The following is a 54,114-nucleotide window of genomic DNA, read 5'->3' as shown; positions in this document are numbered from 1 at the left end:
CAAGCGCCCATGACCAATCCGTTCATTCGCGACCGGACGCACCCGCTCGCGACGGCGCTTGGTGAGGCGTTCCCGCTGAACGACAAGCTTGCTGCGGCCGACGCGATCGGCTTCGTCGACTGGGATATGAAGGGCGATCGCCTGGTCTGGGATCGCGGCGCCGAGGAGCGCTTTGGCGCGCCGGCCGGATCGATGGCGACGTTCGAAGGCTGGGCGGCGTTCGTCGATCCGCAGGATGCCGCGCGCATTCGCGACGACATTGCCGAGGTGGTCAAGCACGGCCGCGACCGCATGGTCTATCGCTATCGCTTCCACCGGCCCGATGGCGAGGTGCGGCTGATCGAAGGCATCGCCTTGTGCTGGTTCGACGAGGAGTTGGTGCTTGATCGGATGCTCGGCGTGGTGCTCGACATCACCCGCGTCGAGGCCGAGCGTGCCGCGCTGGCGCGCAGCGAGGCGCAATTGCGATCGGTAATCGACACCGCGCCCGATGCGGTGCTGATGGTCGATGATCAGGGCTGTGTTCGAGCCGCCAATGGCGCGGCGGAAGCGATCTTCAAGCGCTCGACCGAGGACCTGATCGACCTGAGCGTCGAGCAGCTCGTGCCGATGTTCGCTGCTGCCAAGGGCGGTGATCCGACCCGGCCCTTTGGCGGCGCCAGCCTGGAGTGCATGCTCGGGCAGACGCTGTCCGCAACCGGACGCCGCGCCGATGGCGGCGCGTTCCCGGTCGAGATGACGGTCGGCCACGTGCTGTGCGATGGCGAGACGCTGTACACCGGGTTCGTCCGCGACATCAGCGAGCGGATCGAGGCCGAGCAGCGCGCCGAGGAATTGCGCGCGCATTATCTGCGCACCGCGCGGCTCAACGCGATGGGTGCGGTGGCGGCGGGGCTGGCGCACGAGCTCAACCAGCCGCTGGCGGCGAGCGCGAATTTTCTGGCGGCAGCGCGCCTTTCGGCAGCATCGGGCGCGACCCGCGAAACGCTCGATCCGCTGTTGGAGCAAGCTGGCCAACAGATCGCGCTGGCGGGTGAGATTATTCGCCGCTTGCGGGGGTTCGTGTCGCCCGAGGCGAAGCTGGCCGAGAAGCTCAGCCTGTCCAACGTGATCGAGGAAGCGCGCGTGCTGACCTTTATCGGCGAGGATCGGTTCCGGGTCGCGGTGCAGGCCGATGTCGAGCCGCCGGCCGCGCAAATCTCGGCCGATCGTGTCCAGCTGCTCCAGGTTTTCGTGAACGTGATGCGCAACGCTTATGAAGCGATGGGGAGCCTTGCGCGGCCCGCGATCGAGATCAGCGCGCGGCGCGACGGCGACAAGGTGCGCGTCCAGGTCGAGGATCGAGGGCCAGGCTTCGATGCCGCGATCCTGGGCCGGGCAGACACGATGTTCGTTTCGACCAAACAGGGCCAAAGCATGGGCGTCGGCTTGGCGATCTGCCACCACATCATCGAACAATGGGGCGGCGCGATGTGCATCGGCAACGCCGATCATGGCGGCGGGCAAGTGAGCTTTACGATTCCCGTCGCCTAGCGCGCTACCCGCGTCAGGCGCCGTCGCGATGGACGAGGAAGCCGCCGAACGACTGGTTGACCGGCATCAGTTCCAGCGTGTTGATGTTGAGGTGGGGCGGTAGCTCGGCGACCCAAAGCATTGTTTTGGCGATGTCATCGCCGATCATCGGGTTGGCGCCGGCGTAGAGCTTGTCCGATGCTTCCTGATTGCCGCCGGTGCGCACCACGGTGAATTCGGTTTCGACCATGCCCGGCTCGATCGACGTGACGCGCACGCCGGTGCCTGACAAATCGGACCTCAGGCCCAATGAGAATTGACGGACGAAAGCCTTTGTTCCCCCATACACATTGCCGCCGGGATAAGGGTAGGTCGCGGCGACCGACGAGAGGTTGATGATCGCGCCCTTGCGCTCGATGATCCCGGGCAGCAGCGCGCGGGTGAGGCGAACGAGCGCCGAGACATTGGTGTCGATCATCACTTGCCACTGATCGGGATCGGCGGCCTGCGCGGGGCCAGTGCCGAGCGCGAGGCCGGCATTGTTGATCAGCAGATCGATGGCGCGGAAATCGTCGGGAAGCGCAGCGAGGCCGGCGATCATCGCTGCGGTGTCGCGCACGTCCGCATTGATCGTCGCGCAATTCGCGGCGCCCAGTTCGCCGACCAGCGCGTCCAGCCGTTCGGCGCGCCGCCCGGTCGCGACGACGCGCCAGCCTGCGCCGACAAATGCCCGCGCTGCTGCAGCGCCGATGCCGGCAGTGGCGCCGGTGATGAATGCCGTTCGCATGGTCAACCCTTCTTTTTGGCCTTTTCCGGCGCGGCCTTAAGCGGCGCGATCCTCGCTTGTCGAGGGGCGTTCCCCGGGCCCGGGCGCAATCCCGTAGCGCGCGACGAGGCGCCAGACATGATCGGGCACCATGGACTTGAGCTTTCTGGGCTCGGCGCGGCGCAAGTGAAGCACGGTTTCGATCGCCTTCATCTCAAGCCGCGCGCGCGCGAATTCCAGGCCCTTGGGGCCGATGATCGGCATCAGCCGCGCCATGATCGCGCGGATCGGGCGGGGCATGCGGCGCAGCGGCAAGCCGCCGGCGGCAAGCTCGGTATTGATCAGAAAGCCTTTCACCGCGCCGTCGCGCTTGCCAGTGCTGCGCAGCGGCTTTTCGACGATTTCGCCTTGCAGCAGGCCGACCAATTCTTCGCCGCGCTCGTTGCGGACGATCAGCCACTGCTCGCCCTCGCCGGCCATATAGCCGACGGTGACATCGGCAAGCGCGTTGGTGTAATCGACGCAGGTGCGGCAAGTGAGCGGGAAGAAATCCCCCGGCAGATCGGCGAGCGGCAAGTGGAGGAAAGGGATCAGCTTGTGGCTGCCATCGGCAAAGCGCAGCTCGACATGATAATCGGCGCGGAATTCGAGATACGTGATCGTATCAGGATCGTCGCTCAATAGACTTAGAAATTTATGGAAATTCTCGGTTGTCGTGTTGTCGGAGCAGGGCGTGCCGATGACGTAGAGCCGCTCCAGGCCCAGCTCCGCCTCGATCGCGCGCAATGCATGAACCTGGCAGGGAATGCCGATCACCGCGATCCGCCGGTGCCCCGCTGCGCGGGCGGGTTCGAGGAGGACGAGCAGGGGCGCGTGGCCCATCCGCATGCCGCGCGCCTCGGCCATATCGGCCGGGTCGGTGATGATGACCGGCATCGGCTTCCAGCGATCACTGGGGTCGGGCGCCATCGTCAGCACCGCATCGACCGCGCCGGTTTCGAGCAGCCGCTCGGCGAGACGCGTGGTGATCCCGGTCCATTGCGCGCCGGGGCGCGGTTCGCGCAGCGCGACGCGCGCCATTCGGCGATAGGGGCCGAAGAACAGCTCGTCGGCCTTGTCGGCGTCGCGGGCGCGGCCGTGGATGCGCGCCTCAAGGCTGGCATAATCGGGCCGGATGAATTGGCAGGCCGTGCCGCAGCTTTTGGCGAGCGCGGTGCGCGACAAGCCGCAATCGGTGCACAGGCGGCGCGGCGCGGCGGGGGCGAAGCTCGGCACTGTCCAGCCTTGCCCGTTGCCCTCCACCATCATCTACTCCTTTCAGCCTTGCAACGGCTTAGGCAGCGGCGCGAGCGCAGGCAATGCGCTAGCGGTAGAGCTTAACGACGGCGTTCATATTCTCCTCGGCCAGCCCCGCCGCCCCTGCGCGCTGATAGACCGCGCGCGCCGCCATGGTCAGGGGCAGCGGCGCGCCGGCGGCCATCGCCTCGGCATAGCCCAGATCCTTGTCGATCATCGCGACGGGGAACATTGGGGCGAATAGTCCCGCCGCCATGCCGGCCAGATAGCTTCTGAGCGCGAGGCTCGCGACCGGCACCGCGCCGATCACTTCGGCGGCCTTGTCCATCGCGATGCCTTGCGCGGCGAGCGTGCCCATCAGCTCGGCGGCGGCGGCGACCTGGACGCCGAGCAGCGCGTTGATGGCGAGCTTGATGCGGCTGCCGGCGCTTGCCGCGCCGACATGGTGGATCGCCCCGCCCATTGCATCGAGCGCGGGCCGGGCGCGGTCGAGCGTTGCCGCGTCGCCGCCGACGAGGAAGATCAGCTGGCCGGCAGCGGCCTGGGGCAGCGAGCCCGCCACCGGGGCATCGAGCGCCTCGATCCCGCGGGCGGCGGCCGCCGCGTGGAAATCAGCGGCCCGGGCAGGCGTGACGGTCGAGCTTTCGATCGCGATGACGCCGGCCGCCATAGCCGCGAAAGCGCCGTCATCGCCCAGCCACACGGCGCGCGCGGCATCGTCGTCGCGCACCATGGCGAGCACGATCTCGGCGCCGTTGGCGGCGTCGCGGGGGGTGCCGGCGATGGTAGCGCGGCCTTGGAAAGCTTCCGTCGCGCCGGCACTGCGGTTCCAGACGGTGACGTCATGCCCGCCGGCGATCAGCCGTTCGGCCATGCGCGACCCCATCGCGCCCAATCCAAGCACCGTGATCTTCGTCATCTCATTCTCCTTCGGGGAGAAGATAGGGTGTGGTGAGGCTTAGAAAAACCGGGTGATCGGCAATGGTCTCCAGCGGTGCCGCCAAGGGGAGGAGGGGGGTCCTTAGGACCGGCACCGCTGAAGTAGGCGTTGGTTCGCTAGGCCGGGCGTCGATCAGGCGCGGCCGGCGGCGATGATCGGGCCGCCCTTGCCCTGCTGCACGAGCACGGCGGTCTTGAGACCGGCGGGCGCGGCGGGCAGGGTGAAGCTTGCCTGGCTGCCATGCCACTGGCCGAGCGGCGTCAGTTGCTTGACGATGTTGCGGTGCGGGATGGTGGCGCCCTCATTCTCGCCGCCGGCAACCGCGACGTTGATCGTGCGCGGATCATAGCGGACCAGCCAGACCGTCGCATCGCCCTTGCCGGCGCTGACGGTCACCTTGCCGGCATCCGCCGTCACGGTCGGGCCATCATGATTGGCGTTGCGGGCAATGGCGTCGTTCAGTTCGCCTTCGCGGCTGCCGAGCACCGGCTGCTTGCCGTTGACGATCACCTGCGGCGTCGCGACGACCGAGCGGCCGGCGGCATGGGCATAATCCCATTGGCGTGCAGTGAAAGCCGGGCTGGCGAAGGTGTCTTTCCAGCCGAGATCGTCCCAATAGGTAACCGCGAACGACAGCGCGATCACATCGGGCCGGTCGGCGACGCGGTTCACCACCTTGTCGGCGGGCGGACACGACGAGCAGCCCTGGCTCTGGTACAGCTCGATCACGGTCGGGCGCGCGGTATCGCCCAGCGCGACCTTGGAGGCGGTGTCACCGCCATTGGTCGCGGCGTCCGCGCTCGGCGTGATCGACGCGCCCGAGCAGGCGGCGAGCAGGAAAGCAGGCGCCAGCGCCGGCGCAAAGGCGGTCAGAAAACGCGACATCGATCAGGCTCCTTCAAATCAGGTTGGCCGCGGGGAAAAGGGGGAAACCCCGCGACCGATGCCTTACTTTCGCACTAGCCGGGCCGGCGGTTACAAGCCCGATTACCAGCGCAGCAATTTCGGCCCGATCAGCGCGCCAAGTGCCGCACTGGCGGCGATGCCGAGCGTGTACCAGCTGAGCACGAACAGCGCGGTCGCCTCGACGCAATGCAAGCCATAAATGGTCGCGCCGACGCTGCCGGCGACCAGGCCCGCCGCCGCGCCCGCCAGCCGGAGCCGGGTCGGCGCCAGCGCGCGGAACGCCCAGATCAGCCCGGCGAACACCGGCATTGCCGACAGCACGACGAGCACCGAGCAGATCGAGGCGCTCTGGCCCATCACCATCGGCCGCCAGTCGACCGGCGGCATGATGATGAGCTCGCGCACCGCAAGCGCGGTCAGCAATGCGACCGGCAGCGCGATCAGCCAGGCCGACCAGCCGGACGCGCGATCGGGCCGGGCGAGGCGCGCGACCATGCCGGTCGCGATCAGCGCCAGCGCGGCGGTATAGCCCGCCTTCATCCAGAACGGCCCGGTCAGCATCGCCGCGTCGAGATTGGCGCGGGGCCCGAGCAGCCCCAGCACCAGCGCCAGGCACACCAGCCCGCCGCCGCCGATGCCGATCAACAGCCGGCGCATCACGGCGGAGCGCGGGACCGGCCGGGTATCGGCCGCCAGCGCGCTGATCAAAGCATCGCTGTCCATCACATCCGCCACCATCATTGTCCCTTCAGCCTTTCGGCCAGTGCTTTCAGCCCGCGATGCACCGATACTTTCACATCGGCTTCGCTCAATTTGGCGTCGCTCGCCGCCTCGGCCACGCTCAGCCCGGAAATCTTGGTGTCGCGAATGGCGCGCGCTTGCTTGGGCGACAAGCCTTCGAGCAGCCGGTCGACATCGAGCCGCGCGCTCAACGCATCCTCGAAACCCTCGGCGAGCAGGATTTCCGCGACATCCTCCACCGGCACATGCGCGCGGCGACGACGGAAATGATCGACCAGCTTGTAACGCGCGACGGCATAAGCCCAGGCGGTGAACGGCCGATCGCGATCGAACGTCGCGCGCCGGGTATGCAAGGCGATCAATGTTTCCTGCACCAGATCTTCCACCTCGTCCGCCTCGCGCCCCAACCGGCGGCCGAAAAAGCCACGCAACAGGGGCAGCATTGCCCGCAGCAACCGCTCCTGCGCGCCCGCATCGCCGTCGAGCCCGGCGACCATCAGGTGCTTGAGCTCGGCTTCGCTCCGGGCAAGGGGAGTGCCGCTGGTGGTCATACGCGGGGCGAGGCGCGTCGGTTACAGTCGGGCAAGGTCATGGATGCTCCCATAACCCAAGTGCGGCGCGGTGCGCGTGCACAATCGTCCCATATCGGTGCCGGGTTTGCTCACGATCGCGCTAGCTGGCGTCCAATCGCGCGATGCGATAGCGATCCCGGCAGCAACGATATCAAGAGGACCATATTCGATGCGCGAAGCCGCCATCGTCGCCACTGCCCGCACCGGCATCGGCAAGGCTTATCGCGGCGCGTTCAACGCGACCGAAGCGCCGGTGCTCGCCGCGCATGTGATGAACGCGGTGGTCGAGCGCGCCGGCATCGATCCGGCGCGGATCGAGGATGTGATGTGGGGCGTCGGCAACCAATGGGGCACGACGGGGGGCAATGCCGGGCGGATGGCGCTGTTCGCTGCTGATCTGCCGATCACCGTGCCGGCCTTCACGCTCGACCGCAAATGCGGATCGGGGTTGACGGCGGTGGCGCTGGCGGCGCGGTCGATCATCGCGGGCGACATCGATCTCGCGCTGGCGGGCGGCATGGAGTCGGTGAGCATGACCGTCACCAAGGACGCGCCGCGCTACATCAACAAGTCGGTGACCGCACATCAGCCCGCCGCGTACATCCCGATGATCGAGACCGCCGAGATCGTCGCCGAGCGCTACCAGGTCAGCCGCGAGGCGCAGGACCGCTATGGCGCGATGAGCCAGCAGCGTGCGGCAGAAGGGCTGGCGACTGGCGCGTTCGCCGAGGAAATCGTCCCGATCACGGTCGAAAAGGCGCTGTTCGACAAGGAAGGCAACCGCACCGGCAGCGAGACCGTGACGCTCGCGCAGGACGAGGGCATCCGCGCCGGCACGACGTATGAAGGCATCAAGGACCTCAAGACCGTCTGGCCGGGCGGCGAGTTCACCGGCCCGGGCAAGAATGTGACGGCGGGCAATGCCAGCCAGCTCTCCGATGGCGCCTCGGCGCAGATCGTCATGGACCGCGCGACGGCCGAGGCCGAGGGCAAGGACATCCTCGGCATTTATCGCGGCTTCCAGGCGGCAGGGTGCGCGCCCGACGAGATGGGCATCGGCCCGGTCTTCGCCATCCCCAAGCTGCTCGCCAAAGCGGGGCTGAGCGTCGAGGATATCGGTCTCTGGGAGCTCAACGAAGCATTCGCCAGCCAGTGCGTCTATTGCCGCGATCACCTCGGCATCGATCCCGAGAAGTACAACGTCAATGGCGGGGCCATTGCGGTCGGCCATCCGTTTGGCATGACCGGCAGCCGGCTCGTTGGCCACGCGCTGATCGAGGGGCGCAAACGCGGGGTGCGCTGGGTCGTCGTCTCGATGTGCACCGCCGGCGGCATGGGCGCGGCGGGGTTGTTCGAGATCGTCTGAGCGCTGCCGGCTCAGCCGGTATGACGGTGCCGTTACAATTTTGCGCCTTCATCCTGCCATAGCGCTGCGGTAAGGGCCCGCGCCGAGACGCCGTGGCGCGTCCGACATAATGGATCGTGCGTGCGCCGGGCGTTGCTAGACAGAATGGGTGAGGACGGAACCGCGTTGCTGCGGCGGCGCGGATCGGGGCTGATCGGCGCGCTCCTTGTCGAGCTGCTGATCCTGCTCGCGCTGCTGACGCTGTGGCCGCCGCATTTGCCGCAATTCGCCGGGCGGGGCGACAAGACCTTTGACGTGTTCAACGCCGATGCCGATCACCAGTCGGCCAACTCGCCGACCGCGACCCAGCGCCAGCAAAAAGCCGCCAAGACCCAGCCGACCAAGCTGCATCCTGCGGAGCAGCCGCCCGCGCCGCCGCCAGTGCCGATCACCAACGTTCCGGGCATGATCAGCCTCAACCGCTCGGACTATCAGGCGGCCGACATCGGCAAGATCGCTCGCCACCCAGTCGAAACGGCGGATGCGGGCGGCGGCGCCGGCGCGGGCGACAGCGAGGCGATCGGCACCGCGCCCAATGGCGAACCGCTCTACGCCGCCGCCTGGTATCGCGAGCCGACCGACGCGCAGACCGGGCCCTACATTCCCAAGGGGCTGCACGGCGGCGCCGAAGCGCTGATCGCCTGCAAGACGGCGCCGCGCTACCATGTCGAGGACTGCATCATCCTCGGCGACCGACCGCCCGGCACGGGTCTGGCGCGCGGCATCCGCGACGCGGCGTTCCAGTTCCTCGTCATCCCGCCGCGCAAGGGGGGCAAGCCGATGATCGGCGCCTGGGTGCGCATCCTGTTCTCGATCGTCGACCGGGAGAAGCCGTGATCGGGCTTGCTCGGCGATGTGAGTTGGGGGAGAATTACCGGCAGCGAAACGAAAGGACGCCCATGACGCTTAGCACTGCCGAAAAGTCTCTCATTGAGCAGCGGGTCGCCAACGACGGGCCGAATACGACGGTTGCTTATGTCTTGTGGATTTTCCTTGGATGGGTGAGCGGCCATCGCTTCTATCTCGGTCGCCCCGGCACCGCCATTCTACAGATATTGTCTTATCTGATCGTCATTGGTTTCTTCTGGTGGTTGATCGATGCCTTTTTGATACCCGATATGATCCGTCAAAAACAGGATGAGATACGCAATAATCTCGCCCAATCTCTTCAGTCAGGCGGTTGACGGGCCCGGCTAAACCAGCATCGTCCTGATCACCGGATGGCTCTCCAGCGTCCGGTGCACCGGGCATTTGTCGGCAATCACCAGCAGCCGGGCGCGGTGCGCTTCGGTCAAGTCGCCGGTCAGGTGGATGCGGCGTTCGAGCACTTCGATCTTCGGCCGCCCTTCGCCGGTCTGAGCGCAATCCTCCGAATGGCAGCGCTGGTGGTCGAGCGTCACTTCGACATTGGTGAGCGGAATGCCTTCGCGATCCGCGACCAGCTTGATCGTCATCGCCGTGCAGGTGCCGAGCGCGGAGAGCAGCAGGTCGTACGGCGTCGGCCCCAGATCATCGCCACCGACCTTGAGCGGCTCGTCCGCCAGGAAGCTGTGGCCCGATGAATCGACAATGCTGGTGAATTTGGCATCGGTCGTCGTCACTCTCACATGGCCTTCGGGCGGCAGATCGGGCTCGGCGACCGGCGGCAGATAATGCTCGGCCCAGGCGCTGATCAGTTGCGCGGCGTAGGACGCATCCTCGGCCCGGGTGAGCAGATGATCGGCATGGTCGAGCGAGGCGAAGCTCTTCGGGTGCTTGGCCGCGCTGAAAATCTGCCCGGCATTCTCGATGCCGACGATCGTGTCGCCCGGCGCGTGCATCACCAGCAGCGCGCGCTTCAGCGCCGCCAGCCGCGCCGCCTGATCATGCCCCTCGACCGCATCGAGAAACGCCGCCGACACCTCGAACGGGCGCCCGCCGATCGTCACTTCGGCCTGCCCCGCCGCGCGCACCTTCTCCACCTGATCGCCAAGCTGGTGGAGCACATGGGCGGGATCGAACGGCGCGCCGATCGTCACCACGGCCTTCACCTCGGGGATCTCGCCCGCCGCCGCGATCACTGCCGCGCCACCCAAGGAGTGGCCGACGAGCAACGCCGGCGCCCCCACCGTCGCGCGCAGATGCCCGGCGGCGGCGACCAGATCGCTCACATTCATCGCAAAATGGCTGTCGGCAAAGCTGCCCTCGCTCTTGCCGAGCCCGGTGAAATCGAACGCCAGCGTCGCGATGCCGTGGGTGGCAAGCGCGGTGCTGATCCGCCGCGCGCCATGACTCTGGGCTGTACAGGTAAAGCAATGCGCGAACAGCGCGACCGCGCGGATGCGGCCGGGCGGCAGCTCCAGCCGGCCCGATAAGGTGTTGCCCGCCGCATTGCTGAACTCGACATCGCGCCGCATCGATTGCTCTCCTGTTGTGGCGCAGGAGCTTAGGCGCGGGCGCGGCAATCGGGAAGCGGCGTGGACGCCAGCGGACGGGAAGCGGCGGGCGGGGCCGCGAATGGTCCGAATGGTCGCACTGACCATGGGGGCCGCGCCGATGCCGGCCGATCCCCGGCCCGACGATGCCGCCTGAGTCGCCGGCGCGCTGTCCGCCCGAAGTTGACGAAGTTGACACTACGTCCCCCCTTTGTTGCCCACTCCGGCGGGTGCGCGCGGTGTGTGGGGTGAGGGAAGGGCGATGGGCCGGGGCCATGCGATGAGGGTAGCGCGGGGTGGGGGTGTAGGACAGGGGTAGGCTAATGATCGGTTACGAAGACTCTTGGGATCACGCGGCTTTGTAAGTCTGTAGGACAACATGATTTTCGAGCGCATCGCCAAAGGCTCGCATTAATGAAATCGTTCCATTCACGACCTCATCGAGAGAATCCAGTGCAATCAGTGTTTCTTCTCCGTGCGCAATGGCATTTCGGCGTTTGAGCAGAATAATATCCATGAAAGTAGAGTTGCTGGAGAATGGTTCAACCGCTAACCCGCAAACAATACAAATATCTGAGAATACATCGAAGTTCAAATTTGCCTTTGTATTAATAAGCTCTTCATTAACACGGCTGAATCGTCGGTCAGATGAATTGAGTATCTCTTCGACCAAAGCACAACGCTCGGAGATGCTTAGATTTCTGCCGCTGCTATACGCTAGTCTGGGTAGAAAGTAGTTTTTAAAAAATTGAGGATTAAGTTGACTGTATTGGAACTTCCGCATCGCTATATGCTCGAGATATTTTTTCGCTGTAAAGCGAACATATCCTTCCCAGTGAGCATAGCATATAGTTACAAGTGCCCTCAAAAGAACCCGTTTAGCTCCTTCATCGCCTTGCTGTATTGTCGACTTGAGGTCGGAAATCTCTTTCATGCGCCAATTACGATCTTCGGTGATCTGGGCTGAAAAATCCGCCTCTGAGTAAGGCTTGCTCACGGCGCGAACCACGCTTCCCCAAACGGTACCGTCCTTTGGATGCGGACAGTGCCTCTCAAACCAGGTGATGTGAAAGTAGCTACCTCAGGTTGCGCCCAAAAAGTCTCAATCTTATTCCTGACAAAAGCTCTTGCAGCCTGATCTCCAAGCTGCTCAATAGCCGGAAGATTTTTAGCGATGCCCACAGCTATCGTTTCGAGGCCAACTAGGCCAACCCTGCCAGTGTGTTGGCCACCATCGAAACGTCGAAGCGCATTAGCTCCTGCTACATCATACAGGAGCCCAAAAGTTCGACTAATTAGACTCGCTGCTCCTGCTGCATCGCCTGCTTTGGCAAGGGCAACTGCGCTTTCGTCAATGTATTCTTCTACATCTAACCGTCCATCATAGGGCACTTGGGCATGAGCAAGGAAACGCATAGCTAGTTCCATATGTCGCTGCTTTTCCTGTTGGTCCTCTGTTACCGATACGACTGTCTGAAAAACCGCTTGCTCTGCGGCTGCTTTAATTTCTCGATAATAATCACTGTTGATCATCAACACTACGCAGTTACGTAGTTCTTGAGCGTTTGCTTGAGTCCCTCCAGCGTTCAGGCGCTGAAATAAGTCATACTTTGTCTGATCGTCACTAGGCCGCTTCAAGATTTCGACCGCAATTCTGCTACGCCGAATCGCGAGTTGAAGACTTTTGTCGATTGCAGACTGTTCTTCCTCCGTTAAATCGTTGATTCGGTCGGACACTTCCCAAACCGCATTATGGAGTGAAGGCAGATATTTAGTCGCTTCAAGGACTGAGGGTGCGCGCAACCCGTCACCTTCTCGCAAACGCCCCATAAATTCCAAAATAGTCGAAATTCGCTGGAGTCCGTCTATTAACTCCCAAGTGCCATCCTCTTTCTCAAAAACAAAAATAGAAGGAATCGGAATGCCCAATAATAGTGATTCAATCAGTTTGGATTTCTGACCAATTTCCCATCTAAATAGACGCTGAAATTCGGGATCTATCGTTATCTCGCTATTCTCGTACATGGTGACAATTTCACCAATGGACATCTGATACGCATCAGTCCTCACCAAGCGCTGAGCCTGCTCAATTTCATTTAAAAGCATTAGAGGACCCTCGGAGTAATTTACGTTTTCGATAGCACAGGTTAGCACCTGTTGGCACCCTATCAGGCATCAGTTGATCTACAAGAACTGTAATAGCTTGATTTAGAAGGCGGGACAGCCGACTTTTGCGCGCACCCCCCTCAATGCCCCAAAACAGGCCCAAAACCAAAAAAGGCCGCGGCACCCCCCGGGTGGCCGCGGCCCAGCTGTAATTCCGGTGACGAAGGAAAATCAGGCGACCGCGACGACCTCTTCGGGCTCGCGCAGCACATAGCCGCGGCCCCACACGGTTTCGATATAATTGTCGCCGTCGCACGCCATGCTCAGCTTCTTGCGCAGCTTGCAGATGAACACGTCGATGATCTTGAGTTCGGGCTCGTCCATGCCGCCATAAAGGTGGTTGAGGAACATTTCCTTGGTGAGCGTGGTGCCCTTGCGCAGGCTCAGCAGCTCGAGCATCGCATATTCCTTGCCGGTCAGGTGGACGCGGGCGCCATCGACTTCGACGGTCTTGGCATCCAGGTTGACGGCGAGCTTGCCGGTGCGGATGACCGACTGGCTGTGACCCTTTGAGCGGCGCACGACGGCGTGGATGCGCGCGACCAGCTCTTCGCGGTGGAAGGGCTTGGTGACGTAATCGTCAGCACCGAAGCCGAAGCTGCGCACCTTGCTGTCCATCTCGTTAATGCCCGACAGGATCAGCACCGGCGTCTGCACCCGGGCGACGCGGAGCTTTTTCAGCACGTCATAGCCGTGCATGTCCGGCAGATTGAGGTCTAGCAAGATGATGTCGTAGTCATACAGCTTGCCCAGATCGAGCCCTTCCTCGCCCAGGTCAGTCGTATAGACGTTGAAGCCCTCGGTCGTGAGCATCAGCTCGATCGCCTTGGCGGTTGTCGGCTCGTCTTCGATCAGCAGCACGCGCATCTGGCAGTTCCCCTGTCGCTCGCGGCCCCGAACACCCCCTCGGCTCCGGCTTGCCTCAGCACAGAAACTATTAACCTGATCGTTGATGAAGGTAAAAGGTTAATTTCGGATTAATCGGCCTGACTCCACGAGTCGCGAGGTGTGGAGGGGCGCTCAGCTGGGGCAGATGCGGCGCAGATTCTCGGCGAGATAGGTTAGCAGCGCTTCAACGCGCGCGGGGCGGAGCGCGCCGGGCGGCGTCATCAGGTGGATGGCGGACGGCGGCAGCCGCCAATCGGTGAGGATGGGGACGAGGGTGCCGCGCGCCAGATCGCCATCGACGATGAAATCGGGCAGGCAGCCAATGCCGAGCCCCTGGCGCAGCGCCGGCAGCAGCGCGTCGCCCGAATTGGCGCGCAACGGGCCGGCGGCCCGCACCGAAACCTCGGTGCCGTCCGCGCCGGTGAAGCGCCACGGGCCGGTCGCGTTCGAATAGCCGAGGCAGCGATGCTCGCCCAATTGCGCGGGGTGTGTCGGCGTGCCGTGCGCGGCGAGATAGGCAGGCGCGGCGATGACATGCGCGGTCACCGGCCCCAGCCGGCGCGCGCGCAGCGAACTGTCGGGCAAATCGGCGATGCGCACCGCGATATCGAACCCCTCGGCGACGATATCGACGCGCGCATCGGAGAGGTTGAGGTCGATCTCGATGGCGGGGTGCTGCTTGAGGAACTCGGCGATGAGGTCGGTGACGTGGAGCAGGCCGAGCGTCATCGGCGCGGTCACGCGGATCAGGCCGGCGGGCGCGGTGGCGGCATCGCGCGCGGCTTCTTCTGCGGCGACCGCCTCCGCCAGGATGCGCGCGGCGTGATCGGCAAGCGCCTTGCCGTTTTCGGTGAGGGTGAGCTTGCGCGAGGTGCGGTGGAACAGCGATTGGCCGAGCTGCTCTTCCAGGCGGGTGACCGCCTTGGAGACGGTCGCCTTGGACACGCCGATCGCGTCTGCCGCGCCGCTGAACGAGCGATGATCGACGACGCTCGCGAAAATCGCCCAGGCTTCGAGATCGGGCAGGCGCATCGGTCTGTTCCTCCAAATCGTCACCCCGGCCTCGTGCCGGGGTCCACGCTGCCGTGAGCGACGCGCTTGACCTTTCGAGCGCATACCGCGCGGCGCGGTGGATGCCGGAACAAGTCCGGCATGACGGTTATGCTGGTTTCGCGAAAACCGCAATAACGGAAACAATCAGTTTCTGACGTTTCCATTTGCCGCGCAATCAAAAGCCCTATCTTGGCGCCAACCAAGGAGGCGATCATGACCATTACCACGGTTCTCAAGGCCTATGAGGCGGCGCTCAACGCCAACGATACCGACACAATCCTGGGCCTTTACGGCGCCGATCCAGTGTTCATGCCCCAGCATGCGCCGGCGCTTGTCGGGCGCGACGCGGTGCGGGCGGGCTATGAGCATGTGTTCAACACGCTGAAGCTCGACATCGTGTTCACGATCGATGAGGTCGAGGAAGCGGGTGACTGGGCTTGGGCTCGCACCAGCTCGGCAGGGACGCAGACGCTGCTCGCCACTGGCCAGCAATCCCAGGAAGGCAATAACGAGCTCTTCGTGCTGCGCCGGGAAGCTGGTGCGTGGAAAATCCATCGCTATCTGTTTTCGACCAACCAGCCGCCGCGCGCCTGACGCCGACGCCTGACAGGAGACCTTCAATGGAAGCCATCAAAACCGTGGAGCGGCGGCCGTTTGAAACGCTCGGCCATGCCGATCATGGCTGGCTCAATGCCCGCCACCATTTCTCGTTCGCCAATTACTACGACCCCGACCGGATGGGCTGGGGCGCAATCCGCGTGTGGAATGATGACGAGATTGCTTCGAACTCCGGCTTTCCGCCGCACCCGCACCGCGACATGGAGATCATCACTTATGTCCGCTCGGGCGCGATCACGCACCAGGATTCGATGGGCAATAGCGGCCGCACGGTCGCCGGCGACGTCCAGGTGATGAGCGCGGGCACCGGCGTGCGCCATGCCGAATATAATCTGGAGAGCGAGACGACGCGCATCTTCCAGATCTGGATCGAGCCCAAGCGGCTGGGCGGCGCGCCGTCCTGGGGGGCCAAGCCCTTCCCCAAGGCCAGCCGCACCGGCGAGTTCGCCGTGCTGGCGAGCGGCTATGCCGAAGACGCCGACGCGCTGCCGATCCGCGCCGACGCGCGGCTGCTGGCGACGACGCTGCCTAAGGATGAATACGTAAGCTACCTTGTCGGATCGGGACGGCATGCCTATTTGGTGCCGGCAACCGGCGCCATCGAGATCGATGGCGAACGCATCGAGGCGCGCGACGGCGTCGCTATCGAAGGCGGCCGCACCATTACGATCAAGGCGATCGAAGAGGCTGAAATCGTCCTCGTCGACGCCGAATAGAAACCCGCCTCCCCTGGCGGGGGCCGGGCGGATACCTCCCTCCCAACCCCATCCGTCCGGCCATTCTATTCCCGCCATTCTGCTTCAACTGCAAGGAGTTAAGACCATGGCAAAAGTTCTGGTGCTCTATTATTCGTCGTACGGCCACATCGAGAAAATGGCCGATGCGGTTGCCGAGGGCGCGCGTTCCGCCGGCGCCGAAGTCGACATCCGCCGCGTCCCCGAAACCGCGCCGCAAGCGGTGGTCGAGGCCGCGCATTTCAAGACCGACACCGCGCATCCCCTGATCGAGGGCCCCGATGCGCTCACGGCTTATGACGCGATCGTGGTCGGTACGCCGACGCGCTTCGGGCGCATTTCCAGCCAGATGGCGTCGTTCTGGGATACCGCCGGCGGCGTGTGGATGCGGGGCGCCTTGCACGGCAAGGTCGGCGCGGCGTTCACCTCGACCGCGACGCAGCATGGCGGCCAGGAAACCACGCTGTTTTCGATCATCACCAACCTGCTGCATTTCGGCCTGACGATCGTCGGCCTCGATTACGGCCACCAGGCCCAGATGGGCGTCCACGAAGTGCTGGGCGGCGCCCCTTATGGCGCGACGACGGTGGCGGGCGGCGACGGCAGCCGCCAGCCAAGCGCGATCGACCTTGAGGGCGCGCGCTATCTGGGCAAACGCGTGGCCGAGACGGCGGCGAAGCTGATCGCCTGATTATCCAGCACGCAAGCAAAGCCCCTGCCCGCCGGGCAGGGGCTTTGCTTGGGCCGTTGGCTGATAAAGTGGACCGTGGGCTAACGGCCCAATTGCGGTTAGCCCGCTTTCACCGTCGCCCCGTGCTCCACACGGGGCTAGGCTTTTCTTCGTCCGCCGTCCCAGCGATAGTCGGCCTATGGAAAAGGGCGGCTGGGTATACATCATGGCTAACCGCTATCGCGGCGGCATGTATGTCGGCGTAACCGCGGACGCCTTGGCCCGTGTCGCCAGACACCGCGAGGGAACGGGCTCGCGCCATGTCGCAGATTTTGGAAAGACCCGGCTGGTCTATGTCGAACGTCATGACGAGATCACGCAGGCGATCGCCCGGGAAAAGCTCGTCAAGAAATGGCGGCGGGAGTGGAAGTTCGCGCTGATCGAGGCAGAAAATCCCGATTGGGAGGACCTGTGGGAGCGGTGGTTTGGCGCGGCACCGGCAGCAGATTAGCCAAGCCCCGTGTCAAGCACGGGGCGACGACCAGGGGAATTACCGCTTTCCACCCCATAACAAACATTGCCCCCTCGGCCGATAGCGGTGGCTGATCGGTTTGCGAGCTAATCCGCCGGCGGGCTTTCGCGCTTCGCGCCCGGCGGGGCTGCCGGTTTCGGCTTTGGCGTTACCTGGGACGAACCCGCGCGACCCACGCCGCGCAAGCGCCTCAGCTAGTGCGGATTAGCTGGTCCAGGCGCTCCAGCGTCCGGTCGACTTCTGCGATGGTGTTGTAATGGACGGGGCCGATCCGAACGCCGCCGCCTGTGTCGAGCAGGCCGAGCTTGCGGTAAATCTCCAGGGCGTAGTTGTGGCCGTCCCAGACCTGAATGCCCTCGCGCGCCAGGGCCGAAGCGATCTCGGCCGCGGCGATGTTTTGCGTGGTGAAGCTCACCGTTGAAACCCGCCGCGAGAAGTTCGCCGGGTCAGTGATCCCAAGCACCCGCACGCCTTTCAGCGACTGAAGACCATCGATCAGCCGCCGCGTCAGGCCGTCCTCATAGTCCTTCATGGCGCGATAGCCGGCGGCCAGCCGCGAACGAAGGTCGGTCGCGGCCGGGGTGCCGTAATCATCCCCAAGCTGCGCCAGATAGTCGATGGCGGCGTGCACGCCGGCAAGTTCTTCGCGGTTGGTGGTGCCGGTGGTGAAGCGGCCTGGCAACGCGTCGCCGACAGCCCGCACCTTGTAAGCGCGGAGTGCCTGCAGCCGCTCGCGACGACCCCACAGCACGGCGTAATGCGGGCCGAAGAATTTGTAGGCCGAACACACCAGATAGTCGCAACCGAGCGCTGCCACATCGACAAGCCCGTGCGGCGCGAACTGAACGGCATCGACGTATAATTGCGCGCCGCACTCACGCGCGATCCGCGCTGCACCGGCAACGTCGTTGATGGTGCCGGTGACATTGCTCGCGTAATTGAACGCGATGAGGCGGGTGCGCTCCGTTATGAGCGCGCGCAGATCGCCGAGATCGAATTCGAAGCTGTCTTCCGAAAAATCGAGCCAGTGAACCGTCAGCCCGCGATCCTCCGCCGCCATCAGCCACGGCGCGACATTGGCGTCGTGGTCCATGCGCGTCAGGATGATCTCGTCGCCGGGCGCGAAATCGGCGCAGATTGTCCGCGACATGGCGAAGGTGAGCGTCGTCATGCTCTGACCCAGGAAGACTTCGCCCGCGTTCGGCGCCCCCAGGAACAGCTCGGCAGCGCGGTGTGCGTCAGCTACCAATTGCTCGGCTGCCAGCGACGTCGAGAACGATCCGCCGAGATTGGCATTCTTGTTGAACATCGCATCGGTCATGCGCTCGACCACGGCGCGAGGAACCTGCGTGCCAGCAGGATTATCGAGGAACGCGATGCTTTTGCCGTCGATCTTGCGGCTCAAGGCGGGGAAGTTCGCGCGGACGGCGTCGATATCGTAGCTCATGCGCGACTATGTAGCGGTTTGCGGCAACAAGCGTTGTCGATGTTGCGCTCTCTGCGATAAAGTTTATCGCATGAGAGGTGATGACGACCAAATTTGATCTCGACGACTTTGATCGTCGCTTGCTCGAGCTCTTAAAAAACGACGCACGAACTCCCGTGCCCGACCTCGCGGATGCCATCGGGCTTTCCGCGCCGGCCTGCTATCGCCGCATCCGCCGGCTCCGCAGCATCGGCGCGATCGAGGGCGAGGTAGCGGTGGTGGCCCCAGGCGCGCTCGGCTGGAACCTGTCGATGATCGTCCTGCTCACCCTCGAACGGGAGGGAAATCGAACGATCAGGGAGCTGATGGCGCAATGGGCCGAGCACCCGCAGGTCGTGGAGTGCGCGCACGTGACCGGCGATTACGACTTCGCCATTCGCCTGCTGGCGCGCGACATGGAGGATTATGCGGACCTTGTTCAACGGCTATTTTCGGACGACGACCGCGTGCGCCAGTTCAAAACGCTCGTGGTGATCGGCGAGGCACGTCAGCACCGATCCAAGAAGGCGGCGTAAGACCCGCTTACCATCCCAAGTTGGACATCAACCGCCTGCGCCGATTGCGGTCGCTCGCGGGCTCACGACCTAATCCACCGACGGGCTGTCGGGCTTCGGGCTCGGCGGTGGCGCTGGTTTCGGCTTTGGCGGCAGGATGGGCACGCCGTTGATCACCGGCGTTGGCGCGGGTGTCGGGATCGCGAAGGGCAGTGGCGCCAATAGCGGCGAGGCGTCGGGCGTCCGGGGGTAAGCCGGGAAGCTCGCGCGCGCCCGGGCGAACAGCGCGCGGGCCTTGTCGGCGCCCGCCTCCAGCGCCGAAATCCCGACCCAGCGCCAGTGCCATGGCTCCCAGGTCACGCCTTGCGCATTACCCTGGGGGAAGGACAGCTCAAAGCCATATTCGGGCGCGTGGGCGATCAGCCAGCGGCCCGCCGGTGTCTGCGCGAAACAGGCGTTTACGTCGCCGCAGCCGCCGACCAGGGGCCGCGCGCCGAAGTCGATCGCATAACCGGTGGCGTGCTCGCTATAGCCCGGCGGGCCGACCGATCGCGCGCGCTCGGCGGCGTTGGCGCAGCGCTTGCGGGGCCCGATCTGGCTGCAGAACACAAGGCGCTGATGCTCGACCGAGCGGAAGCAGGAAACTGCACGCAAGGCCATCCCCACGCCGGGCGTTCCCTTGGCGGCGAGCAACAATCGATTAAGATCGGGCGCCATGTCGCGATGGACATAGCAGGGCGCGCCGATCGCGAATCCCGCCGGGGCGGAGACCAACGTCCCCGTTGGCGCTTCCGCATAAGGCAGATGCCCGAGCATGCGGCCATCGGCCATCGGCGCGACATCCTGCCCCGGGCAGAGGCGTTCCGCCGCGCCACTGGCCGCAAGCGAGGCCAGCGCCAAAAAGGCGATCAGGGACCGAAGGATGGGTGGCACCGGGGAAGAACTCCTGTCGACGCGACACTGGCATGGGGCCGCGCTTGGTGGCAAGGGCATGGGCAAAGGGATGTGCCCATGTCCGGCCTGATTAGCGATCGTGTGTTATTCATCGATGGCGAGGCGATCGTTATCGACAAGCCCGCCGGCTTGCCGGTCGATCCGCCGCGCGATGGCGGGATGAGCCTGGAAAACCATTTGGCCGGGCTGACCTTCGGGTTCCAGCGCTGGCCGACAGCGGTGCACCGGCTCGATCGCGATACCTCGGGCTGCCTGCTGCTGGCGCGCAATCCCAAGGCGCATAAACGGTTTCAGCAGGTGTTCGAGGCGGGGCTGGTCGAGAAGCGCTATCTGGCGGTGCTCGATGGTGTGCCGGCGGGCGAGGAGGGCATGATCGACTTGCCCCTCGCCAAGGTGAGCAGCGAGGCGGCGGGCTGGCGGATGGTCGGCAGAGCGCAAGGCAAAGCCGCACAGACCGGCTGGCGCGTGCTGGCGGCGCGCGAGGGGCGAGCGCTGGTCGAGTTCCGGCCGCTGACCGGGCGGACGCACCAGATCAGGGTGCACGCTGCCGAGGGGCTGGGCGCGCCGGTGCTCGGCGATCCGGTCTATGGCCGCGCCGGGCCGGCGATGCTGCTCCACGCGGTCGCGCTGACCGTACCGCGCGAGGGCAAGCCGGCGATCGAAGCGGAAGCGCCGGTGCCGGCGGCATTCGTCGAGGCGGGGTTTGGCATCGGTGGTTGAGGTGGTGATCCCCGAGGCGGCGATTGTCGAGGAGCGCTTCCTCGCCGCGACTGGACCCGGCGGGCAGAACGTCAACAAAGTGGCGACGGCGGTGCAATTGCGCGTCAACGTTTTCGCGCTGGGGCTGGCGCCGGACGCTTATCTGCGGCTGAAGCAGCTGGCGGGATCGAAGCTGACGGCGGGCGGCGAGCTCGTCATCACCGCGCGGCGCTTCCGCACCCAGGAAGCCAACCGCGCCGACGCGCGCGAGCGGCTCGCCGCGCTGGTCGCGCAGGCGCATGAGCGCCAGGCCAAGCGCATCAAGACCAAACCGAGCAAAGCCGCCAAAGCCAAGCGCGTCGACGCGAAGAAAGGCCGCAGCGCGGTGAAGGCCGGGCGCGGCAAGGTGCGGCTGGATTGATCGACCGGCACTGCCTACATATCCGTTTATGTTCACCTTCGACATCCAGACCACCGACAAGGCCGAGCTCTACCGCGAGCTGCTGGGCGCGATCGACGCGGTGACGGCGGGCGAGGCGGATGGCATCGCCAACATGGCGAATGCCGCCTCGCTGTTCTGGCAGTATCTGCCCGAGCTCAACTGGGCGGGCTTCTATCGCTTCGTTGGCGGCGAGCTGGTCTTGGGGCCGTTCCAGGGCAAGGCGGCGTGCATCCGGATTCCGCTGGGGCAAGGCGTGTGTGGCACCGCGGCGGCGACGCGTGAGACGCAATTGGTCGCCGATGTCCATGCCTTTCCCGGCCATATCGCTTGCGATGCTGACAGCGCGTCCGAAATCGTCGTGCCGATCGTCCGCGACGGCGCGCTGATCGGCGTGATCGATCTCGACAGCCCGCGCACCGCCCGCTTCGATGCCGAGGATGCGCGCGGCGTGGAGGCAATTGCCGCATTGCTGGCGGCCCGACTCTGACCCGGAACGGGACGCGGCTGACGCTGGCGGTCGCCCCTCAAGCAGCGTAAATTTCCCGCTAATTATAGCGCGACCCGCCGTGTGGGCGCGCGCGGGAGCTTTGAAATGCGCAAGGTAATTGCCGCGATGGTGATGGTGGCGACGCTGGCGAGCCCGGCGCTGGCGCAGCGTCTGCCACCGCCGTCGGTGGTCGCCGCGCATGGCGGCTGGTCGGGCGGGCCGGTCGGCGCGCCGTCGCTGCCGCGCGGCCCCGGTCCGCGCTGGGGCGGGACTGTCGGCGGGCGCTGGTGGGGCGGGATGCAGGCACCGGGCGGCTGGCACGCTTATCGCCGGCCGGCGCGCGGCTTCGTGCTGCCGAGCTATTGGCTGGGCGGCGATTTCGTCATCACCGATTTCGTCGATTTCGGGCTCGATACGCCGCCCTACGGCTATCACTGGGCGCGCTATTATGATGATGCGGTGCTGATCGACGATAACGGCCAGGTGTGGGACAGCGTCCACGGCCTCGACTGGGACCGGCTCGATCGCATCGCGCCGCCGCCGCAGCCGGTGGTCTATCAAGGCGCCGGGCGCGATGATCGCTATGATGATTACGGGCGCGGCGCCGATTATGGCCGGCCGCCGGTGGTCATCCAGCCGCAAGCGCAGGGCTATACCCAGACCTTCGTCGCGGGGAGCGGCGGCAGCTATACCGTGCCCGGCGGCGTGACGACGATCACCATCGAAAGCGCGCCGGTGGTGACGACGACCACGACGACGACCGAATATGTCGAAAGCTATGGCGGCCGCCGGGTCGTGCGCCACGCCTATCGCCCGCGCCACGCCGCGCGGCGCTGCTGTTGCTGCTGCCGGTAGTCGATCGAGTCCGTCACTCCCGCGAAGGCGGGAGTCCATTGCAGCTGACTTCGGATACTTCGGCTTGCTCAGCCAGCATGGATCCCCGCCTGCGCGGGGATGACTGTGTTGGATGGTGGCGGGCTTATTGCCGCGGTGCCGGCCCCGCCAGCGTCGGCACGCTTTCCGCGCCGCTGTCGCTCAATGACGCGACCGCGAACAGATTGTCGTCGATCGAGACGTTGGTGAGCACCGCTTCGGTGCCCGCCACATCGCGCGATCCCGTCCAATTGGCCTGATCGGTGCGCCGCCAGTGGATGCGGTACTTCGCGGCGCCCGGCACCGCCTGCCACTTCACATGCGTGTCGAAGCTAAGCGCGCCGTCGATCGTCACGCCATTGGGCGCGGCGGGGGCGCTGGCGAGGCGGCGGATCGTCGCGATGTTGATCGCGGCGACCTTGGCGAGATAGGGAAAGTCCATCTTGTCGATGGTGTCGCCATATTGGATGCCGTTTTCGGTGCGCAAATCCTGGTGCTGCTGCGTCCAGTTCTCCGCAGCCACCGAAAAGCGCACGGCGGGGTAGCCGAGCTTGAGGAACGGCTCATGGTCGCCGCCGCGCCCGAAGCGATCCGGCCGGCGATCGACGAACACGTCGAGCCCGCCGGGCAGCGTATCGGCAACGGCGTCGATCGTCTTGGCGAGCGCGCGGCTGGGGCCATCGTCTTCGCCGCCATTGGCGCGGCGAGCGAGCTGCTCCTTTACATCCTCCGACGCGCGGATGCCTTCGGAGAAGACGCGCACCCGGTCGGCCACGCGGATGCCGTTCTGCCCCATGGTGTTGCCGACAATGTCATTGTTGAGCATCGCCGAGACGGTCCAGCCACGCTTCTGCGCGGTTTCGGCGAGCAATTGGCCGCCCCACAGCCCCTGCTCCTCGCCCGAGAAGATCGCATAGACGATCGTCGCGTCGAACTTTTGCTTGGACAGGATGCGCGCCGCTTCCAGCACCACCGCGACGCCCGAGCCATCGTCATTGGCGCCGGGTGCGTCTTTGGTCACATCGAGCGTGTCCGACCCGCGACTATCGATATGCGCGCCGATGATGATGACGCGATTGGGGTCGCGGCCGGGCTGCACGCCGAGCACATCGACGATGTTGACGCCATTGGGCGCGCGTGGGCCGGTGAATTCACGCGCGATGCGCTCGACGGTGATGCAGCCGCACGCCTCGCCGATCTGGTCGATCTGGTCCGCCGCCCACGCCCGCGCCGCGCCGATGCCGCGCTTGGGATCGTCGGGTGAGGAGAGCGAATTGCGCGTGCCGAAGGAGACGAGCTTTTCGACGGTCGCCTTCAGCCGCTCCGGGTCGGGCGGGGGAGAGGCGGCGTGAACGGGGGCGGCGGCGAGGAGGAGGGGGGCGAGGAGGGCGATGGGCATAGCGTCATGGTAATAGGACCGCGGGAAGGCTCAAGGGGTTGTGTAAAGATCAGTCCCGATAAACCTCTCACCTAGCAGAGTCCGGGGCCGACCGTGCCTCCGGCATGGGCTAGACAGCGAGACGCGCTGTTTTTCTCGAACTCCAGTGAACGGGAGAGGAATGGGGGGGATCCCCCCGCGACTCGCGGTGACTCCTGGGTTTTTTGCATGGACGCGAGTCCCTGCATCCGCTACACGGCACGTTAACCATGTTGAACCCGCGATGCCGATAAGCCCCTGGTTCATCCTCGCCATCGCGGCGAGCTTTGCCGGTTATGCGGTCTATCTGGTCGGCATCCGCAACGAACTGGTCCGCCCCAATCGCGCCTCGTGGATGATCTGGTCGACGGCCACCGCTGTCGAGGCGGTCACTTATGCCGCGGTCAACCCGCAGGCGCCGCAAAGCTGGGTGTTCCTCGTCTCGGCGCTCGCTTGCATCGCCATCACGCTCGCTATCTGGCGCCGCTCGGCGTGGAGCGCGCCGACGCTCAGCGAAGGCGTGTGCATGGCCGCGTGCCTCGTCTCGCTGCTGCTGTGGCTCGCGTTCAAAGAGGCGTTCTGGGCGCATATGCTCGTCGTCGCGATGGTGCCGGTCAGCTTCTGGCCGACCTGGCAAAGCGTGCAGGCCGATCGCGAGCATGAAGCCTCGCCCGCCTGGGGGCTGTGGTCAGTGGGCGACATGGCGACGCTGCTCGTCGCGGCCCGCGCCGAACATTTCAGCGCGGGCGGTTTCGCTTATATTTTCGTCGAACTCGCCTGCCATGCCAGCGTCTGGTTCATGGTCGGCGTGCTGACGATCAACCCGTTCCGCCGCCAGGGCACGCACGCGGCGCCCGCCGCGCGGCTGTTCCGGGTGGGCGAGACGCATCTCGGCCGCGCAGTGTTCGCCGCGGTGCCGTTCCGCGTCGGCGAGCGTATCTACAAATTCACCGGCAAACTCGTCCGCGCCGATCGCTTGCCCGCCGACATGACCGGTCCCCGTGACCATTATGTGCAGGTGTCGCCCGATGGCTATCTCGGCCCCTCCGGCCGTATCGACGACCTCATCAACCACAGCTGCGCGCCCAATGCCGGGGTGCGCTACGGCGAGGACGGCGTCGCGCTGATCGCGGTGCGCAACATCGCGGCAGGCGAGGAAATCACCTGGGATTATTCGACGACGCTCGCCGACGGCAACTGGCACATGATCTGCCAATGCCGCAGCCCTGATTGCCGCCGGGTGATCGGCAATTTCGACACGCTGCCGGTGGAACGCCAGGCTTGGTATCGCGAGCGGGATCTGGTGGCGCCGTATTTGCGCGAGGCGGTGAAGGGGGAAGTGGCGGCTTAGGGATGAAGGTCGGGAAGGGCGAATATTAACTTCAAAAAAATGGTCAGAGCCGTTTCGCAGAAACCAGGTGACGCCGGAGTGTTTCCGTTACCGTTTCATTCTCTATGGCCCCATCGGCCTTTTTCGTCGTCTTTCTTAGCACTGTTGCGATCCGGTTCCATTTTCCTGACGAATCCGCGTCGATAGTAACTTCGATCGTGCCAGATACGACGTCCTTAGCATGGGCAACCAAAGCAGCGTCCAATGTGACCGGCTTGCGCGAAATCTCGCCAACAACAACGTCCGCCTGAGCAAGACCTTGCTGCACGACTTTTGGATCGATTGCTAATTTGGCAGAAAAGGTTGAGGTGGCAGCAGTAGAGGGCATCTTCTTCAGCGGTGCCGGTGCCGGTACCAATGCCAGCGTATCGCTATAAATCGCGCCATCGCGCAATATTGGCAATGGAGGATCGAATGATCGAACGGTGTCGACAACGGCTTGCGGATCGCATTCAACGCGAAACGCATTCCATGTGAAGAACCAGTGCCCACATGCCTCGCGGGTCATCTTGCCCTATTTCAGCCATTTATCGACCTGCTTCTCGAGCTCCGGTGCGTTGAGTAATTTTGCTTGGCCTTCAAAGGGCAAGAATATTTGGGCCGGGAATTGCCAGTTTTGTCGCCGGTCTTCAGCAGTAGCTGTCGATGGTAAATCGAACACCGCCTCGACACCATCTGGTCTGATCAAATCGATTCGTTCGACAATTGCGTCTTGATCATGCGAGCTTCCTGTTGACCCGTTCGGACCTTCGCTGGCGGAGTCCCTAAACAGATCAATCTCGTAAGTCTCACCTACGTGAAATGCGGTCGATGGCACGTCCGCTGCCGACAATGGAAGTAGGGTGGCGACTAATGCGCCTGAAATCATGATCTTCATTTGGGCATGGTGCGGCAATCCGGCCCTGCTCGCAATGGACAACATGCTGCCGAAATTATCACAATAGCTATCCGCGTCTCGACTAAGCCGCCAGCCCCACGCTCTCCACCGCCGCCGCTTTCAGCGTCAGCAGCGCGACCGCGCCGCATCCCACGCCCTCGCTCTCCAGCCTTAGCGAGCCTTCCATCGCGGTCATCGAATTGGCGCACCAGTGGAGGCCCAGGCCGCCCGATTTGTGGCTGCGGGTCGAATAGCCGCGCTGGAACAACGTCGCCGCCACGTCGGGCGCGAAACCTTCGCCATTGTCGCGGATGGCGATGACGGTCGCCTCGCCTTCACTCGTGATGCTGACGGTGATCCGCCCCTCGCGGGCGCCATCTAGTTTTTTGGCGGCCGCGATTGCCTCGGCGGCATTGCCGAACAGATTGCCGACCACCTGGCTCAAGATCACGCGATTGGCGAGGACGAGGTGGCTGCCGCTCGGGTAATCGAACGCGATGTGCGCGCCGCTGCCGTGGCGCGCGATATTGGCGTTCTGCGCGATAATCTCGCCGACGTCGCAGGGCGCGAGCGGCGGGCGCTCGTGTGCCGCCGCCTGCTGGGTGCCGATAATCTCGAGCACATGCTGGAGCGCGGTGCGGCCTTCGCTCAGTTGCTCGCGCTGCGCCTCGCGCGCTTGCGCTTCGGCGTTGATCGCGGCGGCGACGAAGGCGGCGAGCTTCTGGCGGCGCGCGGCCGGGATGTCCTCGCGCGCCAGCTCGCCCACCGCGCGCTCGACCATTGCCTGGTCGATCGGTGGCGCCAGGCCTATGCCGCGCGAAATGATCGTGCTGATCGGCGAGAGCGCATTGCGGACATTGTGCATCACCGCCACCGCGCTTTCGCTCTTGCCGAGCGCGAAGCTCTGCACTTCGACCTGCTCGCGCAAATCCTTCAATTGGTGGAGCATCGTGTTGAAGCTTTTGCCCAGCGAGCCGATCTCGTCAGCGCGCGGCGCCTGGTCGAGCGGGCTGAGCGATCCCGACGCGGTCACGCCTTGCATATGGCGCTCGACCTGGTTGAGCGGCGCGAGCACCAGCCGCGCGATCATCCGCCGGAGCACGAACAACACGATGATCAGCAGCACGCTCGTTCCGGCGACCGCGAGCAGCAGCATTCGCTGACCGAGCAGCGACACGTTGCGCGCGACGTTGAAATGCACTGCTGCGACCGCATGGCCGCCAATCCCGAAGATCGGGACGGAAATGCCCATCTGGCCGTAATGCGGCGTAATCACGGGTGCGTCGGCTGCGCTCGATGCTTCGAGCAGGGCGTGAAGCTGGAGCAAGGTTGAGAGCCGCTCGGAGGTCAGCGGCCGCGCCATCAGCACATAGCCGCGCGGGGTGCCTGATCCGTCGCTGCGCCGCACCTGCGCCACTGCCATCGCCGCGACCACCGGGCCGATCCGGGTGTAGAATGCCGCCGAGCTGTGGCCGTGCAGCGCGCGGGCGAAATCGATCTGGCGGATGCGGCCGATCAGCGCGGTGCGCATCGCCGGCGCGTCGGTGCCCTTGGCAAGGTCGAGCCAGCGCGCGATCACGATGTGGCCGTCATTGCCGACATAGGCCATGCCGGTGACCGCGAGGTTGGTCATCGCCAGCGGCGAAAAGCTCTCGCGCTCGAACGCCGGGTTGGGGTGGCCCATGTAATCGTAGCTCGAATTCCAGTCGCCATAATCGCGCACCGATGTTTCGGCCTTGGCGAGATAATCGCTCAGCGCCGCTCGGGTGCGATCGACATGGGCATCGATTTCCTTGGCTTCGAGCTGGTTGAAGCTGGGGGTGATGACTGCGGCGAGCATCAGCGTGATCGCGATCGCCCCAGCGAGCCCGACCGCGGTCAGGATGATGAGCAGCTTAGCGCCGAGCGAGGCGGGGGAGAGAAGTTTCACTGTATCAATCCTCCCCCTCTAGGGGGAGGTGGCACGCGCAGCGTGACGGAGGGGGTTCCCCCTCCACCATTCGTGTGCCACGAATGGTCCCCCTCCCCCTGACGGGGGAGGATGACGATTGGCCGTTTTGCCACTTTTAGCCTGCTCAGCCGTGGGTGCCGGTGACGGGTGCCGTAACCAAAGGCGCGTCGCCGGGGTCGTCCTGGCCCTGAATGTACCGCGCCGCCGCCATCTCGCGCGCCAGTTCGGCGCGGACCGGCCGGGAGAAATAATAGCCCTGGCAGTGGCTCGCGCCCGCCATGCGCAGCGCCTGCAATTGCGCTTCGGTCTCGACGCCTTCGGCAACCACACCCAGCCCCAGCGCGCGGCCGAGATGGACGATCGAATGCACGATCGCGGCGCTCTCGCGCTCGCGGCCCATGCCGTCGATGAAGCTCTTGTCGATCTTCAGGCAATCGAGTGCGAATTTGCGAATGTTGTAGAGGCTCGAATAGCCCGTGCCGAAATCGTCGAGCGCGATGCGGAAGCCCATTTGCCGCAGCTTGTAGAGCGTATCGGCGGCGTGATCGGCATCGTCGAAAATCGCGGTCTCGGTGATCTCGATCTGGACGCGGCCGGGTTCGACGCCGGCCTGTTGCACTTGCTCCATCAGCCGGCCGACGAAATTCTGGCGGCGGAACTGGCGCGGCGAGAAATTGACCGACACATATTGGCCCGGCCAGTGATCAAGCTCCTTCAGCGCCTCGGCGAGCACCCAGTCGCCCAGCTCGTGGATCAGGTTCGATTCCTCGGCGATCGGGATGAACATCGCGGGCGAAATCGGCCCGAATTCTTCCGTATTCCAGCGCAGCAGCGCTTCGAAGCCGGTAATCTCCAGGTCATGCCCCGCGACGATCGGCTGATAGGCAAGGCTCAGCTCGCCTGCCGCGATCGCGCCGCCCAGACCGCCTTCGATGCGGCGGCGAAAGCGGATCGATTCGTCCATGCTCTCGTCGAACAGCCGCACGATGCCGCGGCCCTGACGCTTGGCTTCGTTGAGCGCGAGATCGGCGCGGCGCATCACATCGATGGGGTCGCGCACCGGTTGCGCGTCCGACACGACGACGCCGATCGACGCGCCGACCTGGACGGAATGGCCCATCACTTTGAACGTGCCCGAGCACGCCCGCAGCATCAGCTCGCAGCCCATCACCGCGGCTTCGTCGCCGGGGGTATCGAACAATACGCCGAATTCGTCGCCGCCTAGCCGCGCGATGATGCCGCCTTCGGGCACCGAGCGATCGAGCAGCGCGTACATCTGGCGGATCAGCTCGTCGCCGGCCAAGTGGCCGAGGGTGTCGTTGACGAGCTTGAAGCGATCGAGATCGACCATCGCGACGGCAAAGCGGCCCTGGCCGCGCGCGCGTTCGGTCAGCGCGAGCTGAAAGGCGAGGCGATTGGGCGCATCGGTCAGCGAATCATGGTTCGCCATATGGCGGGCATGGCTTTCGTTCGCGGCCAGCTCGGCGCTCTGCGCTTCGAGCGTCACCACTTGTTCGGCGAGCTGCGCGCGCGCGGTCGCGAGTTCCTTGTCGAGGCTCCAGCGCTTGCCGAGCGCGGTCGCCGTCTGGGTGATCTCGGCGATTTCGAACGGCTTGGCGATGTAGAAGATCTTGTCGGCGGGCCCGGCTTCCTTGGAAATCTCGATCGGCGAGAAATCCGAATAGCCGGTCACGATGACGAGGTTGATGTCGGGGTCCATGGCGCGGATGCGCTTGGCGGTTTCCTTGCCGTCGATGCCCGGCGGCATGCGCACGTCGATAAAGGCGACCGCGAAGGGATCGTTCTGGGCCAGCGCGAGGCGCACCGCCTCGACCGCGTCCAGGCCTTGCTGGCAATGGGTGAGGATCGGCGCGTCATCGGCGTCCGCCGGCGCGGCGGCAGGCGCGTCGTCATCGCCGAACAGCTCGGCGGCCATGGCGTGCAGCGCATCGCCTTCGCCGGCGTCAGCAGGCGCGAAGCAGCGGCGATAGCTGTCGTGCATCGCGGGTTCGTCATCGACGATCAATATGCGCACAAGGCACCCCCGTTTGGCCGCGCGGCGAGCGCGGGCATGGTCCAATAGCTGATGGGAAAATCGTCCGGCCCGTCGATCGATCGGTCGGATTGAATCGGGACGATATCGAGGGGCAGACGGCGCACCGCAGGCATCGGCGCGCCCGAAGGCCCCGCCTGATACCCCAATCGCCGGCCAAAAGCCGCGTGCGCCATCGTTCCCTCAATCCCCGATCGTTACGGTTACAAGGGGGTAAGCGCCTAGGGTTAAGGCGTCGTAAACGGTGTTGGGGGACGGGATGGATGGTGCGTCGGGGCGTCGCTTTAATCCTCCCCCGCCAGGGGGAGGGGGACCAGCCGCAGGCTGGTGGAGGGGGAGGAAGCAATCACCAGGAGAAGGAGTCCTCCCCCTCCGTCACCTTCGGCGACACCTCCCCCTGGTGGGGGAGGATTGGAAAGGCGCTATTCCACAGTCACCGACTTCGCGAGGTTTCGCGGCTGGTCCACATCGGTGCCCTTCGCCACCGCGACATGGTAAGCCAGCAGCTGAACCGGCACCGCATAGACCAACGGCGCGATCAGCGGATGAACCTTGGGCATGGTGATCGTCGCCAGGCAATTGTCGCCGGCCGCCTGCACACCGTCATAATCGCTGATCAGCACGACCTTGCCGCCGCGCGCCTGCACTTCCTGCATGTTGCTGACGGTTTTCTCGAACAGCGGCCCGCTTGGCGCGATAACGATGACGGGGACATTCTCGTCGATCAGCGCGATGGGGCCGTGCTTCATCTCGCCCGCCGCATAGCCCTCGGCATGGATGTAGCTGATTTCCTTCAGCTTCAGCGCGCCTTCCAGCGCCAGCGGATAATCAGTGCCACGCCCCAGATAGAGCACGTCGCGCGCCACCGCGACATTATGCGCCATCGCCTGGATCGCTTCGTCATAAGCAAGCGCGGCATTGAGCGCGGCGGGCGCTTCCGCCAGATGCTTGACGATCGCCTTTTCCTCGACCGGGCTCAGTCGCCCCTTGGCGCGCGCAAGATTGGCGGCCAGCGCGGCGAGCACGGCCAGCTGGCAAGTGAACGCCTTGGTCGAGGCGACGCCGATCTCCGGCCCGGCATGCGTCGGCAGCAGCAAGTCCGCCTCGCGCGCCATGGTGCTGGTCGGCACGTTGACGACGGCAGCAATTTTCTGGCCTTCGGATTTGGCATGGCGCAGCGCGGCGAGGGTGTCGGCAGTCTCGCCCGATTGGCTGATCACGATCATCAGCCCGCCTTCCTCCATCACCGGCGCGCGATAGCGGAACTCGGACGCGACATCCAAGTCGACCGGCACACGCGCGAATTGCTCGAACCAATATTTGGCGACCATGCCGGCATAGAAGCTGGTCCCGCAGGCGACGATCGTGACGCGCTTGATGCCGGCGAGATCGAAGTCGGGGATGGGGAGGGTAACGCGGTCCTCCATCCGCTGCAGGTAACTGCGCAGCGTCTGCGCGACGACGATGGGCTGCTCGTAGATTTCCTTGAGCATGAAGTGGCGATGATTGCCCTTCGACACGAGCTCGCCGGTCACGCCCGAGATGGTGATCGGCCGCTCGACCGGGTTATTGTCCTTGTCGAAAATCTCGGCGCCGTCGGCGGTGATGACGACCCAATCGCCTTCCTCCAGATAGGCAATGCGCTGGGTGAGCGGCGCCAGCGCCAGCGCGTCCGACCCCAGATAGGTCTCACCATCGCCATAGCCGACGACCAAAGGCGAGCCGAGCCGCGCGCCGACCAGAAGCTCGGGGTGCTGGCGGAACAAGATGGCAAGCGCAAACGCGCCGTGCAGGCGCGGCAGCACCTCGCGCACCGCGTCCGCCGGGCTCATCCCGGCTTCGACCTTCTCGCTCACCAGATGCGCGACGACTTCGGTGTCGGTCTCGCTAGTGAACGTCCGGCCGCGGGCGATCAGCTCGTCGCGGAGCGCCTTGAAATTCTCGATGATGCCATTGTGGACCAGCGCGACTTCGCCGGTCGCATGCGGGTGAGCGTTGTTGGTCGTCGGCCCGCCATGCGTTGCCCAGCGGGTGTGGGCGATTCCCGTCGTGCCGGGCAGCGGATCGGCGGCCAGCTCTTTCGCCAGGTTGACAAGCTTGCCCGATGCGCGCCGCCGCTCGATCTGCCCAGCATGGACCGTGGCGATGCCGGCCGAGTCATAGCCGCGATATTCCAGCCGCTTCAGCCCATCGAGCAGCCGATCCGCGACCTGATCCGTGCCGACAATGCCAACGATACCGCACATGATAGAGGGTCTTTCGCTTAGAGGATGTAGGGAACGCGGATGCCCGGCATTTCCGCCGGGAAATGCCTGGTGTTGCGGGTTACAAGAATGCGGCCACGCAGCTGCGCGGTCGCGAGGATGATGGCGTCAGGCGATTTAAGCCGGGGGCGCTCGCGGCGCAATGCGGCGGCGCGCAGTGAAATTTCCTCGTCGATTTCGTCCATGCCGAAATGCCCCAGAAATTTCAGTGCTTCACGGACAACGACTTCACTGCCCTTCGACAAGACTTCGATCCACGCCATGCGGCTTATCCAAGGGCGCGAGCCCATCGTTACCGCCCGCGCGATTTCCGCCTGCGCGGGGGAATATCCCGCCAAGGCGTCGATGACGATATTGGCATCGAAAGCAAAGCCGCTCACTTCGCCTCGGGCGCCTTGGGTGTCGGGTATTTCCCCGCCATCATATCAAGATAGATTTGCCGCTGCCGATCGTCCTCGGCATCGAACATATCGGGCGATTCGGCGCGCACTTCCTCGTAATCATCGTCCCAGGGGCGGGTCCATTCGGCGCGGCGCTTGCGTTCATAGTCATGTGGGTCATGAGCCAAGCCATGCCGCGCCCACAGCCCAAATCCCGCTTCGAGCCAGTCGAGCTTGCCCGCCTCCGGCTCCTGCGCCCGATAGGTCGCGACCGCCTCGCGCAGCACGGCGGCGCGCGAGATGCCGCGTTCGGCAGCGATCCGGTCGAGCCGTTTGATCTCGTCGTCGGGTAAGTCAGCGAGGATGCGGGTCATGGTGATATCTTGATATCATATCATGATATCATCTGCCAGCTTTCTTTGCGAGCATCGCCTCGCGGAAACGCGCGGCCCAGCCCGGCTTGGCTTGCTGCGGCGGGCGGACGAGGGCGAGCGAGTCGGCCTCGACGTCCTTGGTCACCACTGATCCCGCCGCCACGATCGCGCCGTCGCCAATGCTGACCGGGGCGACCAGCGCCGAATTGGAGCCGATGAACGCGCCCGCGCCGATCTCGGTTTTGTATTTGAAAAACCCGTCATAATTGCAGGTGATCGTGCCCGCGCCGATATTCGCGCCGGCGCCGATGGTCGCGTCGCCGAGATAAGTGAGGTGATTGGCCTTTGCGCCCATGCCGAGTGTCGCGTTCTTCACCTCGACGAAATTGCCGACCCGCGATTTCGCGCCGAGCACTGCGCCGGGGCGCAGCCGCGCATAGGGGCCGACGCTGGCGCCCGCGCCCACCGTCGCGCCGTCGAGGTGGCTGAAGGCGTGGATCACTGCCCCGTCCGCGACCGACACGCCGGGGCCGAACACGACATTGGGTTCGATCACCACATCACGGCCGATTTGGGTGTCATAAGCGAACCAAACCGTCTCCGGCGCGATCAGCGTGGCACCATCGGCCATCGCCTGCGCGCGGCGGCGTTGCTGCCAGACAAGCTCCAGCGCGGCAAGCTCGCCTCGGCTGTTGACCCCGGCGACTTCGTCAGCGCTCGTCTCGATCACCGCTGACGCCCGATCATCGGCGGCGGCGAGCATGACGATATCGGGCAGATAATATTCGCCCGCCGCGTTCTGGTTCGTCACCCGCGCCAGCAGCCCGAACAGGTCGGCCGCCCGCACTGCCATCAGCCCGGAATTGCACAGCGTAACAGCGCGCTCTTCGGGCGAGGCGTCCTTATACTCGACCATCTTGGTGATCAGCCCGGCGCCACCGGCAATCACTCGGCCATAGGCTCCGGGGTCAGCGGGGCGGAAGCCGAGCACGACACAAGCCGGCGCATCGTCGGCGTGGAGGCGCGCGATCATGCGCCGCATCGTCTCGGTCGTCACCAGCGGCACGTCGCCGTAAAGGATCAGCACATCGCCGTTGAAACCCGCCAACTCTTCTTCCGCCTGCCGCACCGCATGGCCGGTGCCGAGTTGCTCCGCCTGGAGCGCGATCTTGATGCCGAGCGGCGCCACCGCAGCCTCAACCTGCTCGCGCCCTGCGCCTGTCACCACCACAATCTCTGCGGGGTCGAGCGCCTGCACGCTCGCCGCGAGGTGCAGCAGCATCGGCCGCCCGGCGATGGGATGGAGCACCTTGTGTAGATCGGATTTCATGCGCGTACCCTTGCCCGCGGCAAGGATGATGGCGGCGAGGGGCGGGGTCGTCATTCGGTGCCTTTATCGCGTACGCGGCTTGTACGAAAGCGTCGCACATCGCTGTTGGAGCCTAATGGCTTGCCAACCCCATCCCCTTGCTGGCACCAGCAGCCGCAATGACGTCTGATTTTCCCTTCGACATTATCGGCTTCGATCTCGACGGCACCTTGCTCGACACGAGCGAGGACCTGCGCGCCGCGGTCAACCACGCGCTCGGGCTCGCCGGGCGGCTGTTGCTCAGCGTCGAGCAAGTCAAGCCGCTGATCGGCGCGGGTGCCAAGAACACGCTGATCAAGGCGCTGGAGGAAACCGGCGGGCTGCCCGAGGATTTCCGGCCGCTCTACAAGGACATGCTGCGTTTCTACGAAGCCCATGTCGCCGATCACACCAGGCCGTTCGACGGCGCCATCGCCGCGCTCGATGCGCTGGCCGACATGGGCGTCAAGACCGCCGTCGTCACCAACAAGTTCGAGGCGCTGGCGGTCAAGGCGCTGAGCGAGCTTGGCCTGGCCGATCGGTTTTTCACGATCATCGGGGGTGACACGCTGGGCACCGCCAATGCCAAGCCCTCGCCGGCGCCGATCCACGCGATGATTGCCCGTGGCGGCGGCGGCCGTGCCGCGTTTGTCGGCGACTCGATCTACGACATCCAGGCCGCGCAAAATGCCGGCATCCCCAGCGTCGCGGTCAGCTTTGGTTTCCTGCTCGGGCCGGTCGAGGAATTGGGCGCCGATGCGGTGATCGACCATTTCGACGAGCTCATTCCCACGCTCGCCCGGCTCGGCCGGGGATGACGCCACTCGAGGCGGTCGCCGCTGTCCTCGTGCTGGTCAATGTCGCGCTGGTCGCGCGGCGATCCTTATGGAACTATCCCATCGGCCTTGCCGCGGTAACGCTTTACGCCATCATCTTTTTTCGCAGTCGTCTTTATAGTGACGCATTGCTGCAAATCTTCTTCTTCATCGTCCAGCTTTATGGATGGTGGAATTGGGCAGCAAGCAAGGGTGAAAGCGGCGCGGTTGTGGTCGAGCGGCTCGGCGCGCGCACGCGGGTCGGCTGGGCTGGCGGGATCGTCGCCGCGACGCTCGGCTGGGGCTGGCTGGCGCACCGCTTTACCGATGCGGCCTATCCCTGGTGGGATGCGAGTGTCGCGATGATGAGCATTGCCGCGCAAATCCTGATGTCGCGCCGCGCGATCGAGAATTGGGTGCTGTGGATCGCGGTCGATATCGTCGCGATCGGGCTCTACGCCGCCAAGGATTTGTGGCTGACCGCGGCGGTGTACCTCGTGCTGCTGGCGATCTCGATCTGGGGCTTGGTCGACTGGCAACGTGCCGCGCGTCGAGCGGCATCGGCATGAGCCATCCGCGCACCATCTGCCTGCACGGCCCCGAAAGCACCGGCAAATCGACGCTGATCACGCGGCTCGCCCGGCATTTCGACACGATGTTCGTGCCCGAATATGGCCGCACCTTTGCCGAGCGGCGCGGCATCGATTTCACCATGGCCGATCTGGTGACGATCGCCGAGACGCACGATGCGATGACGCAGAGCGCGCTGGCGACGGGCGCCGACCCGCTGTTCCTCGATACCGATCCGCTGATGACCGCGGTGTGGGCCGACATGCTGTTCGGCACCCGCGATCCCTGGTTCGCGCGGTGGAAAGGCGTCGCCGATCTCTACCTGCTGCTCGACATCGATCTGCCCTGGGTCGATGACGGCACGCGCATGTTTGGCAGCGAAGCCGAGCGGCGGCGCTTCTTCGATCTTTCCAAGGCCGAGCTCAACCGCCGCGGCGTCGCGTGGACGCTGGTTGGCGGCGCGGGCGAGGACCGGTTCGACCACGCACTAACGGCGCTGCATGAACTGGGCGTGGCGGGGTAGCAACCTACTAGAAGGGGCCACCCACATCCTCTCCCGCAAGGGGGGAGGATGTCGGAGCGCTCACTAGCGCGATGGCGCCAGTTTCGTATTCAACACCCAGCCGACATTGTCATTCTCGTCCGCCACTTCCCACCATAGGCCGTTCTTGTTGCCGGTCGGGTAGAGGATCGCGCCCGGCGGCAGAGTGCGGATTACCGCGCCAGCCGCAGCCGGGGTCTTGTGGAGCGCGACGGGCCCCTGCGCGGTGTAGGTCTTTGCGGGTGCCGCTTCCGCCGTCGCCGCGTCGCCCGGCTGCACCAACCCCAGCGAATTGACCAGCTTGGTATAGGCCTGGATGAACGATAACGTCACGACACGGCCGATATCGGTATTGTCATAACCGCCGCCGATGCCGCCGCCGCCGACTCCGCCGGCGCCGAACACGCCGCCGACCGCGAAGCCGACGTCCTTTTTGGCGGCATAGCCATCCTCAACCGCCAGCGTTTCAGTCGTTCGCACGTTGACGATCGACAGCACCGTGTTTGCCTCGGCCTTTTTGCTGCGAATGCCGCCGAGCAGGCCGCCGAACGCACCGCCGACCACGGCGCCCGCGACCGCGCCTGCCGCGCTGCCGCTGACATTGCTGTTGGCGCCCTGAATTTCGGCGACCATCACATAATCGGCGGCCTTGATCTGGCCCTGGCCGACATTGGAGCGGCGCTGCAGGCCCAAGTCGTTGCCGATGTCGCGCTCTTGTTGCGCGGCGTTGAGACCGGCACCGCGATCGACGAGGCTGAAGCAGCCGGAGCGCGCGACCAGTACCTTGAGCAGCTTGGAGGGCGGGGCAAGGCTGTTCTGCGTCCACGGCAGCGGATCGTCGCCATCGCGGATCGACAGCGTGCCCAGCTTGCGCGCGCAGTGCGGCACGTCATTAGCGGTGGCTTCCTGCAACTTCTGCCCGCTTGAAGGCTTGGCAAGCTTCTGCGCTTCAGCTGGTACCGCTGTCGTAACGATCATCGCGGCGGTAACGAGCCATCCCGTCTTGTTCATTCCATGCTCCCCCTACCAAATTCGGCTGCCATGGCGGATTATGCCCCGAACATGGCGATCCTGCATCAGACTTGTATAGGCGTTTTGCGTCAAACGCACGTCCGAACGGCTGCGTAATGGAGGGAGGGGGGCATGGGGCAATGGACCTGGCAACCGGCGGCCGACAGCGGCATCACGCTGCGCCGGTTGACAGCGAACGGCATCGATTTCGAGCTGGCCGAGGCAGGGGTAGACAATGGTCGCGACCGGCTGGCGCTCTGCTTGCACGGCTTTCCCGAACTCAACCTCAGCTGGCGCTACCAGATGCCGATGCTGGCGGCGCAGGGCTGGCGCGTCTGGGCGCCCAATCTGCGCGGTTATGGCACGACGACGCGACCCACCGGCATCGCCGCTTATCATCTCGATCGCCTCTGCGAGGATGTCGCCGCGTTGATCGACGCAAGTGGCGCGCGCGAGGTAATGCTGGTCGCGCATGATTGGGGCGCGATCATCGCCTGGACCTTCGCAATCCGCCGCATCCGCCCGCTCTCCCGCCTCGTCATCATGAACGTGCCGCACCCGCTGGTCTTCCAGCGCGAGCTCAAGCATTGGCGACAGATCAGGCGCAGCTGGTACGTCTATTTCTTCCAGCTGCCCTGGCTGCCCGAGCGCGGTCTGACGCGGCGGGGTGGGGCGGCGATCCGCCGTGTGTTCCGCGACATGGCGATCGACAAGAGCCGCTTCCCGCGCGAGCTGCTCAACCTCTACGCCGCCGCGTCCTGCCAGCCCGGCGCGGCGACCGCGATGGTCAATTACTACCGCGCCAATTTCCGCGACGGCGCTTATTTCAAGGCAGGCGATGGCCGCGTCGACGTGCCGACGCTGATGATCTGGGGCGAGGAAGACACCGCGCTCAACATCCGCTGCACCGAGGGGACGGACGCGTATTGCGCCGACTTTCGCCTCGAACGCCTGCCGCAAGTATCGCACTGGGTGCAGCAGGAAGCGCCCGAGCGGGTGAACGAGATAGTGGCGGCGTGGCTGAGCCGATAGGGGCGTTACGTTCCCCAAGGGTGCACTGGTAGCGGGCTGCCCGAACAATAGGCCAGAGCCTCAATAATGTCGGCAATAGTCCGGCTTGTCGCTGGTCAGGCTGCAGCCGCGATCGATCTGGACGCGAATGCCATCGCAGCTATTGTGGATGCTGCACAGCGAACTCAGCCCCGGCGTCACTGAATCACACCGTTCACTGAGCCGCTGGGCCGAGGCAAAGCCGATCTCGCCGATGCAGCTGCGCGATGCCGGAATGCCTGGCAAGAAGCGATCATGGCCACGGTGATAGTCGCCGTAATCGCGCTCGACGATGTACTTATAGCCGGCGCGCGCATGGGTGTAGCGCCGGCGCGAGACTTCACCGTACCGGCGTTCACCATGCCAGGGCGTGGCAGCCGGATACACCGTTGCGGCATAATATGGCTTCGGGACCTCAAATTGGTCGCCGTCGAGATAGCGATGATAGGCCGCGGCCACGCAAGGAATGTCCTCGCAGGCATTGCGCTCGCCGATAAAGGCATTCTGCTGAGCGGCTAACACGTTGAGGCGCTCGGGCGACGCACTCCGATAAGCCGCTTCCCATTTTAGCGCGAGCCGGCGGTGAAGCTGGCCCAGTTCCTCATGCTCGCAGACGAGCCATTGCGCGCGGCGCAGCGACCCTGAACAGGCGAAATCGAGCGTCAGCCAACCGTCGGGCGGCGGAACCTCACTGTCGTCATGCAAGTGACGATCGCGCTTCATCGCTTCGATGCGCAGGCGTTCTTCCTCCGCCCGGTGCTGCGCAATCTGCGCTTCATAATGGCTGTGCAGTTCAGCGTCGCGCGACCAGAAGGTGTTTTGCACCCAATCGCAGCTGCCAAGACCGATGAGCGCGAGAAACAGCAGGAGGAATTTCATCGGGGCGTGCTCCGATTCGCCAGGCTGGCGTCATGACGTCACTTTTTTCACAAATCGAGCGGGGAGAATAGCCGAAAATCTGTCGGGGTGAGCCTCCCCGGCCGTCACGTTCAGCTGTCGACATCGCCGTGGAAACCGTGTTGCCGATCGTTATCCCGCAACGGTGCAACCCCCTCTTCTGCAGCGGAATTTTCCACGCGATCCTCGCCGTAGCGCCAACTGCCGCCCGCGCTGTTGCGTCATTCGAGGCCCGCCGCCGAGCGAAAATGACGAGCATATTTTATCCGCTACCAACGTGCCATCATGACGTCATGATATCGCTTAACCCGCGGACCGGTGCTATGCCGCTGCTGATGAGAACAGGGGGAATCGGCATGCATCGGATCGGTTTGCCAATGGCATTGTTGCTGGGGGTCTTCTCACTCCCGCCGGCCGATGCCGTTGCGCAGGATCATGTGCCGCAGGTCGAATCGAGAGCCGAAACCCTGCCGGACGATTTCCACGGCAAGGTCAGCTATTTCGGCAATTACAGTGGCACGCTCTCCACGTGGAAGGCTGACGATGCGCGGCACCCGCCAATCTATTGCAAGGAAGGGGGCAGGGGCTGCGGCGGCCGCGTCGGCGGTAGTCTTCAGGTCGATCTTGAATTTCAAGGCGTCATCGTTCGCGGCAGCTTTCGGGGATCGGGCGGGCTGCACGACAGCGGCCTGATCGGCCGGCGCCAGGGCTCGTTCTGTCGGCTGTTCGACCTGACCGATGGATCGGTGTGGATCGGCAAATGCGATGGTTCCGGCTTCAAGGGAGAAGTCCACAGCGTGCCGAACGCGCCCACCCAGCTTTCGACGGTATTCGAGGCGGTGGGGACGAGCACGATCGATTATACCGAGCGCGACCGCCGCCGGCAGGAAGCAATCGACACGCAGCGCAATATCGATTTTCTCCACAATATCATCGCGAGCGGCACGCTGGTCGACGATCGGGTGATCGCGTCCATCAAACTTGATTCCTACACCTGGCCTTACGACAGGCTTATCCAGAGCTCGGTGGTGATCGCGCGGCGCGGGCGGCCGCGCCGTGGCGCCTACGAGATTCAGGCTGTCTTCGATCTGCAGGGGGGCGGTCGCGGCTTTGCCAAGGCCCAGATCGTCAATGATAGCATCGCCTGCCTTGAATTTTGGGATCATCCCGGCAAGTGCCGCGCGGTCAATCAACCGCCGCCAATCAATATCAGTGCCTATGACGACCCGCCCCGCACGTCGTTCGTCATGCCAAAGGAGCTGATCATTCCGCGCGGTGCCGATGACCTGCCGGACCGGATGACAAGCGCGACCAACTGATCGACGCACCGGGTCAGGAATCTCATCGATCGGCAGTGTCCACGGCGTCCGCGCGAGTGAACGAGATCGTGGCGGGTTGGTTAGGGGATTAGCGGCGGGGGGCTGCCCTCAAAGCCCCACCAGCTGCGCGCTATCGTGCCACAATGCCGTCGTCACCGCATCGTCTCGCGCCAGCTCGGATGGGTCGGGCCAAGTGAGCTTGCCTCGGGGGAGCGCGGCATAGACGCGGCCTTCGGGCGCCGCGGCCGTGGTCGCCAGCTCGGCAAGGCCGCGCCCGGCGTCCTTCAGCGAATTCATGCCGGCCGCGAAGGGCTGGACCAGCGGCAGCAACGGCCAGACGAGCGCGCGGACGAACCAGGGCTGATTGCGGACCAGGCCAGTGCCGGGCGTTAGCCCGGGATCATAGGCGAACACTTGCCAGCCCTTGGCGCGCGCTTCGTCGGTTGTCGCCAGATAGCGTGCGGTGAGCAGATTGCAGAGCTTTGATGAGGAATAAGCGCGCATGCCCGCAACCGCGCCGATGCGGTCATGATCAGGGTTGCGCTCGGGATGCGCCAGCCACTCAGCCTTGGCGTGGCGCGGCGGCGGCACCCCGGTCTTTTCGGCGGGATCGTGCGTGCCGCTCGAGGTAATCACGATGCGCGCGCCGAGCGCGAGGCGCGGCATCAATAGTCGCAGCAGCAGATAATGCGCCAGGTGATTGCTCGCGAAGGTCGTCTCAAAGCCATCGATGGTGCGGGCCCGATCGTCCGATCGCTGGCCGCCGGCGTTGAGGATCAGGTGCGTGATCGGCTCATCCGGCAGGGCGGCGGCGAAGGAGCGCACGCTGGCAAGGCTCGCCAGATCGAGCGGGAGCGGCCGCCAGCCGGGCGGGGGGCCGTCACCGCGCCGCGCCGCGCGGGCATCCAAGATGCGCCGCGCGCCCATGATCCTCGTACCGCCGGGCGCGATTTGCGTCGCTGCAACCCTGCCCAGCCCCCGTGTGCCGCCGGTCATCACTGTCAGCATCGACTCAATCCTTACGTTGTAAAGTTGGCGTCGTATAGATTCGCGCGTACAGCGCGTCAATGAGCATCGCGGCGGACCCCAAACGCTATCACCATGGCGAATTGCGCGCGGCGCTGATCGCAGCGGCGCTCGAAGCGCTCGAGCGTGACGGCCCGGCGGCCTTGTCGCTGCGCGGGCTGGCGCGGGCGATCGGGGTCAGCCCGATGGCGCCTTATCACCATTTCGCCGATCGCGCGGCGCTGCTCGCGGCGGTCGCGGCGGCGGGGTTCGAGCGGCTCCAGCAGCGCAAGCTCGCGGTGCAGGCCGATGCGGGCGACGATCCCGCCGAAGCCTTGGTCGCGGGATCGGCCTCGTACGTCGCGTTCGTGCTCGATAACCCCAATCTCTACCGGTTGATGAAAGGCCCGGAATTCGCCGAACCTTCGCGCTACCCCGAATTGCAACGCGCCGCCGCCGCGCCTGCCGAAACGTTGCTCGCGATGATCGGCCGGCTGATCGAGGAGCGCGGCTTGCCCGGCTTGGATCCGGCGGCCTGCGCGGTCGAATTATGGGCGCTCGCTCACGGCGCCGGTACGCTGGCGCTCGACGGCCAGTTGACGCGCGATCAGGCGGAACACGCCGCGCGCGAAGGGGCGCGGTCGATGATCAAGGGCTGGCTCGTCGCTTGAACCGAGCGAAATATGTGGCATGGCCGCACTCGTCGTGCGTCGGAGTGAAGCAGTGCGTATCGTGAAAGCCGTTGGCCTGATGCTTGGCGCTGTCCCCAGCGTGGCGCTTGCGCAGGCGATGCCGGGGATGGACATGACCCACTCCCACGCGACGACCAAGCCGGCGCCCGCCGCCAAACCCAAGCCTCACCCTGCGCACAAGGCGCCGGTGCCTGCCGCCAAGCCGGCATCCGCCTCCCCGGCGCCGCCACCGGCCAGCGCGCCAATGCCCGCGATGGACATGGGCGAGGCCGATCACCTGGATCATGCCGACCATTCGCCACCGCCGGCTGCCCCGCTCTCGCCGCCTCCCGCCGCCGCACCAATGGCAGGGCACGACCACGAAGCGGACCAATCGAGCGACGCAACGGCCAGCATGGCGGATATGCCGGGCATGGATCATTCGGGCCATGCCGGCCACCATATGATGGTCAGCGCGTTCGGCGGCTATTCGGGCAATCGCGATGCCTCGGGCACCAGCTGGCAACCCGATGTGTCGCCGCATGACGGGCTGCACGGCTCGGCAGGCGGCTGGTCGCTGATGCTCCACGGCACCGTCAACCTTGTCTATAGCGACCAGAGCGGCCCGCGCGGTGACGACAAGCTTTTCGTGCTCGGCCACATCATGGGCGCAGCGCAGCGCGATTTGTCGCCGCGCGATCGGCTGCAGATTCGCGTCGCGGTCGCGCCCGATCCGCTGATGGGGCCGCGCGGCTATCCGCTGCTGTTCGCTACCGGTGAGACGGCGGACGGCCGCACCCAGCTGATCGATCGCCAGCACCCGCACGATCTGGTCAGCGAGCTGTCGCTGGCGCTGTCGCATCGCTTCAGCGATCGGGTCAGCGGTTATCTCTTTTACGGCGAAGTCGGCGATCCCGCGTTCGGGCCGCCTGCCTATGTCCATCGCTTGTCGATCGCCGATGATCCCGAAGCGCCGATCAGCCATCACTGGCTCGACAGCACGCATGGCACCCAGGGCGTGATCACGGGCGGCATTGCGGTCGGCAATGTGAAAGCGGAAGTCTCGGGCTTTCGCGGGCGCGAGCCCGACCAGCATCGCTACGATATCGAAGCGCCTAAGGTCGATTCGATCGCCGCGCGGCTGAGCTGGAACCCAACGCGAACCCTTGCGCTGCAAGTGTCCTACGCCAATCAACACAGCCCGGAAGAGGTGACGCCTGATCAGGACCAGGAACGCTATTCGGCGAGCGCCATCTACACCCGGCCAGTAGGCGAGGCGGGCTATTGGTCGACAACCTTCGCCTGGGGCCGCCGCATCGATCACGAGCCTGCCGAACCGTCGGTCACGCTCGACGCTTTCGTGCTGGAAAGCGCGGTGCGCTTCGATGCGGGGTGGACCGTGTTCGGCCGCGCCGAACGCGTCGATAATGACGAATTGTTGCCCGCGTCGGGCGCATTTCACGGGCCCGCCTACACGATCGGCAAGGTCTCGGCCGGTGCGGTGCGCGACGTGCCGATCCTCGCGCACCTCAAAATGGGCATCGGTGGCCTGGTGTCGCGCACCTTGGCGCCGGGTGCCTTGGGCGCATCCTATGGCGGCGATCGCTGGTCGGGCGCGGTATTCCTGCGCTTCCGCATCGGCTGAGGCGACGGCGCCCAACCACTGCCCGCATTGCCTTTTCCGGCCCGCTTGCTAACGGGCGGCGATGTCCACGCCGCTTTCGCACATCCGCAACTTCTCGATCATCGCGCATATCGACCATGGCAAGTCGACGCTCGCCGATCGGCTGATCCAGACGACCGGCGGGCTTAGCGAGCGCGAAATGTCCGAGCAGGTGCTCGACAATATGGACATCGAGAAGGAACGCGGCATCACCATCAAGGCGCAGACGGTGCGCCTGGCTTATACCGCGCAGGATGGCGAGACTTACACGCTTAACCTGATGGACACGCCGGGCCACGTTGATTTCGCCTATGAGGTTAGTCGGAGCTTGGCGGCGTGCGAAGGCGCGCTGTTGGTGGTGGATGCGGCGCAGGGCGTCGAGGCGCAGACGCTCGCCAATGTCTATCAATCGATCGAGCATGATCACGAGATCGTGCCGGTGATCAATAAGATCGACTTGCCCGCCGCCGAGCCCGAGAAAGTGAAGGCGGAAATCGAAGAAGTCATTGGCCTCGATGCCTCGAACGCGGTGCTGACCAGCGCCAAATCCGGAATCGGCATCGGCGATGTGCTCGAAGCGATCGTTCGCCGCATCCCGCCGCCCAAGGGCGACGCGTCAGCACCGCTCAAGGCCATGCTGGTCGATAGCTGGTACGACCCGTATCTCGGCGTCGTCATCCTCGTCCGCGTCATCGACGGCGTGCTGAAAAAGGGCCAGCAAGTCACTTTCATGCAGGCCGGCACCCAGCATCTGGTCGATCGCGTCGGCTGTTTCCGCCCCAAGATCGAGCAGCTGACCGAACTCGGACCGGGCGAAATCGGCTTCATCACCGCGCAGATCAAGGAAATCGCGCAGGCCCGCGTCGGCGATACGCTGACCGACGCCAAACGGCCCGCGCTCGCCCCGCTGCCGGGCTTCAAGGAAGTACAGCCGGTCGTGTTCTGCGGCCTGTTCCCGATCGACGCGAACGACTTCGAGAAATTGCGCGATTCGATCGGCAAGCTCCGCCTCAACGATGCAAGCTTCACGTTCGAGATGGAAACCAGCGCCGCGCTCGGCTTCGGCTTCCGCTGCGGCTTCCTCGGGTTGCTGCACCTCGAGATCATTCAGGAGCGACTGACGCGTGAATATGATCTCGACCTGATCACCACCGCGCCCTCGGTGGTGTACGAGATTGAGCTGACGCACGATGGCGGCCATATCGAGCTACACAATCCCGCCGATATGCCCGAACCAAATCGGATCGCGACGATCGCCGAGCCGTGGATCGAAGCGACGATCTACGTGCCCGACGACTATCTCGGTTCGATCCTTAAGCTGTGTCAGGATCGGCGCGGCATCCAGAAGAATCTAACTTATGTCGGCGGTCGCGCCCAGCTGACATACGAACTGCCGCTCAACGAAGTCGTGTTCGATTTCTACGACCGGTTGAAGAGCATCAGTCGTGGCTATGCCAGCTTCGATTATCACCAGATCGGTTATCGCGAGGGCGATCTGGTCAAAATGAGCATCCTCGTCAACAACGAGCCGGTCGATGCGCTCAGCATGATCGTCCATCGCTCAACCGCCGAAAGCCGGGGCAGGGGCATGTGCGAGCGGCTGAAGGACCTGATCCCGCGCCACTTGTTCAAAATCCCGATCCAGGCAGCGATTGGCGGCAAGGTGATCGCGCGCGAAACGATCGCCGCGCTGCGCAAGGATGTGACCGCCAAATGCTATGGCGGCGACGCGACGCGCAAGCGCAAGCTGCTGGAAAAGCAGAAGGAAGGTAAAAAGCGGATGCGCGAATATGGTTCGGTCAGCATCCCGCAGGAAGCCTTTATTGCGGCGCTGCGCATGGGTGACGAAGGCTAGCGCCAACGCGGCCCCAAAGCCCGTATCGATCCGGGAAGGCAATCCGTCCGATCGCGCTTGACGCGCGCGCGGTCGCGCCCCAGATGCAACGCGCTGTGCGGCGCGTCGGCCGCGACGAAAAGGGCGGTGCGATGATCGCGAGTATGACGACCGCGCTGCTCTTCGCCGGGGCCGCCAGTCTCACGCCATCGACGCTGACTGTCGATATGACCGCGCTCGGAGCGACCGACCAGCAGACGACCGCGCCGCCATCGCCGCCGCCACCATCACAGCCGACGTCCACACCGCCTGCGGCCGACGCCCCGCCAGCCTCAACAGCAAGCACCCCTGCGCCGACACCGGCGGCGGCCAAGCAACCTAACGAAATCACAGTCACAGGCCAGCGCGGCCATGCCCCGGGCGATCCGCTCGAACGGACCAATCTCAAGGCGTATCAAGTCACCACGGCGTTGGACAAGGCGATGTTCGCGCCGGTCGCGCTTGGCTACAAGCACGCATTGCCCAACCCGGTGCGCGGTGGCCTGCGTCACTTGCTGCTCAATCTCGACGAGCCGATCGTCTTTGTGAATTACCTGCTGCAGTTCAAACCCGGCAAAGCGGCCGAGACGCTGGGGCGCTTTACCGTCAATTCGACGATTGGCGTGGCCGGCTTGATGGATGTCGCCAAGAACAAGCCCTTCCATCTGCCGTATCGCCACAATGGTCTCGCCAATACGCTCGGCTATTATGGCGTAAAGCCCGGCGCGTTCATCTATCTGCCCTTCTACGGCGCGACGACGCCGCGCGATTTTATCGGCAACGTGGCGGATCGCTTCCTCGTGCCCGAGACGGTCGGTTTCCCCTTCAACACGCTCGCGTTCGGCGTGCCGGCGACGTTGTTGCGCGCGCTCGATCGCCGCGCCGAGACCGACGACCAGATCCGCGATCTGCGCGCCAACGATCCCAACCCCTATGTCACCTCGCGCGAACTCTATCTGCGCCAGCGCGCCGAGGAAATCGCGGCGCTGCACAGCGCGAAATGGCGAGCACGGCATCGGGCGGCAGCCCCGGCACCCTTGCCCCCAGCGGCGACGGCGCCAGCGGCCGCATTGCCGGTATCCGGCGTTGCCGCATCAGCGCCCGCTCAGCCTGCACCCGCAGCCGAGCCGACCCCGGCGCCAACCCCGCCGGCTGCACCGACCCCGCATAGCTGAAGTCGGCCATTGCGCCGGTGCTGCGCCGTCCGCGCGGTGCTTCAACGAAAAACGGGACCGGCCGCGCCGGCCGATCCCGTATTCCTTACGCCAAGATGGCAGCGCCAGCGCTTAGGCGCCGACTTCCGCCGTATCGACCTTGATGCCCGCGCCCATGGTCGAGCTGATCGCGATCTTCTTGACGTACTTGCCCTTGGCGCCCGAGGGCTTCGACTTCACCACGGCATCGACCAGCGCGTCGAAGTTCGCGCGCAGGTCTTCCGCCGCAAAGCTCGCCTTGCCGACGCCGGCGTGGATGATGCCAGCCTTTTCGACGCGATATTCGATCTGGCCGCCCTTGGCGTCCTTCACTGCCTTGGCGACGTCCATCGTCACGGTGCCGAGCTTGGGGTTGGGCATCAGGCCCTTGGGGCCGAGTACCTTACCCAGCCGGCCGACAATACCCATCATGTCGGGCGTGGCGATGCAGCGATCGAAATCGATCGTGCCACCCTGGACGATTTCCATCAGGTCTTCCGCACCCACGACATCGGCGCCCGCCTCGCGCGCTTCATCGGCCTTGGGGCCGCGCGCGAAGACGCCGACGCGCACCGTCTTGCCGGTGCCCTTGGGGAGCGTGACGACGCCGCGGACCATCTGGTCGGCGTGGCGCGGATCGACGCCCAGGTTCAGCGCGACTTCGATCGTCTCGTCAAACTTGGCGGTGGCATTGGCCTTGGCGAGGCCGATCGCCTCGTCGATGGTGTAGAGCTTGTCGCGATCGACCGCGGTCGCGAGCACCTTGGCTTTCTTGGTCAGCGTTGCCATCGGATCAGCCCTCCACCACTTCGAGGCCCATCGCGCGGGCGGAGCCTTCGATGATGCGGGTCGCCGCGTCGATATCGTTGGCGTTCAGGTCCTTCATCTTGATCTGGGCGATTTCGCTGAGCTGCGAGCGCTTGATCTTGCCCGCGCTCACCTTGCCCGGCTCCTTCGAGCCCGACTTCAGGTTCGCCGCCTTCTTGATGAGGAAGGTCGCCGGCGGCATTTTCGTGACGAACGAAAAGCTGCGATCGGCATAGACGGTGATGATGGTGGGCAGCGGCGTGCCCTTTTCCTGGTCACCGGTCTGCGCGTTGAACGCCTTGCAGAATTCCATGATGTTGACGCCGCGCTGACCCAGCGCCGGGCCGATCGGCGGCGACGGATTGGCGGCGCCGGCGGGCACTTGCAGCTTGATATAGCCGGTAATTTTCTTGGCCATTGTCCTCACTCTGTAGCAGGGCGCGCGGGGGAGGACCCCGATGCGCCCGGTTCAAGTTTAGCGGTGATAGCGGGCGGCCTTTAGGGCCACTCTCCCGCACGAATTCCATCGCTGTCACGCTGGAAGGCGACGCCGGTAGCAGAAAGGGGGGCGGGGGGCAAGGGTGGCGCGCCCCGGCGCCCTCGCGAGTCGCGCCCGCCACTACCCGACCGAAGTTGACGAAGTTGACACTACGTGCCCCCTTTGTTGCCCACTTCCGGCGGTGATCGGCGTCGCGTTGGTTGGAGAGACAAGGCAGGGCTGATGCCATCGGGGCAGGATGACATGGGTTGGGGATGTAGGACAGGGGAGTGAGCGGGTGGGGGGAAGTAGCGACCTAGCCGACCCATTTGCGTCACCCCGGGCTCGACCCGGGACCCTGCTGCCCTTTCGGACGGCGGAACGCATTGGCCCGGCGGCAAAAAAGCGGGACCGCGGGTCAAGCCCGGGGTGACGAAAGAGATAAGGGGTCGGACCGCTTTAGTTGCGGCGGTGGGCACTACCTATCGACTTCACCCACTGCTACCGTCACCCCGGCCTTGAGCCGGGGTCCCGCTTTTTCGTCTCACCCCAACGTATCAAACAGATCAGCCCAATCGGGATTCCCCCGCTCGATCAGTTCAAACTTCCACTCCCGCCGCCAGCGTTTCAGCCGTTTCTCCTGGGCGATGCAGCTCAAGATGTCGTCACCACGCTCCGCCCAGACCAACCGGGTCAGCCCATATCGCGCGCAGAAATCAGAGCCGTCTCCCGACCGATGCTTGTAAATCCGCGCCGCCAGATCAGCCGTCACGCCCACATACATGGTGCCGCGATAGCGATCCGCCATGATGTAGACCCAACCACCTTGTCTGCTTTGCGCCATAACCGGCACGCTAGAAAAGCGGGACCCCGGGTCAAGCCCGGGGTGACGAAGGAGGACAGGGGTGACGAAAGAGATCTGGAGTCGGACTGCTTCAGCTACGGCGGTTGGCACTACCCGTCGACTGCACACACCACCACCGTCACCCCGGGCTTGACCCGGGGTCCCGCTGCCTTGTCGGACTGCCGAACGCCTTCCCCCGCACCCCCGCAAACAACCGCACCGCCGCCTCCACCACCCCGTCCAGCGGCTCGGCATACTCGTCCGCCATCCACGCCAGCGCGATCTGGATGGTGCCGCCGCCCAAGCCATCCGCCAGCAGCGGCGGGGCATCGCTTAGGCGGGGGAGGATGGTTTGCATTGCCTGGCCGAAGCCGCGCAGCGCGGCGCGGAACTGCGCGTCGATCGCCGGGCTGATTCCCTGGATTTCGACGAGGAACACCCGGGCGCCCGCCGCATCCTCGCGCAGCCGCCCGTAATAAGCGCGCAGCACCGCGCGCAGCGCCGCTTCCTCGCCCGCCGGCGCCGCGTCCACCGCCGCGCGTAGGATGGCGTCGAGCCCGGTGATATTGTCGGCAAAGGTCGCGGCGAGCAGGGCGTGCGGGCCATCGAACGCCTCGTAGAAATAGCGCTCGGTCAGCCCCGCCTCGCGGCAGATGGCGCGCACCGTCGTGGCCGCAAAACCATCGCGCCGATACACCGCATTCGCCGCCGCGATCAGCGCCGCGCGCCGCGCCTTCTGCCGCTCGGCTAGCGAGTGGCCGCGATACGACCGTCCGGTTGCTTCGTTCATGCCGCCCAATTGACATCGTTCGTTGTCGGATGCAAACTGACAACAACAATTGTCAGGAGTGGAGTCGATGGAAACCGGTGTCACTGTATGGTTGGCCTCGCTCGCCACCTGGTTCGGCCAGGGCGGCTATGGCCTGATGATGGCGAGCTTCTACCTCGCCATGGTGCTGATCGAGCGCGGGGCCTATCTGTTCGAGAACCGCCGCGACTGGGCCGAGCGCGAATCGCGCGCCAACATGATCAACTGGCTGCTGCTTGCCTTTTTCGAGGGCGCAGTCGGCGCGGCGTTGTTCGTCGGCATTTATCTGTGGGTGTATGAGCATCGGCTGTTCACCATTCCGATGGTGTGGTGGGGCTGGGCGCTCGCTTTCCTGCTCAACGACCTGGCCTATTACAGCAGCCACCGCATGGAGCATCGCACCGGCTTTTTCTGGGCGATCCACACCGCGCATCACAGCGCCGAGACGATGAACCTCACCGTCGCCGCGCGGAACAGCGTGCTGCTGCTCTCAGGCGCGTCGCAGCCGCTTTACTATCTGCTCGCGCTCATTGGCTTGCCGTTGCCGATGTTCCTGGTCGCGCGCTTCTTCGGCAATGTCTGGGGGATCTTCAACCACACCCGGTTTGTTCACCGGATCAAGTGGCTCGAAGGCTGGGTGGCGACGCCCGCCAATCACCGCGTCCATCACGGCACCCAGCCCAAATATCTCGACAGGAATTACGGCCAGGTGCTGATGATCTGGGACCGGCTGTTCGGCACTTTCCAGCGCGAGGAGGAAGAGCCGATCTACGGCCTGGTCCATCAGATGGGCAGCACGCGGATTTACGACATTCAGAGCTGGGGCGCGCGCTGGCTGTGGGGGCAGCTGCGCTCGGCGCCGCGCTGGCGCGACAAGCTTGCTTATTTGGTCATGCCGCCCGGCTGGCGCCATGATGGCCGCCACGAGACCACCGAAGCGATCCAGCGCGCTGCGCTGGCAGCCTGAGGAGGTCTGTCATGGATAAAGCCGCGCTGACCGCGCTCGTCACGCCGTTCTATCAGGCCTTCGCGACCGGCGATGTCGCGGCGATGGACGCGGTGTTCGACCCCGGCTGGCGCGACAACACCCTGCCGCCGGGCCGCGCGCCGGGGCTGGCGGGGTTGAAAGGCGCGTGCTGTTCACCCGCCAGGTGATCCCCGCTGTGACCGCGACGATGGAAGATGTCCGCGTCGATGGCGATATCGTCACCGTGCGGATCACCTTTGCGGGCACCAATAGCGGCGGCTGGCCGGGCGTCGGCCCCAATGGCGCGGCGGTGCGCTTCATCGCCTTCGACATGCACCGCGTGGTGGACGGGCGCGTGATCGAGAGCTGGCATCTGGAGGACAATCTGACGTTGCTCATCCAACTCGGTGTGGTGCCGCCGCTCGGCTGATTGGTGCGGTGGCTTGGCACCGCTCGCCCGCGCCCCCATGTTACGCTCGCCATCCAACAGGGGAGCCCCACGCATGACCGACGCCGCTGACGCCGCCAATAATTTCCCCGCCGGCTATGTCCCCCCGCAAGTCTGGGAGTGGAAGCAAGGCAATGGCGGCCAGTTCGCCAATATCAACCGACCGATTGCGGGCGCGACGCATGATAAGGAGTTGCCGGTCGGCAAGCACCCCATCCAGCTCTACTCGCTCGGCACGCCCAACGGCGTCAAAGTGACGATCATGCTCGAGGAGCTGCTCGCCGCCGGCCACACTGGCGCGGAATATGACGCCTGGCTGATCCGCATCAATGAGGGCGACCAGTTTGGCTCGGGCTTCGTCGCGGTCAACCCCAACAGCAAGATCCCCGCGATGGTCGACCGCTCGATCGACCCGCCGGTGCGGCTGTTCGAGAGCGGATCGATGCTGATCTACCTGGCCGAGAAGTTCGGCGCGTTCCTCCCCACCGAGACGCACGCCCGCGCCGAGACGATCAACTGGCTGATGTGGCAAATGGGCGCAACGCCGTTCCTCGGCGGCGGCTTCGGCCATTTCTACGCCTATGCGCCGATGAAGATCGAATACGCCATTGACCGCTATGCGATGGAAGTGAAGCGCCAGCTCGACGTGCTCGACAAGCATCTGGCGACCCACGACTATGTGGCGGGCAGCGAGTACACCATCGCCGATATGGCGATTTACCCGTGGTACGGCGCCGGCATCCGCGTCGCGTACAACAACGCCGCCGAATTCCTGTCCCTCGCCGACTATAAGAACGTCACGCGCTGGACCGACCAGATCGGCGCGCGCGAGGCGGTGAAGCGCGGCGCCCGCGTCAACCGGCCCTTCGGCGACCCCGCCACCCGCGTGATCGAACGCCACGACGCCAGCGACTTCGACGTGGTGGCGGAGGCGGTGGGGTAGGGCATTTTCCTCGTCACCCCGGACTTGATCCGGGGTCCAGCTTCTTCTTCTGCGTCGCCACGCTGGCAACGCAGCGTCACCCCGGGTCAAGCCCGGGGTGACGGCTTGGCAGAACGCCCCGCCCTCTTGCAATGTAGGACCATGTGCGTGACATGGCCTCGCGCCATGCCGCGCCCCTTCACTTACCCGCAGACCCGGCAGAACCGCGCCTTCCTGCGCCTGCTCGCCCAGACCGGCAATGTCCGCGCGACGTGCGAGCGGCTTGGCCTGCACCGCGCGCTGTTCACTCGCCGCCGCGCCAAGCATCCCGGCTTTGCGGCGGAGTGGGACGCGGCGCTCGCCATCGCCCATGCCCGCCTCCGCGCGCCCGAGCCGACGCCCAAAGCCGCCCGGGCCGCGCAGCAGCAGAGCCACCATCACCACCGCACTGCCGGCGGCCGCATCCAGCTCCGCCGATCGGGCACCAAGCGCCGGCTCGGCCGCGAGGCGGAGCAAGCCTTCCTCGCCGCGCTCAGCGCCACCGCCAATGTCCGCCTCTCCGCCGCCGCCGCCGGCTTCTCGCACAGCGCCTTTTACCTGCGCGCCCGGCAAGACCCCGGCTTTGCCCGCGAGATGCGCCTGGCGGTGCAGCTCGGCTATGAGCGGGTGGAAGCGGCGCTGCTCGAAGCGGGCCTCGCCGGCAGCGAGGCGCAGGCCGATTGGCGCCATAACGAGCCGCCGCCCATCCCGCCGATGACCGTCAACCAGGCGCTGCAGCTGATGTACCTCCACCAGAAGGAAGCGCGCCTGCTCGCCGAGCCCCCGCATTTGAAGCAGCGCCGCGGCGAAAGCGACGATGCCTATAGCTATCGCCTGAGCGAGATGTACATCGCCCGCCGAGAGCGCGACCGCGAAGAATGGCTCATCGCCGAAACCGCCCGCCGCGCCCGCGGCGAGCCCTGGATCGTCGGCCCGGAAATCCTGCCCGATCTATCCGCGCAGCCCGACTTGTCGCAGGTAACGGGGTGGAGCAAGGCGAAGGTGCGCAAGGAGCCGTACGACGAGACGCGGGCGCTGTTCGGCGGGTGGCGGTTGAAGGATTGGGAGGGGTGTTAAATGAATTGCCACGTATTAGGTGGATGGGATGGCCCAGAAACGGTATTTGATTAATGAACGCTGCTCAAGCCAATTCGAAAAGGTAGCCCAATGCCGTTCGTGGACCTTGTCACTAGCAAGCCAACACTGAATTTCAACAATGGTGCTTTCGGGGTAAATGGCTGGCGCCTGTCATTTACATCAGAATTAGCAGATGCTTGGCATCAGGAAGTCGAATTAACGTCCGGCGAACGACTCAATGACCTTAACGGCACGATCGTATTTGAAAACGCCGATACATCAGAGCCTCACATGGGCTGGGCAAAGGGATCATTGACCTATTGGGAGGGCCGCGACGATCTGATCGATGGTCGCGCTGCCTCGTACCTCATTACGATACGCCTCTCAAATGATGACCTTACACGCCTCACTCAG

General features: G+C 64.9%; 59 protein-coding genes (1 of these 59 cut by a window edge). 29 read left to right on the top strand and 30 right to left on the bottom strand.

The annotated features are described in order from the left end of the window. Window positions 1–9 precede the first annotated feature (9 nt). Window positions 10–1,533 (top strand): PAS domain-containing sensor histidine kinase, encoded by a 1,524-nt coding sequence (locus ACLB0R_RS00845; protein WP_416641309.1) that lies wholly within the window; start codon window positions 10–12, stop codon window positions 1,531–1,533. Between the two features lie 13 nt (window positions 1,534–1,546). On the opposite strand, the gene ACLB0R_RS00840 is transcribed toward ACLB0R_RS00845, so the two are convergent. From ACLB0R_RS00840 to ACLB0R_RS00815, 6 genes are all read right to left on the bottom strand, one after another. Then, the gene (locus ACLB0R_RS00840; RefSeq protein ID WP_416641307.1) at window positions 1,547–2,299 is read right to left on the bottom strand and encodes an SDR family NAD(P)-dependent oxidoreductase; all 753 of its coding nucleotides are present in this window, start codon (window positions 2,297–2,299) and stop codon (window positions 1,547–1,549) included. A 36-nt stretch (window positions 2,300–2,335) separates the two neighbouring features. Continuing rightward, on the bottom strand, window positions 2,336–3,583 hold the full coding sequence (locus tag ACLB0R_RS00835; protein WP_416641306.1) for a Coenzyme F420 hydrogenase/dehydrogenase, beta subunit C-terminal domain: 1,248 nt from the start codon (window positions 3,581–3,583) through the stop codon (window positions 2,336–2,338). 58 nt (window positions 3,584–3,641) lie between these two features. After that, the gene (locus tag ACLB0R_RS00830) at window positions 3,642–4,493 is read right to left on the bottom strand and encodes an NAD(P)-dependent oxidoreductase (RefSeq protein ID WP_416641305.1); all 852 of its coding nucleotides are present in this window, start codon (window positions 4,491–4,493) and stop codon (window positions 3,642–3,644) included. A 153-nt stretch (window positions 4,494–4,646) separates the two neighbouring features. Then, window positions 4,647–5,399, bottom strand: coding sequence for a DUF1223 domain-containing protein (locus ACLB0R_RS00825; RefSeq protein WP_416641304.1), 753 nt, complete (start codon window positions 5,397–5,399; stop codon window positions 4,647–4,649). 102 nt (window positions 5,400–5,501) lie between these two features. After that, window positions 5,502–6,143: a DUF1109 domain-containing protein gene (locus tag ACLB0R_RS00820; protein ID WP_416641303.1), complete on the bottom strand. Its 642-nt coding sequence runs from the start codon at window positions 6,141–6,143 to the stop codon at window positions 5,502–5,504. A 14-nt stretch (window positions 6,144–6,157) separates the two neighbouring features. After that, window positions 6,158–6,712, bottom strand: a complete 555-nt coding sequence (locus ACLB0R_RS00815; RefSeq protein WP_416641302.1) for a sigma-70 family RNA polymerase sigma factor — start codon at window positions 6,710–6,712, stop codon at window positions 6,158–6,160. Between the two features lie 190 nt (window positions 6,713–6,902). Between ACLB0R_RS00815 and ACLB0R_RS00810 the strand changes: the two genes are divergently transcribed. From ACLB0R_RS00810 to ACLB0R_RS00800, 3 genes are all read left to right on the top strand, one after another. Then, the gene (locus tag ACLB0R_RS00810) at window positions 6,903–8,099 is read left to right on the top strand and encodes an acetyl-CoA C-acyltransferase (protein WP_416641301.1); all 1,197 of its coding nucleotides are present in this window, start codon (window positions 6,903–6,905) and stop codon (window positions 8,097–8,099) included. A 144-nt stretch (window positions 8,100–8,243) separates the two neighbouring features. Continuing rightward, window positions 8,244–8,975 (top strand): hypothetical protein, encoded by a 732-nt coding sequence (locus ACLB0R_RS00805; RefSeq protein WP_416641300.1) that lies wholly within the window; start codon window positions 8,244–8,246, stop codon window positions 8,973–8,975. Between the two features lie 62 nt (window positions 8,976–9,037). Continuing rightward, entirely contained in the window at window positions 9,038–9,322 is a 285-nt protein-coding gene (locus ACLB0R_RS00800) for a TM2 domain-containing protein (protein ID WP_416641299.1), read from the top strand. Between the two features lie 9 nt (window positions 9,323–9,331). Here the strand turns inward: ACLB0R_RS00800 and ACLB0R_RS00795 are convergent, their stop codons facing one another. The 5 genes from ACLB0R_RS00795 to ACLB0R_RS00775 all read right to left on the bottom strand — a co-directional run bounded on the left by ACLB0R_RS00795 (window position 9,332) and on the right by ACLB0R_RS00775 (window position 14,638). Continuing rightward, window positions 9,332–10,534, bottom strand: a complete 1,203-nt coding sequence (locus tag ACLB0R_RS00795) for a bifunctional alpha/beta hydrolase/OsmC family protein (protein ID WP_416641298.1) — start codon at window positions 10,532–10,534, stop codon at window positions 9,332–9,334. A gap of 367 nt (window positions 10,535–10,901) precedes the next feature. Continuing rightward, complete coding sequence (locus ACLB0R_RS00790; RefSeq protein WP_416641297.1) at window positions 10,902–11,549, bottom strand: MAE_28990/MAE_18760 family HEPN-like nuclease; 648 nt, start codon at window positions 11,547–11,549, stop codon at window positions 10,902–10,904. Then, window positions 11,546–12,658 (bottom strand): DUF262 domain-containing protein, encoded by a 1,113-nt coding sequence (locus ACLB0R_RS00785; RefSeq protein WP_416641296.1) that lies wholly within the window; start codon window positions 12,656–12,658, stop codon window positions 11,546–11,548. The genes ACLB0R_RS00790 and ACLB0R_RS00785 overlap by 4 nt, the downstream gene beginning before the upstream one ends. A gap of 231 nt (window positions 12,659–12,889) precedes the next feature. Further along, complete coding sequence (ctrA, locus tag ACLB0R_RS00780) at window positions 12,890–13,585, bottom strand: response regulator transcription factor CtrA (protein ID WP_416641295.1); 696 nt, start codon at window positions 13,583–13,585, stop codon at window positions 12,890–12,892. Window positions 13,586–13,738: 153 nt separating this feature from the next. Beyond that, a complete protein-coding gene (locus ACLB0R_RS00775; protein WP_416641294.1) occupies window positions 13,739–14,638 on the bottom strand; it encodes a LysR family transcriptional regulator in 900 nt (299 codons plus the stop codon). Window positions 14,639–14,872: 234 nt separating this feature from the next. Here ACLB0R_RS00775 and ACLB0R_RS00770 point away from each other — a divergent pair, with 234 nt between their 5' ends. The 4 genes from ACLB0R_RS00770 (at window position 14,873) to ACLB0R_RS00755 (ending at window position 17,192) form a co-directional block, all read left to right on the top strand. Beyond that, window positions 14,873–15,253, top strand: a complete 381-nt coding sequence (locus ACLB0R_RS00770; protein ID WP_416641293.1) for a YybH family protein — start codon at window positions 14,873–14,875, stop codon at window positions 15,251–15,253. Between the two features lie 26 nt (window positions 15,254–15,279). Continuing rightward, window positions 15,280–15,993, top strand: coding sequence for a pirin family protein (locus tag ACLB0R_RS00765; RefSeq protein WP_416641291.1), 714 nt, complete (start codon window positions 15,280–15,282; stop codon window positions 15,991–15,993). Between the two features lie 106 nt (window positions 15,994–16,099). Then, a complete protein-coding gene (gene wrbA / locus ACLB0R_RS00760; RefSeq protein ID WP_416641290.1) occupies window positions 16,100–16,702 on the top strand; it encodes an NAD(P)H:quinone oxidoreductase in 603 nt (200 codons plus the stop codon). A 178-nt stretch (window positions 16,703–16,880) separates the two neighbouring features. Next, complete coding sequence (locus ACLB0R_RS00755) at window positions 16,881–17,192, top strand: GIY-YIG nuclease family protein (RefSeq protein ID WP_434953670.1); 312 nt, start codon at window positions 16,881–16,883, stop codon at window positions 17,190–17,192. Between the two features lie 211 nt (window positions 17,193–17,403). Here the strand turns inward: ACLB0R_RS00755 and ACLB0R_RS00750 are convergent, their stop codons facing one another. Continuing rightward, window positions 17,404–18,660 (bottom strand): cysteine desulfurase-like protein, encoded by a 1,257-nt coding sequence (locus ACLB0R_RS00750; protein ID WP_416641286.1) that lies wholly within the window; start codon window positions 18,658–18,660, stop codon window positions 17,404–17,406. Window positions 18,661–18,740: 80 nt separating this feature from the next. Between ACLB0R_RS00750 and ACLB0R_RS00745 the strand changes: the two genes are divergently transcribed. After that, window positions 18,741–19,214 carry an Lrp/AsnC family transcriptional regulator gene (locus ACLB0R_RS00745; RefSeq protein ID WP_416643070.1) on the top strand — a complete coding sequence of 158 codons (474 nt, stop codon included), beginning with the start codon at window positions 18,741–18,743 and terminating at the stop codon, window positions 19,212–19,214. A gap of 69 nt (window positions 19,215–19,283) precedes the next feature. Here ACLB0R_RS00745 and ACLB0R_RS00740 read toward each other — a convergent pair whose 3' ends face one another. Next, window positions 19,284–20,126 (bottom strand): M15 family metallopeptidase, encoded by an 843-nt coding sequence (locus ACLB0R_RS00740; RefSeq protein WP_416641284.1) that lies wholly within the window; start codon window positions 20,124–20,126, stop codon window positions 19,284–19,286. Window positions 20,127–20,204: 78 nt separating this feature from the next. On the opposite strand from ACLB0R_RS00740, the gene ACLB0R_RS00735 reads away from it, so the two are divergent. The 4 genes from ACLB0R_RS00735 (at window position 20,205) to ACLB0R_RS00720 (ending at window position 22,630) form a co-directional block, all read left to right on the top strand. After that, entirely contained in the window at window positions 20,205–20,867 is a 663-nt protein-coding gene (locus ACLB0R_RS00735; protein WP_416641283.1) for an RluA family pseudouridine synthase, read from the top strand. Next, window positions 20,851–21,267: an alternative ribosome rescue aminoacyl-tRNA hydrolase ArfB gene (arfB, locus tag ACLB0R_RS00730; protein WP_416641281.1), complete on the top strand. Its 417-nt coding sequence runs from the start codon at window positions 20,851–20,853 to the stop codon at window positions 21,265–21,267. Before ACLB0R_RS00735 ends, arfB begins: the two co-directional genes overlap by 17 nt. A 28-nt stretch (window positions 21,268–21,295) precedes the next feature. After that, window positions 21,296–21,775 (top strand): GAF domain-containing protein, encoded by a 480-nt coding sequence (locus ACLB0R_RS00725; protein ID WP_416641280.1) that lies wholly within the window; start codon window positions 21,296–21,298, stop codon window positions 21,773–21,775. A gap of 105 nt (window positions 21,776–21,880) precedes the next feature. After that, window positions 21,881–22,630: an RcnB family protein gene (locus tag ACLB0R_RS00720; protein ID WP_416641278.1), complete on the top strand. Its 750-nt coding sequence runs from the start codon at window positions 21,881–21,883 to the stop codon at window positions 22,628–22,630. 124 nt (window positions 22,631–22,754) lie between these two features. On the opposite strand, the gene ACLB0R_RS00715 is transcribed toward ACLB0R_RS00720, so the two are convergent. Continuing rightward, window positions 22,755–24,047 (bottom strand): M20/M25/M40 family metallo-hydrolase, encoded by a 1,293-nt coding sequence (locus ACLB0R_RS00715; RefSeq protein WP_416641276.1) that lies wholly within the window; start codon window positions 24,045–24,047, stop codon window positions 22,755–22,757. A gap of 262 nt (window positions 24,048–24,309) precedes the next feature. On the opposite strand from ACLB0R_RS00715, the gene ACLB0R_RS00710 reads away from it, so the two are divergent. Beyond that, window positions 24,310–25,416 (top strand): SET domain-containing protein, encoded by a 1,107-nt coding sequence (locus tag ACLB0R_RS00710; RefSeq protein WP_416641274.1) that lies wholly within the window; start codon window positions 24,310–24,312, stop codon window positions 25,414–25,416. A 43-nt stretch (window positions 25,417–25,459) separates the two neighbouring features. Here ACLB0R_RS00710 and ACLB0R_RS00705 read toward each other — a convergent pair whose 3' ends face one another. From ACLB0R_RS00705 to glmU, 9 genes are all read right to left on the bottom strand, one after another. After that, a complete protein-coding gene (locus tag ACLB0R_RS00705; protein WP_416641272.1) occupies window positions 25,460–25,963 on the bottom strand; it encodes a hypothetical protein in 504 nt (167 codons plus the stop codon). Between the two features lie 6 nt (window positions 25,964–25,969). Next, entirely contained in the window at window positions 25,970–26,332 is a 363-nt protein-coding gene (locus ACLB0R_RS00700; protein WP_416641271.1) for a hypothetical protein, read from the bottom strand. An 82-nt stretch (window positions 26,333–26,414) separates the two neighbouring features. After that, complete coding sequence (locus ACLB0R_RS00695) at window positions 26,415–28,262, bottom strand: CHASE4 domain-containing protein (protein ID WP_416641270.1); 1,848 nt, start codon at window positions 28,260–28,262, stop codon at window positions 26,415–26,417. Window positions 28,263–28,407: 145 nt separating this feature from the next. Next, complete coding sequence (locus tag ACLB0R_RS00690) at window positions 28,408–30,318, bottom strand: putative bifunctional diguanylate cyclase/phosphodiesterase (protein ID WP_416641268.1); 1,911 nt, start codon at window positions 30,316–30,318, stop codon at window positions 28,408–28,410. After that, window positions 30,306–30,512, bottom strand: a complete 207-nt coding sequence (locus tag ACLB0R_RS00685; RefSeq protein WP_434953665.1) for a hypothetical protein — start codon at window positions 30,510–30,512, stop codon at window positions 30,306–30,308. Before ACLB0R_RS00685 ends, ACLB0R_RS00690 begins: the two co-directional genes overlap by 13 nt. A gap of 246 nt (window positions 30,513–30,758) precedes the next feature. Then, window positions 30,759–32,582: a glutamine--fructose-6-phosphate transaminase (isomerizing) gene (glmS, locus tag ACLB0R_RS00680; protein WP_416641266.1), complete on the bottom strand. Its 1,824-nt coding sequence runs from the start codon at window positions 32,580–32,582 to the stop codon at window positions 30,759–30,761. A gap of 17 nt (window positions 32,583–32,599) precedes the next feature. Then, window positions 32,600–32,980: a PIN domain-containing protein gene (locus ACLB0R_RS00675; protein WP_416641264.1), complete on the bottom strand. Its 381-nt coding sequence runs from the start codon at window positions 32,978–32,980 to the stop codon at window positions 32,600–32,602. Next, window positions 32,977–33,354 carry a CopG family transcriptional regulator gene (locus ACLB0R_RS00670; protein ID WP_416641262.1) on the bottom strand — a complete coding sequence of 126 codons (378 nt, stop codon included), beginning with the start codon at window positions 33,352–33,354 and terminating at the stop codon, window positions 32,977–32,979. Before ACLB0R_RS00670 ends, ACLB0R_RS00675 begins: the two co-directional genes overlap by 4 nt. 28 nt (window positions 33,355–33,382) lie before the next feature. Continuing rightward, the gene (gene glmU / locus ACLB0R_RS00665) at window positions 33,383–34,738 is read right to left on the bottom strand and encodes a bifunctional UDP-N-acetylglucosamine diphosphorylase/glucosamine-1-phosphate N-acetyltransferase GlmU (protein ID WP_416641261.1); all 1,356 of its coding nucleotides are present in this window, start codon (window positions 34,736–34,738) and stop codon (window positions 33,383–33,385) included. 104 nt (window positions 34,739–34,842) lie between these two features. Here glmU and ACLB0R_RS00660 point away from each other — a divergent pair, with 104 nt between their 5' ends. The 3 genes from ACLB0R_RS00660 to ACLB0R_RS00650 are packed head-to-tail and all read left to right on the top strand — an operon-like array spanning window position 34,843 to window position 36,610. Then, window positions 34,843–35,520 (top strand): HAD-IA family hydrolase, encoded by a 678-nt coding sequence (locus ACLB0R_RS00660; protein WP_416641259.1) that lies wholly within the window; start codon window positions 34,843–34,845, stop codon window positions 35,518–35,520. Continuing rightward, entirely contained in the window at window positions 35,517–36,086 is a 570-nt protein-coding gene (pnuC, locus tag ACLB0R_RS00655; RefSeq protein ID WP_416641258.1) for a nicotinamide riboside transporter PnuC, read from the top strand. The genes ACLB0R_RS00660 and pnuC overlap by 4 nt, the downstream gene beginning before the upstream one ends. Continuing rightward, window positions 36,083–36,610: an AAA family ATPase gene (locus ACLB0R_RS00650; protein WP_416641256.1), complete on the top strand. Its 528-nt coding sequence runs from the start codon at window positions 36,083–36,085 to the stop codon at window positions 36,608–36,610. The genes pnuC and ACLB0R_RS00650 overlap by 4 nt, the downstream gene beginning before the upstream one ends. 63 nt (window positions 36,611–36,673) lie before the next feature. On the opposite strand, the gene ACLB0R_RS00645 is transcribed toward ACLB0R_RS00650, so the two are convergent. Continuing rightward, window positions 36,674–37,639 (bottom strand): CsgG/HfaB family protein, encoded by a 966-nt coding sequence (locus ACLB0R_RS00645; RefSeq protein WP_416641255.1) that lies wholly within the window; start codon window positions 37,637–37,639, stop codon window positions 36,674–36,676. A 132-nt stretch (window positions 37,640–37,771) separates the two neighbouring features. Here ACLB0R_RS00645 and ACLB0R_RS00640 point away from each other — a divergent pair, with 132 nt between their 5' ends. Then, window positions 37,772–38,671 (top strand): alpha/beta fold hydrolase, encoded by a 900-nt coding sequence (locus tag ACLB0R_RS00640; protein ID WP_416641253.1) that lies wholly within the window; start codon window positions 37,772–37,774, stop codon window positions 38,669–38,671. A 60-nt stretch (window positions 38,672–38,731) separates the two neighbouring features. On the opposite strand, the gene ACLB0R_RS00635 is transcribed toward ACLB0R_RS00640, so the two are convergent. Next, complete coding sequence (locus ACLB0R_RS00635) at window positions 38,732–39,568, bottom strand: hypothetical protein (RefSeq protein WP_416641252.1); 837 nt, start codon at window positions 39,566–39,568, stop codon at window positions 38,732–38,734. Window positions 39,569–39,708: 140 nt separating this feature from the next. Between ACLB0R_RS00635 and ACLB0R_RS00630 the strand changes: the two genes are divergently transcribed. Further along, on the top strand, window positions 39,709–40,905 hold the full coding sequence (locus ACLB0R_RS00630) for a hypothetical protein (protein ID WP_434953661.1): 1,197 nt from the start codon (window positions 39,709–39,711) through the stop codon (window positions 40,903–40,905). A gap of 108 nt (window positions 40,906–41,013) precedes the next feature. Here ACLB0R_RS00630 and ACLB0R_RS00625 read toward each other — a convergent pair whose 3' ends face one another. Next, complete coding sequence (locus ACLB0R_RS00625) at window positions 41,014–41,913, bottom strand: SDR family NAD(P)-dependent oxidoreductase (RefSeq protein ID WP_416641249.1); 900 nt, start codon at window positions 41,911–41,913, stop codon at window positions 41,014–41,016. Window positions 41,914–41,972: 59 nt separating this feature from the next. On the opposite strand from ACLB0R_RS00625, the gene ACLB0R_RS00620 reads away from it, so the two are divergent. From ACLB0R_RS00620 to ACLB0R_RS00605, 4 genes are all read left to right on the top strand, one after another. After that, the gene (locus tag ACLB0R_RS00620) at window positions 41,973–42,581 is read left to right on the top strand and encodes a TetR/AcrR family transcriptional regulator (RefSeq protein WP_416641248.1); all 609 of its coding nucleotides are present in this window, start codon (window positions 41,973–41,975) and stop codon (window positions 42,579–42,581) included. A 19-nt stretch (window positions 42,582–42,600) separates the two neighbouring features. Continuing rightward, a complete protein-coding gene (locus tag ACLB0R_RS00615) occupies window positions 42,601–44,226 on the top strand; it encodes a hypothetical protein (RefSeq protein ID WP_416641246.1) in 1,626 nt (541 codons plus the stop codon). Window positions 44,227–44,287: 61 nt separating this feature from the next. After that, window positions 44,288–46,099: a translation elongation factor 4 gene (gene lepA / locus ACLB0R_RS00610; RefSeq protein WP_416641244.1), complete on the top strand. Its 1,812-nt coding sequence runs from the start codon at window positions 44,288–44,290 to the stop codon at window positions 46,097–46,099. 83 nt (window positions 46,100–46,182) lie between these two features. Then, complete coding sequence (locus ACLB0R_RS00605; protein WP_434953658.1) at window positions 46,183–47,292, top strand: MlaA family lipoprotein; 1,110 nt, start codon at window positions 46,183–46,185, stop codon at window positions 47,290–47,292. 111 nt (window positions 47,293–47,403) lie between these two features. Here the strand turns inward: ACLB0R_RS00605 and rplA are convergent, their stop codons facing one another. The 4 genes from rplA to ACLB0R_RS00585 form a co-directional block, all read right to left on the bottom strand. Next, window positions 47,404–48,099, bottom strand: a complete 696-nt coding sequence (gene rplA, locus ACLB0R_RS00600) for a 50S ribosomal protein L1 (protein WP_416641240.1) — start codon at window positions 48,097–48,099, stop codon at window positions 47,404–47,406. A 4-nt stretch (window positions 48,100–48,103) separates the two neighbouring features. Beyond that, window positions 48,104–48,535, bottom strand: a complete 432-nt coding sequence (gene rplK / locus ACLB0R_RS00595; RefSeq protein ID WP_416641239.1) for a 50S ribosomal protein L11 — start codon at window positions 48,533–48,535, stop codon at window positions 48,104–48,106. A gap of 604 nt (window positions 48,536–49,139) precedes the next feature. Further along, window positions 49,140–49,439 carry a GIY-YIG nuclease family protein gene (locus tag ACLB0R_RS00590; RefSeq protein WP_416641238.1) on the bottom strand — a complete coding sequence of 100 codons (300 nt, stop codon included), beginning with the start codon at window positions 49,437–49,439 and terminating at the stop codon, window positions 49,140–49,142. Between the two features lie 139 nt (window positions 49,440–49,578). Continuing rightward, on the bottom strand, window positions 49,579–50,229 hold the full coding sequence (locus ACLB0R_RS00585) for a TetR/AcrR family transcriptional regulator (RefSeq protein WP_416641236.1): 651 nt from the start codon (window positions 50,227–50,229) through the stop codon (window positions 49,579–49,581). 67 nt (window positions 50,230–50,296) lie between these two features. On the opposite strand from ACLB0R_RS00585, the gene ACLB0R_RS00580 reads away from it, so the two are divergent. The 6 genes from ACLB0R_RS00580 to ACLB0R_RS00555 form a co-directional block, all read left to right on the top strand. Then, window positions 50,297–51,214: a sterol desaturase family protein gene (locus tag ACLB0R_RS00580; protein ID WP_416641234.1), complete on the top strand. Its 918-nt coding sequence runs from the start codon at window positions 50,297–50,299 to the stop codon at window positions 51,212–51,214. Between the two features lie 11 nt (window positions 51,215–51,225). Further along, window positions 51,226–51,402, top strand: a complete 177-nt coding sequence (locus tag ACLB0R_RS00575; RefSeq protein ID WP_416641233.1) for a hypothetical protein — start codon at window positions 51,226–51,228, stop codon at window positions 51,400–51,402. Beyond that, window positions 51,381–51,644, top strand: a complete 264-nt coding sequence (locus tag ACLB0R_RS00570; RefSeq protein WP_416641232.1) for an ester cyclase — start codon at window positions 51,381–51,383, stop codon at window positions 51,642–51,644. The genes ACLB0R_RS00575 and ACLB0R_RS00570 overlap by 22 nt, the downstream gene beginning before the upstream one ends. A gap of 73 nt (window positions 51,645–51,717) precedes the next feature. After that, a complete protein-coding gene (gene yghU, locus ACLB0R_RS00565) occupies window positions 51,718–52,605 on the top strand; it encodes a glutathione-dependent disulfide-bond oxidoreductase (RefSeq protein ID WP_416641231.1) in 888 nt (295 codons plus the stop codon). A gap of 165 nt (window positions 52,606–52,770) precedes the next feature. Then, window positions 52,771–53,700 (top strand): hypothetical protein, encoded by a 930-nt coding sequence (locus tag ACLB0R_RS00560; protein WP_416641229.1) that lies wholly within the window; start codon window positions 52,771–52,773, stop codon window positions 53,698–53,700. 99 nt (window positions 53,701–53,799) lie between these two features. Then, window positions 53,800–54,114, top strand: the 5' portion of a protein-coding gene (locus tag ACLB0R_RS00555) for a hypothetical protein (RefSeq protein ID WP_434953655.1). It continues 303 nt past the right edge of the window; the window shows 315 of its 618 coding nt (coding positions 1–315); it begins with the start codon at window positions 53,800–53,802; the stop codon falls past the right edge of the window.

The organism is Sphingomonas sp. GlSt437 (assembly GCF_048015635.2).
GTDB lineage: Bacteria > Pseudomonadota > Alphaproteobacteria > Sphingomonadales > Sphingomonadaceae > Sphingomonas.
Note: the sequence above shows the minus strand (reverse complement) of the source record. Positions and strands in the feature narration are given on the sequence as shown.

What these genes read in the sequence shown, in the direction of transcription:
- ACLB0R_RS00755 (WP_434953670.1), top strand. Translation starts at nt 16,881, where the DNA reads ATGGAAAAGGGCGGCTGGGTATACATCATGGCTAACCGCTATCGCGGC.
- ACLB0R_RS00685 (WP_434953665.1), bottom strand. Translation starts at nt 30,512, where the DNA reads ATGGCGCACGCGGCTTTTGGCCGGCGATTGGGGTATCAGGCGGGGCCT.
- ACLB0R_RS00745 (WP_416643070.1), top strand. Translation starts at nt 18,741, where the DNA reads ATGACGACCAAATTTGATCTCGACGACTTTGATCGTCGCTTGCTCGAG.
- ACLB0R_RS00830 (WP_416641305.1), bottom strand. Translation starts at nt 4,493, where the DNA reads ATGACGAAGATCACGGTGCTTGGATTGGGCGCGATGGGGTCGCGCATG.
- rplK (WP_416641239.1), bottom strand. Translation starts at nt 48,535, where the DNA reads ATGGCCAAGAAAATTACCGGCTATATCAAGCTGCAAGTGCCCGCCGGC.
- ACLB0R_RS00715 (WP_416641276.1), bottom strand. Translation starts at nt 24,047, where the DNA reads ATGCCCATCGCCCTCCTCGCCCCCCTCCTCCTCGCCGCCGCCCCCGTT.
- ACLB0R_RS00580 (WP_416641234.1), top strand. Translation starts at nt 50,297, where the DNA reads ATGGAAACCGGTGTCACTGTATGGTTGGCCTCGCTCGCCACCTGGTTC.
- yghU (WP_416641231.1), top strand. Translation starts at nt 51,718, where the DNA reads ATGACCGACGCCGCTGACGCCGCCAATAATTTCCCCGCCGGCTATGTC.
- ACLB0R_RS00735 (WP_416641283.1), top strand. Translation starts at nt 20,205, where the DNA reads ATGTCCGGCCTGATTAGCGATCGTGTGTTATTCATCGATGGCGAGGCG.
- ACLB0R_RS00775 (WP_416641294.1), bottom strand. Translation starts at nt 14,638, where the DNA reads ATGCGCCTGCCCGATCTCGAAGCCTGGGCGATTTTCGCGAGCGTCGTC.
- ACLB0R_RS00835 (WP_416641306.1), bottom strand. Translation starts at nt 3,583, where the DNA reads ATGGTGGAGGGCAACGGGCAAGGCTGGACAGTGCCGAGCTTCGCCCCC.
- ACLB0R_RS00650 (WP_416641256.1), top strand. Translation starts at nt 36,083, where the DNA reads ATGAGCCATCCGCGCACCATCTGCCTGCACGGCCCCGAAAGCACCGGC.
- ACLB0R_RS00560 (WP_416641229.1), top strand. Translation starts at nt 52,771, where the DNA reads ATGCCGCGCCCCTTCACTTACCCGCAGACCCGGCAGAACCGCGCCTTC.
- ACLB0R_RS00770 (WP_416641293.1), top strand. Translation starts at nt 14,873, where the DNA reads ATGACCATTACCACGGTTCTCAAGGCCTATGAGGCGGCGCTCAACGCC.
- ACLB0R_RS00725 (WP_416641280.1), top strand. Translation starts at nt 21,296, where the DNA reads ATGTTCACCTTCGACATCCAGACCACCGACAAGGCCGAGCTCTACCGC.
- ACLB0R_RS00605 (WP_434953658.1), top strand. Translation starts at nt 46,183, where the DNA reads ATGCAACGCGCTGTGCGGCGCGTCGGCCGCGACGAAAAGGGCGGTGCG.
- ACLB0R_RS00700 (WP_416641271.1), bottom strand. Translation starts at nt 26,332, where the DNA reads ATGAAGATCATGATTTCAGGCGCATTAGTCGCCACCCTACTTCCATTG.
- ACLB0R_RS00620 (WP_416641248.1), top strand. Translation starts at nt 41,973, where the DNA reads ATGAGCATCGCGGCGGACCCCAAACGCTATCACCATGGCGAATTGCGC.
- ACLB0R_RS00845 (WP_416641309.1), top strand. Translation starts at nt 10, where the DNA reads ATGACCAATCCGTTCATTCGCGACCGGACGCACCCGCTCGCGACGGCG.
- ACLB0R_RS00820 (WP_416641303.1), bottom strand. Translation starts at nt 6,143, where the DNA reads ATGGACAGCGATGCTTTGATCAGCGCGCTGGCGGCCGATACCCGGCCG.
- wrbA (WP_416641290.1), top strand. Translation starts at nt 16,100, where the DNA reads ATGGCAAAAGTTCTGGTGCTCTATTATTCGTCGTACGGCCACATCGAG.
- ACLB0R_RS00800 (WP_416641299.1), top strand. Translation starts at nt 9,038, where the DNA reads ATGACGCTTAGCACTGCCGAAAAGTCTCTCATTGAGCAGCGGGTCGCC.
- ACLB0R_RS00575 (WP_416641233.1), top strand. Translation starts at nt 51,226, where the DNA reads ATGGATAAAGCCGCGCTGACCGCGCTCGTCACGCCGTTCTATCAGGCC.
- ACLB0R_RS00615 (WP_416641246.1), top strand. Translation starts at nt 42,601, where the DNA reads ATGGCCGCACTCGTCGTGCGTCGGAGTGAAGCAGTGCGTATCGTGAAA.
- ctrA (WP_416641295.1), bottom strand. Translation starts at nt 13,585, where the DNA reads ATGCGCGTGCTGCTGATCGAAGACGAGCCGACAACCGCCAAGGCGATC.
- pnuC (WP_416641258.1), top strand. Translation starts at nt 35,517, where the DNA reads ATGACGCCACTCGAGGCGGTCGCCGCTGTCCTCGTGCTGGTCAATGTC.
- ACLB0R_RS00805 (WP_416641300.1), top strand. Translation starts at nt 8,244, where the DNA reads ATGGGTGAGGACGGAACCGCGTTGCTGCGGCGGCGCGGATCGGGGCTG.
- ACLB0R_RS00840 (WP_416641307.1), bottom strand. Translation starts at nt 2,299, where the DNA reads ATGCGAACGGCATTCATCACCGGCGCCACTGCCGGCATCGGCGCTGCA.
- ACLB0R_RS00625 (WP_416641249.1), bottom strand. Translation starts at nt 41,913, where the DNA reads ATGCTGACAGTGATGACCGGCGGCACACGGGGGCTGGGCAGGGTTGCA.
- ACLB0R_RS00590 (WP_416641238.1), bottom strand. Translation starts at nt 49,439, where the DNA reads ATGGCGCAAAGCAGACAAGGTGGTTGGGTCTACATCATGGCGGATCGC.
- ACLB0R_RS00815 (WP_416641302.1), bottom strand. Translation starts at nt 6,712, where the DNA reads ATGACCACCAGCGGCACTCCCCTTGCCCGGAGCGAAGCCGAGCTCAAG.
- ACLB0R_RS00585 (WP_416641236.1), bottom strand. Translation starts at nt 50,229, where the DNA reads ATGAACGAAGCAACCGGACGGTCGTATCGCGGCCACTCGCTAGCCGAG.
- ACLB0R_RS00645 (WP_416641255.1), bottom strand. Translation starts at nt 37,639, where the DNA reads ATGAACAAGACGGGATGGCTCGTTACCGCCGCGATGATCGTTACGACA.
- ACLB0R_RS00660 (WP_416641259.1), top strand. Translation starts at nt 34,843, where the DNA reads ATGACGTCTGATTTTCCCTTCGACATTATCGGCTTCGATCTCGACGGC.
- glmS (WP_416641266.1), bottom strand. Translation starts at nt 32,582, where the DNA reads ATGTGCGGTATCGTTGGCATTGTCGGCACGGATCAGGTCGCGGATCGG.
- ACLB0R_RS00825 (WP_416641304.1), bottom strand. Translation starts at nt 5,399, where the DNA reads ATGTCGCGTTTTCTGACCGCCTTTGCGCCGGCGCTGGCGCCTGCTTTC.
- ACLB0R_RS00765 (WP_416641291.1), top strand. Translation starts at nt 15,280, where the DNA reads ATGGAAGCCATCAAAACCGTGGAGCGGCGGCCGTTTGAAACGCTCGGC.
- glmU (WP_416641261.1), bottom strand. Translation starts at nt 34,738, where the DNA reads ATGACGACCCCGCCCCTCGCCGCCATCATCCTTGCCGCGGGCAAGGGT.
- ACLB0R_RS00710 (WP_416641274.1), top strand. Translation starts at nt 24,310, where the DNA reads ATGCCGATAAGCCCCTGGTTCATCCTCGCCATCGCGGCGAGCTTTGCC.
- rplA (WP_416641240.1), bottom strand. Translation starts at nt 48,099, where the DNA reads ATGGCAACGCTGACCAAGAAAGCCAAGGTGCTCGCGACCGCGGTCGAT.
- ACLB0R_RS00635 (WP_416641252.1), bottom strand. Translation starts at nt 39,568, where the DNA reads ATGAAATTCCTCCTGCTGTTTCTCGCGCTCATCGGTCTTGGCAGCTGC.
- ACLB0R_RS00750 (WP_416641286.1), bottom strand. Translation starts at nt 18,660, where the DNA reads ATGAGCTACGATATCGACGCCGTCCGCGCGAACTTCCCCGCCTTGAGC.
- ACLB0R_RS00795 (WP_416641298.1), bottom strand. Translation starts at nt 10,534, where the DNA reads ATGCGGCGCGATGTCGAGTTCAGCAATGCGGCGGGCAACACCTTATCG.
- ACLB0R_RS00670 (WP_416641262.1), bottom strand. Translation starts at nt 33,354, where the DNA reads ATGACCCGCATCCTCGCTGACTTACCCGACGACGAGATCAAACGGCTC.
- ACLB0R_RS00720 (WP_416641278.1), top strand. Translation starts at nt 21,881, where the DNA reads ATGCGCAAGGTAATTGCCGCGATGGTGATGGTGGCGACGCTGGCGAGC.
- ACLB0R_RS00810 (WP_416641301.1), top strand. Translation starts at nt 6,903, where the DNA reads ATGCGCGAAGCCGCCATCGTCGCCACTGCCCGCACCGGCATCGGCAAG.
- ACLB0R_RS00640 (WP_416641253.1), top strand. Translation starts at nt 37,772, where the DNA reads ATGGGGCAATGGACCTGGCAACCGGCGGCCGACAGCGGCATCACGCTG.
- ACLB0R_RS00785 (WP_416641296.1), bottom strand. Translation starts at nt 12,658, where the DNA reads ATGCTTTTAAATGAAATTGAGCAGGCTCAGCGCTTGGTGAGGACTGAT.
- lepA (WP_416641244.1), top strand. Translation starts at nt 44,288, where the DNA reads ATGTCCACGCCGCTTTCGCACATCCGCAACTTCTCGATCATCGCGCAT.
- ACLB0R_RS00705 (WP_416641272.1), bottom strand. Translation starts at nt 25,963, where the DNA reads ATGACCCGCGAGGCATGTGGGCACTGGTTCTTCACATGGAATGCGTTT.